This is a genomic window from Roseovarius sp. PS-C2 (assembly GCF_018862045.1).
GTDB lineage: Bacteria > Pseudomonadota > Alphaproteobacteria > Rhodobacterales > Rhodobacteraceae > Roseovarius.
Map to the genome: position 1 here is coordinate 1 of NZ_JAHKSQ010000003.1, position 56,582 is coordinate 56,582.

53 protein-coding genes and 3 tRNA genes (1 of these 56 running past the window's edge) are annotated in these 56,582 nt (G+C 61.5%); 30 read left to right on the plus strand and 26 right to left on the minus strand.

Annotation, left to right across the window (positions count from 1 at the left end; all coding sequences use genetic code 11):
• Positions 1-446 precede the first annotated feature (446 nt).
• Complete coding sequence (locus KPG71_RS05985) at positions 447-794, minus strand: hypothetical protein (RefSeq protein WP_216337226.1); 348 nt, start codon at positions 792-794, stop codon at positions 447-449.
• Between the two features lie 102 nt (positions 795-896).
• Here KPG71_RS05985 and KPG71_RS05990 point away from each other — a divergent pair, with 102 nt between their 5' ends.
• Positions 897-1,325 (plus strand): hypothetical protein, encoded by a 429-nt coding sequence (locus tag KPG71_RS05990; RefSeq protein ID WP_216337227.1) that lies wholly within the window; start codon positions 897-899, stop codon positions 1,323-1,325.
• Between the two features lie 49 nt (positions 1,326-1,374).
• Here the strand turns inward: KPG71_RS05990 and KPG71_RS05995 are convergent, their stop codons facing one another.
• The 3 genes from KPG71_RS05995 to KPG71_RS06005 all read right to left on the minus strand — a co-directional run bounded on the left by KPG71_RS05995 (position 1,375) and on the right by KPG71_RS06005 (position 5,028).
• Positions 1,375-3,786, minus strand: coding sequence for a site-specific integrase (locus KPG71_RS05995; RefSeq protein WP_216337228.1), 2,412 nt, complete (start codon positions 3,784-3,786; stop codon positions 1,375-1,377).
• Between the two features lie 175 nt (positions 3,787-3,961).
• Positions 3,962-4,036: transfer RNA gene (locus KPG71_RS06000), tRNA-Asn, on the minus strand.
• Between the two features lie 59 nt (positions 4,037-4,095).
• The gene (locus KPG71_RS06005; RefSeq protein WP_216337229.1) at positions 4,096-5,028 is read right to left on the minus strand and encodes an MBL fold metallo-hydrolase; all 933 of its coding nucleotides are present in this window, start codon (positions 5,026-5,028) and stop codon (positions 4,096-4,098) included.
• A gap of 40 nt (positions 5,029-5,068) precedes the next feature.
• Here KPG71_RS06005 and KPG71_RS06010 point away from each other — a divergent pair, with 40 nt between their 5' ends.
• The gene (locus tag KPG71_RS06010; RefSeq protein ID WP_216337230.1) at positions 5,069-6,373 is read left to right on the plus strand and encodes an ATP-binding protein; all 1,305 of its coding nucleotides are present in this window, start codon (positions 5,069-5,071) and stop codon (positions 6,371-6,373) included.
• A gap of 40 nt (positions 6,374-6,413) precedes the next feature.
• Here the strand turns inward: KPG71_RS06010 and KPG71_RS06015 are convergent.
• Positions 6,414-6,490: transfer RNA gene (locus KPG71_RS06015), tRNA-Ile, on the minus strand.
• 254 nt (positions 6,491-6,744) lie between these two features.
• On the opposite strand from KPG71_RS06015, the gene purM reads away from it, so the two are divergent.
• The 3 genes from purM (at position 6,745) to rnd (ending at position 9,618) form a co-directional block, all read left to right on the plus strand.
• Entirely contained in the window at positions 6,745-7,791 is a 1,047-nt protein-coding gene (gene purM / locus KPG71_RS06020) for a phosphoribosylformylglycinamidine cyclo-ligase (RefSeq protein WP_216337231.1), read from the plus strand.
• Positions 7,788-8,381 carry a phosphoribosylglycinamide formyltransferase gene (gene purN / locus KPG71_RS06025; RefSeq protein ID WP_216337232.1) on the plus strand — a complete coding sequence of 198 codons (594 nt, stop codon included), beginning with the start codon at positions 7,788-7,790 and terminating at the stop codon, positions 8,379-8,381. The genes purM and purN overlap by 4 nt, the downstream gene beginning before the upstream one ends.
• Before the next feature lie 79 nt (positions 8,382-8,460).
• The gene (gene rnd, locus KPG71_RS06030; protein ID WP_216337233.1) at positions 8,461-9,618 is read left to right on the plus strand and encodes a ribonuclease D; all 1,158 of its coding nucleotides are present in this window, start codon (positions 8,461-8,463) and stop codon (positions 9,616-9,618) included.
• A gap of 33 nt (positions 9,619-9,651) precedes the next feature.
• Here the strand turns inward: rnd and KPG71_RS06035 are convergent, their stop codons facing one another.
• A complete protein-coding gene (locus KPG71_RS06035) occupies positions 9,652-10,170 on the minus strand; it encodes a hypothetical protein (protein ID WP_216337234.1) in 519 nt (172 codons plus the stop codon).
• 124 nt (positions 10,171-10,294) lie between these two features.
• Here KPG71_RS06035 and KPG71_RS06040 point away from each other — a divergent pair, with 124 nt between their 5' ends.
• Positions 10,295-10,705, plus strand: coding sequence for a SufE family protein (locus KPG71_RS06040; RefSeq protein ID WP_073031928.1), 411 nt, complete (start codon positions 10,295-10,297; stop codon positions 10,703-10,705).
• A gap of 100 nt (positions 10,706-10,805) precedes the next feature.
• On the opposite strand, the gene KPG71_RS06045 is transcribed toward KPG71_RS06040, so the two are convergent.
• Positions 10,806-11,459, minus strand: a complete 654-nt coding sequence (locus KPG71_RS06045; protein ID WP_216337235.1) for a DUF1638 domain-containing protein — start codon at positions 11,457-11,459, stop codon at positions 10,806-10,808.
• Positions 11,460-11,540: 81 nt separating this feature from the next.
• A complete protein-coding gene (locus tag KPG71_RS06050; protein ID WP_216337236.1) occupies positions 11,541-12,242 on the minus strand; it encodes a B12-binding domain-containing protein in 702 nt (233 codons plus the stop codon).
• Between the two features lie 205 nt (positions 12,243-12,447).
• Between KPG71_RS06050 and KPG71_RS06055 the strand changes: the two genes are divergently transcribed.
• On the plus strand, positions 12,448-13,536 hold the full coding sequence (locus KPG71_RS06055; protein WP_216337237.1) for a PA0069 family radical SAM protein: 1,089 nt from the start codon (positions 12,448-12,450) through the stop codon (positions 13,534-13,536).
• 18 nt (positions 13,537-13,554) lie between these two features.
• Here KPG71_RS06055 and bmt read toward each other — a convergent pair whose 3' ends face one another.
• Positions 13,555-14,568, minus strand: coding sequence for a betaine--homocysteine S-methyltransferase (gene bmt, locus KPG71_RS06060; RefSeq protein WP_073031922.1), 1,014 nt, complete (start codon positions 14,566-14,568; stop codon positions 13,555-13,557).
• Positions 14,569-14,748: 180 nt separating this feature from the next.
• Entirely contained in the window at positions 14,749-15,063 is a 315-nt protein-coding gene (locus tag KPG71_RS06065; protein ID WP_216337238.1) for a DUF1476 domain-containing protein, read from the minus strand.
• 159 nt (positions 15,064-15,222) lie between these two features.
• On the opposite strand from KPG71_RS06065, the gene purC reads away from it, so the two are divergent.
• The 6 genes from purC (at position 15,223) to KPG71_RS06095 (ending at position 23,309) form a co-directional block, all read left to right on the plus strand.
• Positions 15,223-15,984: a phosphoribosylaminoimidazolesuccinocarboxamide synthase gene (gene purC, locus KPG71_RS06070; RefSeq protein ID WP_216337239.1), complete on the plus strand. Its 762-nt coding sequence runs from the start codon at positions 15,223-15,225 to the stop codon at positions 15,982-15,984.
• A gap of 58 nt (positions 15,985-16,042) precedes the next feature.
• Positions 16,043-16,282: a phosphoribosylformylglycinamidine synthase subunit PurS gene (gene purS, locus KPG71_RS06075; protein ID WP_216337240.1), complete on the plus strand. Its 240-nt coding sequence runs from the start codon at positions 16,043-16,045 to the stop codon at positions 16,280-16,282.
• A complete protein-coding gene (gene purQ, locus KPG71_RS06080) occupies positions 16,282-16,950 on the plus strand; it encodes a phosphoribosylformylglycinamidine synthase subunit PurQ (RefSeq protein ID WP_216337241.1) in 669 nt (222 codons plus the stop codon). Before purS ends, purQ begins: the two co-directional genes overlap by 1 nt.
• 39 nt (positions 16,951-16,989) lie before the next feature.
• A complete protein-coding gene (locus KPG71_RS06085; protein ID WP_216337242.1) occupies positions 16,990-18,750 on the plus strand; it encodes an ATP-binding protein in 1,761 nt (586 codons plus the stop codon).
• Positions 18,751-18,756: 6 nt separating this feature from the next.
• Positions 18,757-20,094: a sigma-54 dependent transcriptional regulator gene (locus tag KPG71_RS06090; RefSeq protein WP_216337243.1), complete on the plus strand. Its 1,338-nt coding sequence runs from the start codon at positions 18,757-18,759 to the stop codon at positions 20,092-20,094.
• 479 nt (positions 20,095-20,573) lie between these two features.
• On the plus strand, positions 20,574-23,309 hold the full coding sequence (locus KPG71_RS06095) for a ribonuclease E/G (RefSeq protein ID WP_216337244.1): 2,736 nt from the start codon (positions 20,574-20,576) through the stop codon (positions 23,307-23,309).
• A gap of 67 nt (positions 23,310-23,376) precedes the next feature.
• On the opposite strand, the gene KPG71_RS06100 is transcribed toward KPG71_RS06095, so the two are convergent.
• Positions 23,377-23,613, minus strand: a complete 237-nt coding sequence (locus KPG71_RS06100) for a sulfurtransferase TusA family protein (protein ID WP_216337245.1) — start codon at positions 23,611-23,613, stop codon at positions 23,377-23,379.
• A 92-nt stretch (positions 23,614-23,705) separates the two neighbouring features.
• Here KPG71_RS06100 and KPG71_RS06105 point away from each other — a divergent pair, with 92 nt between their 5' ends.
• The 3 genes from KPG71_RS06105 to KPG71_RS06115 are packed head-to-tail and all read left to right on the plus strand — an operon-like array spanning position 23,706 to position 27,149.
• On the plus strand, positions 23,706-24,458 hold the full coding sequence (locus tag KPG71_RS06105; protein WP_216337246.1) for a cytochrome c biogenesis CcdA family protein: 753 nt from the start codon (positions 23,706-23,708) through the stop codon (positions 24,456-24,458).
• Between the two features lie 52 nt (positions 24,459-24,510).
• Positions 24,511-25,785, plus strand: a complete 1,275-nt coding sequence (locus KPG71_RS06110; protein ID WP_216337247.1) for a hypothetical protein — start codon at positions 24,511-24,513, stop codon at positions 25,783-25,785.
• Positions 25,785-27,149, plus strand: coding sequence for a cytochrome P450 (locus KPG71_RS06115; protein WP_216337596.1), 1,365 nt, complete (start codon positions 25,785-25,787; stop codon positions 27,147-27,149). The genes KPG71_RS06110 and KPG71_RS06115 overlap by 1 nt, the downstream gene beginning before the upstream one ends.
• A 184-nt stretch (positions 27,150-27,333) precedes the next feature.
• Here KPG71_RS06115 and ilvN read toward each other — a convergent pair whose 3' ends face one another.
• From ilvN to KPG71_RS06135, 4 genes are all read right to left on the minus strand, one after another.
• The gene (gene ilvN, locus KPG71_RS06120; RefSeq protein WP_073031900.1) at positions 27,334-27,894 is read right to left on the minus strand and encodes an acetolactate synthase small subunit; all 561 of its coding nucleotides are present in this window, start codon (positions 27,892-27,894) and stop codon (positions 27,334-27,336) included.
• 81 nt (positions 27,895-27,975) lie between these two features.
• Positions 27,976-29,730 (minus strand): acetolactate synthase 3 large subunit, encoded by a 1,755-nt coding sequence (locus KPG71_RS06125; protein ID WP_216337248.1) that lies wholly within the window; start codon positions 29,728-29,730, stop codon positions 27,976-27,978.
• Positions 29,731-30,018: 288 nt separating this feature from the next.
• Complete coding sequence (locus KPG71_RS06130) at positions 30,019-30,669, minus strand: response regulator transcription factor (protein ID WP_216337249.1); 651 nt, start codon at positions 30,667-30,669, stop codon at positions 30,019-30,021.
• On the minus strand, positions 30,666-32,093 hold the full coding sequence (locus tag KPG71_RS06135; RefSeq protein WP_216337597.1) for a cache domain-containing protein: 1,428 nt from the start codon (positions 32,091-32,093) through the stop codon (positions 30,666-30,668). Before KPG71_RS06135 ends, KPG71_RS06130 begins: the two co-directional genes overlap by 4 nt.
• 225 nt (positions 32,094-32,318) lie before the next feature.
• Between KPG71_RS06135 and KPG71_RS06140 the strand changes: the two genes are divergently transcribed.
• From KPG71_RS06140 to KPG71_RS06150, 3 genes are all read left to right on the plus strand, one after another.
• Positions 32,319-33,404, plus strand: a complete 1,086-nt coding sequence (locus tag KPG71_RS06140) for a TRAP transporter substrate-binding protein (RefSeq protein ID WP_216337250.1) — start codon at positions 32,319-32,321, stop codon at positions 33,402-33,404.
• 119 nt (positions 33,405-33,523) lie between these two features.
• Positions 33,524-34,450 carry a TRAP transporter small permease subunit gene (locus KPG71_RS06145; protein ID WP_216337251.1) on the plus strand — a complete coding sequence of 309 codons (927 nt, stop codon included), beginning with the start codon at positions 33,524-33,526 and terminating at the stop codon, positions 34,448-34,450.
• A gap of 14 nt (positions 34,451-34,464) precedes the next feature.
• Positions 34,465-36,819: a TRAP transporter large permease subunit gene (locus KPG71_RS06150; protein WP_216337252.1), complete on the plus strand. Its 2,355-nt coding sequence runs from the start codon at positions 34,465-34,467 to the stop codon at positions 36,817-36,819.
• Between the two features lie 276 nt (positions 36,820-37,095).
• Here the strand turns inward: KPG71_RS06150 and KPG71_RS06155 are convergent, their stop codons facing one another.
• The 4 genes from KPG71_RS06155 to KPG71_RS06170 all read right to left on the minus strand — a co-directional run bounded on the left by KPG71_RS06155 (position 37,096) and on the right by KPG71_RS06170 (position 40,954).
• Positions 37,096-38,280 (minus strand): VWA domain-containing protein, encoded by a 1,185-nt coding sequence (locus tag KPG71_RS06155; protein WP_216337253.1) that lies wholly within the window; start codon positions 38,278-38,280, stop codon positions 37,096-37,098.
• Between the two features lie 10 nt (positions 38,281-38,290).
• Complete coding sequence (locus KPG71_RS06160) at positions 38,291-38,458, minus strand: solute carrier organic anion transporter (protein ID WP_143163106.1); 168 nt, start codon at positions 38,456-38,458, stop codon at positions 38,291-38,293.
• A gap of 9 nt (positions 38,459-38,467) precedes the next feature.
• Positions 38,468-39,835 (minus strand): DUF2927 domain-containing protein, encoded by a 1,368-nt coding sequence (locus tag KPG71_RS06165; protein ID WP_216337254.1) that lies wholly within the window; start codon positions 39,833-39,835, stop codon positions 38,468-38,470.
• A 279-nt stretch (positions 39,836-40,114) separates the two neighbouring features.
• Positions 40,115-40,954, minus strand: a complete 840-nt coding sequence (locus KPG71_RS06170; RefSeq protein WP_216337255.1) for a MoxR family ATPase — start codon at positions 40,952-40,954, stop codon at positions 40,115-40,117.
• 159 nt (positions 40,955-41,113) lie between these two features.
• Here KPG71_RS06170 and dksA point away from each other — a divergent pair, with 159 nt between their 5' ends.
• A complete protein-coding gene (dksA, locus tag KPG71_RS06175) occupies positions 41,114-41,569 on the plus strand; it encodes an RNA polymerase-binding protein DksA (RefSeq protein WP_073031874.1) in 456 nt (151 codons plus the stop codon).
• Positions 41,570-41,639: 70 nt separating this feature from the next.
• Complete coding sequence (locus KPG71_RS06180; protein ID WP_216337256.1) at positions 41,640-42,836, plus strand: FAD-dependent oxidoreductase; 1,197 nt, start codon at positions 41,640-41,642, stop codon at positions 42,834-42,836.
• A gap of 245 nt (positions 42,837-43,081) precedes the next feature.
• Here KPG71_RS06180 and xth read toward each other — a convergent pair whose 3' ends face one another.
• Both xth and KPG71_RS06190 read right to left on the minus strand, forming a co-directional pair.
• Positions 43,082-43,864 (minus strand): exodeoxyribonuclease III, encoded by a 783-nt coding sequence (gene xth, locus KPG71_RS06185; protein WP_216337257.1) that lies wholly within the window; start codon positions 43,862-43,864, stop codon positions 43,082-43,084.
• 127 nt (positions 43,865-43,991) lie between these two features.
• Positions 43,992-44,315 carry an iron-sulfur cluster assembly accessory protein gene (locus KPG71_RS06190; RefSeq protein ID WP_073031868.1) on the minus strand — a complete coding sequence of 108 codons (324 nt, stop codon included), beginning with the start codon at positions 44,313-44,315 and terminating at the stop codon, positions 43,992-43,994.
• Between the two features lie 78 nt (positions 44,316-44,393).
• Between KPG71_RS06190 and KPG71_RS06195 the strand changes: the two genes are divergently transcribed.
• The 9 genes from KPG71_RS06195 (at position 44,394) to KPG71_RS06235 (ending at position 53,691) form a co-directional block, all read left to right on the plus strand.
• Positions 44,394-45,563 carry a deoxyguanosinetriphosphate triphosphohydrolase gene (locus KPG71_RS06195; protein WP_216337258.1) on the plus strand — a complete coding sequence of 390 codons (1,170 nt, stop codon included), beginning with the start codon at positions 44,394-44,396 and terminating at the stop codon, positions 45,561-45,563.
• Between the two features lie 3 nt (positions 45,564-45,566).
• Entirely contained in the window at positions 45,567-47,420 is a 1,854-nt protein-coding gene (locus KPG71_RS06200) for a sodium:proton antiporter (protein ID WP_216337259.1), read from the plus strand.
• 63 nt (positions 47,421-47,483) lie between these two features.
• Positions 47,484-48,119, plus strand: a complete 636-nt coding sequence (locus KPG71_RS06205) for a hypothetical protein (RefSeq protein ID WP_216337260.1) — start codon at positions 47,484-47,486, stop codon at positions 48,117-48,119.
• A gap of 51 nt (positions 48,120-48,170) precedes the next feature.
• Entirely contained in the window at positions 48,171-49,916 is a 1,746-nt protein-coding gene (gene argS / locus KPG71_RS06210) for an arginine--tRNA ligase (protein ID WP_216337261.1), read from the plus strand.
• An 84-nt stretch (positions 49,917-50,000) separates the two neighbouring features.
• Positions 50,001-50,942 (plus strand): SPOR domain-containing protein, encoded by a 942-nt coding sequence (locus KPG71_RS06215; RefSeq protein WP_216337262.1) that lies wholly within the window; start codon positions 50,001-50,003, stop codon positions 50,940-50,942.
• A complete protein-coding gene (gene nagZ, locus KPG71_RS06220) occupies positions 50,939-51,949 on the plus strand; it encodes a beta-N-acetylhexosaminidase (protein ID WP_367397311.1) in 1,011 nt (336 codons plus the stop codon). Before KPG71_RS06215 ends, nagZ begins: the two co-directional genes overlap by 4 nt.
• Positions 51,942-52,733, plus strand: a complete 792-nt coding sequence (locus tag KPG71_RS06225) for a ScpA family protein (protein ID WP_216337264.1) — start codon at positions 51,942-51,944, stop codon at positions 52,731-52,733. Before nagZ ends, KPG71_RS06225 begins: the two co-directional genes overlap by 8 nt.
• A 4-nt stretch (positions 52,734-52,737) precedes the next feature.
• On the plus strand, positions 52,738-53,391 hold the full coding sequence (gene scpB, locus KPG71_RS06230; protein ID WP_216337265.1) for an SMC-Scp complex subunit ScpB: 654 nt from the start codon (positions 52,738-52,740) through the stop codon (positions 53,389-53,391).
• Positions 53,392-53,472: 81 nt separating this feature from the next.
• Entirely contained in the window at positions 53,473-53,691 is a 219-nt protein-coding gene (locus tag KPG71_RS06235; RefSeq protein WP_216337266.1) for a hypothetical protein, read from the plus strand.
• A 10-nt stretch (positions 53,692-53,701) separates the two neighbouring features.
• On the opposite strand, the gene KPG71_RS06240 is transcribed toward KPG71_RS06235, so the two are convergent.
• From KPG71_RS06240 to KPG71_RS06260, 5 genes are all read right to left on the minus strand, one after another.
• Positions 53,702-54,778: a 2'-deoxycytidine 5'-triphosphate deaminase gene (locus tag KPG71_RS06240; RefSeq protein ID WP_216337267.1), complete on the minus strand. Its 1,077-nt coding sequence runs from the start codon at positions 54,776-54,778 to the stop codon at positions 53,702-53,704.
• 78 nt (positions 54,779-54,856) lie between these two features.
• Positions 54,857-54,933, minus strand: a tRNA-Pro gene (locus KPG71_RS06245).
• Positions 54,934-55,010: 77 nt separating this feature from the next.
• Positions 55,011-55,952, minus strand: coding sequence for a MerR family transcriptional regulator (locus tag KPG71_RS19620; RefSeq protein ID WP_253196138.1), 942 nt, complete (start codon positions 55,950-55,952; stop codon positions 55,011-55,013).
• 14 nt (positions 55,953-55,966) lie between these two features.
• The gene (ihfA, locus tag KPG71_RS06255; RefSeq protein WP_073031836.1) at positions 55,967-56,269 is read right to left on the minus strand and encodes an integration host factor subunit alpha; all 303 of its coding nucleotides are present in this window, start codon (positions 56,267-56,269) and stop codon (positions 55,967-55,969) included.
• A 94-nt stretch (positions 56,270-56,363) separates the two neighbouring features.
• Positions 56,364-56,582: the 3' portion of a beta-ketoacyl-ACP synthase III gene (locus tag KPG71_RS06260; RefSeq protein ID WP_216337268.1), read on the minus strand. Its footprint extends 756 nt past the window's final position; only the last 219 of its 975 coding nucleotides appear in the window; the start codon falls outside the window, past its right edge — the gene reads right to left on this strand; it ends in the stop codon at positions 56,364-56,366.

Consider the following 56,582-nt stretch of genomic DNA (forward strand, 5'->3'; position numbering starts at 1 on the left):
CTCAAAAATCCCATGTCGATCACTCCATATCTCCCCGACCGAATCCGTCAGGGCAACGTGTTCACATGGGTCAATTCTCAGTGGAAATTTGGTGAGCTACCGGGTCACTTCTCAGCGGAAATCAACAGTTCGCGCGCTCTTCTTCCCGACCGAATCCGTCAGGGCAACGTGTTCACATGGGTCAATTCTCAGTGGAAATTTGGTGAGCTACCGGGTCACTTCTCAGCGGAAATCAACAGTTCGCGCGCTCTTCTTTGCGAGAGCGCGCGAACCACCCTCGCGGCGCTCGCCCGGACTGCCGGCAGATTTCCAATCCTGTTGCTCTCACGACAGCCGGTGGTCCCCGTATCCCCGCCAACAGATGAATGGAGGCCATGGCGGGCTGACACTGCCACGAAGGGCAGGTCGATAGGAGACACATGATCGATACTCACTCAAACACAAAATCAGCGGACATCGGCAGGAAGGATCTCGTGCCAGGCCTGCGCGCCTTTCTCAAAGAGTACGGGGTTGCGCTCGAGAACGCCGCCGGATTCCTCGGCGGGCCGCAATGGGCGCAGCGTGCGATCCAGTTCTGCGGTGATGTCGCCGACGACGCTTTGCCGCCGCGTGTCTGCCAGCGCGAGGTCTGGGCGTTTCTCGCACTCTTGCGTGCTTGTATTGAACACGACTCGGAGGGTGGCGCGTCCTCCCGATGCCTCCGACTGGATCCTGTGGATCCTCGCGCTCAGGATATCCAGCAGCTTCACGACCGCTTGCAGTCCCTCGCCGAAGCGCTGTCTTGTGGCGACCACGCGGCGTATCAACCCCTGGCGTGATCAATGCCCCTGGCTCCCACCTCGGCGTCAGGTCTGAAGACCGGGCATTCCGCTCGGTCGTCCGAGAAAGGACAGATCATGCATACAGAGGATACAACTCTCGAAGACCTTCTTACGATTGCCGTAAGGCAGGCGCGCCTGCTCTGCGCGACCGCCCGTGGCGTCAATTGTGGCAGGACGACGCGAGAGACCGCAACTGCCGCGCGCATCCTGCAGGGGCTGGAGGCCGGCAACGTTCTGCGCGACGATCTCGACGGAGGATTGCAGGCGCTTCATGCGCATTTGTCAGATGCGATCGCCACAGAAAAGGTCGGATACCGACGGGTATTCGACGGCCACCACGATCCGGAGGGAGGGGATGTAGGCGTTGTCCGCGAAATCCCGGTCTTGAGCGACCGTGGAGCGGCCCTGCTCCCGGTTCTGCGCCGTTGCGAGGCGCTGATCGCCGCGCGCGACGCCGCGCGCGACCGGCTCCGGGCCGAGCAGACCTTGCGCAGGCTGCTCTGAGCGCAGGCCCCGTGCGACGGCGGCTCCAGCCGTCGCACGGGGTCCACAATCAGACGACGCTAAGCCCTTGCGCCATGGCGCGTTTCTGCGTCTCGGAGGGGGCTGACGCGAAGGGGCTGACGATCATCGAGATGTCGACCTCGACATCGCAGATCCGCTCGTAGAGCACCTGGAGGCCGAGACCCTGGTCGTAGCTTCGTGCGCCCTCATCGCGCGCCTCATGACCCATCAGGCGGCAGCGAATCTCGTCCGATTTGTCCCGGTTCATGAGGTCGCCGTGGAAGGTCGTCCGCAAGGCGTGGAAATCGCGGCCGGGCCAGTAGCAATCATTGGTCTGGCGGTAATAGGTGAAGGTCTTCGAGAAATTCTCGGAGAACTTGCCCTTGGTCTTCCCGCGCGTCATGTATGGGAAGAGGCGGCTCTGGTTCTGCCGGCGGCGCATCTCGACAAGCTCGAGGAGGCCAAGCTCGATCAACTGTGGGTGGACAGGAATGCGGCGATTCGACTCCGACGTTTTCACGTGATTGGCATCGGTGCATTTGATGTCGATGAAGTGGATCCCGCCGTCGCTGCCGAAATCATCGGGCGACAATTGTGCAGCCTCCTCTTCGCGCAGCCCCATGAGCCGCGCGAGAAGCGGCAGCCAGAAGAGCGGCTCACCAGGCTCGTCAATTTCGCCCTGGAACACCGGCGAGGTGAACAGGGTGTAGATCCGATCGTCCCAGACGGTCCGGGCGCGTTTTTCTTCGGAAGCCGCCATGCGCTTTTTGTCATCGTTTGAGACCGAGAGTATCTCGAACGGGTTCTTGGCGACGAGTTGCAGATCCATGCACATCGTGCCCACGGAGAGCAGAAACCGGCGATGCTTGACCTGAGTTTCCGAGCGCAGCCGCTTCTGCAGCGCCTCGCTCCGCGCTTTCTCGCGGTCCGCCTCGGTCACGTTCGCACGCGCTTCGAGCGCCTCGAGATTGGCAATTGTATCGGATTCTTCTTCCGAGTCGATGCGTTCGACAAGCTCCTGGTAGCCGTTATCGGCGAGGTATTTCGCCTGGCCCTTGCCGTGCTTGGCGGGGATACGCGGCAGGATTGCCAACGCGTCGCGGAGATCATTCTTTTCTATCTGCTCCACCGGGCCGGTGCCGAGGAACTCCGGCCAGAATTTCCGGGCAAATTTCGGCTTGCTCCCATTGTCGCGTTCCCAGTCCTTTCCGGCTGCTGGATTGGCCACCTGTTCCCTGGTGAAATCAGAGCCGTAACCCGCGCATTTGAGTTCGCAGAAGAGGTCGATCGCCTCCTCCAGCTCGATGCCGCGCGGTTTTTCGAGGGCCTTCCGGCTTTTTTCGCTCAGAACCCGCAGGTCGATGTTCTCGAGGCGCGGCGGGCGCATTTTGACGCGGCGCGCGGTGTCCGCGTCGAGACCGGTCCATCCGCCCGCCTCGTAAACCTGCGCGCTGTCCGGATCGGATGCCGGCGCCGAGATCGAGGCTTTCGGCCTGTCGGTTGCGGCATCGGATCGCGTGGCCGCAGCCGAAGCCGGCGCGAGCGGCATCGCGGGCGCGTCAGCCGCACAATGATGGTGCCCGACGCTGGCGTCGCCGGATGTCGAACCAACGGTGAGGCTTGCTTGCGTGTCTGTAGTGAATTCCATCGTTTTGTCCTTTCCTGATGGGGTGGGGTGTGATGCGGGCGCAGACGGCGCACCGCGTGTGAACTCTGCGAGGGGCGCCGCAACCGGTGCGGCTGCTGCGGGACCCATCGCGCTTCTGACTGGGGCAGGGGCCGCCGGCGCCGCGGCCATCCCGACCGGGGCATGCATGCCCTGCGCGCGCGGGGCGGTGGTGCGGGCCGAGATGAAGATGGGGCTGGGCGTTTCGAACTGTCCCAGTTCCTGGCGTTCGCGTTCCCGGCTTACATCGAGCAGGACCCGCGTGGCCTCGAACGCGAGGACGCGCCAGCTGTCACAGGATTCGTCGAGCGTGACATCGAGTTGCGCGGCCATGGCTCGAAGCGGGTCCCGCGCGATTTCGCAGTCGCCGGTCGCCAGCGCGCGGCGCAGGAGATCCTGCGTGGCCTGCTCGCACGCGGCGGCCTGTCGCGACGCCTGCTCCGACCGCGGGGCCGCGAGGGCCCGCGCGGCGGCGTGGGCCTCGACCTGAAACCGGGCCAGGTTTTCCAAAAGGCGGATCTCGGTGTCGCCCAGATGCTGCATGTCCGTCTCCATCGCCAGGGCGAAGGCGAAATCGCAGAGCGCCGTCAGGCGGCTTGCGAGAGCCTTCGCATCGGCGGGGACATGCGTTCGCAGGGACACACACAGGCAGGATCCCGGACTGGTGTTGCGTGACGGGAAAAACCTCGCGGAATTCCTGGCGGTTGGGTGTAACAGGCGCGCGGGGATGCGGCGCCGGTAGAGAAAGCTTGGCTTGCGGTGCTCGAGATAGGGGACATGTGCGATTCCGGTCATGGGCGGACGGCCTCCGATGCGATTTCAGGGCATCGTGGAGTCGGACGCGAACCGGGTCGTGCACGGATCTGTGCACCGATTTGTGCACCAATTCGTGCACTATCGGGGCAAACGAGGCGGAATCTGCGACTCCGCGTCGGTGATTTCCTTGGAAATCAGTAGCTTAGGGAAGTTTTGGCTCCGGCGGTAGGGATCGAACCTACGACCAATTGATTAACAGTCAACTGCTCTACCGCTGAGCTACGCCGGAACACGGGGGCGATATAGCAACAGGATTCTGTCGCGTCCAGTGCTATTGTGACAAAATTTTCATGAGGCTGCCGGGCTGTCTGCGCGGGTGGTGAAACGGGCCTCGGCGGATAGCGGGTCAAGTGCGGTGGCCATGTTTTTTCCTTGCAGGTCAATAAGATGCGCCAGAACGTTGCGCGTTGCGGCAGGAAGCAAGGCGGCGGGCGTGTCGGTATAGATGGCACGGGCCAGGCTGTGGGCGTCGGCGGGGCCGTTGCGCAACTGCTCCAGAATGGCCGACTCGCGCGCGCGACGGTGAGAGATCAGCCAGTCCAGGCGCGCATGGGGATCTTCGATCGGGGCACCGTGCCCCGAATGGAACAGGTCCGCAGGCAATTCGCGCAAGCGGGCGCAGGAGCGCATGAAATCGGTCAGGTCGCCATCGGGGGGCGAGATGAGCGAACTGGCCCAGCCCATGACCAGATCGCCGGTAAAGATCACGTCGCGAGCGGCGAAACACATGTGATTGCCCAGATGCCCCGGTGTCCAGTGGGCGGTGATCTGCCAGCCCTCGCCCTCGACGATCTGCGCGTCGGCCAATACCCGATCGGGGGCAAAGGCGTGGTCGATACCTTCTCCGCCGTCGCTGAGCCCCGAGGCCACCAGTTGTTCCATGACTGCGCTGCGCCCGGCGGTGGCGGGCCCGTAGGCCAGCACCGGGGCGCCCGTGGCGGTGGCAAGCCGTGCCGCCAGCGGCGAGTGATCCAGATGCGCATGGGTCACGAAGATATGCGTGATGCGCTGGCCAGGGCGGACCGCATCGAGAATCGCCCGAAGATGGGCATCATCGTCGGGGCCGGGGTCGATCACCGCCAACCCGGTTTCGCCCAGCAGGTAGGTATTGGTGCCCCGGAAGGTCATCGGCGAGGGGTTGGGCGCCAGGATGCGGCGGATGCCGCGCCCCATGTCTTCGGGTTGTCCGGGGGGCGGATCGAATCGGGATTCGGATGTCATGGGCCTTCCTTCCGTCGTGACGTGAGGCTAGGTTTAGCGCATGTCGTTCCGGTGGCTCAAATCATATACGCCGCGCAGCCTGTATGGGCGGGCCATCCTGATCCTGCTTTTGCCGGTTGTCAGCCTGTTTCTGGTGGTGGCGGTGGTCTTTACCCAACGCCATTTCGAGGGCGTGACCAGGCAGATGACCCATGCGGTCAGCCGTGAAGTCAATTTGATTCTCGACAGCGGCCTGTCCGCCGAGGAGGTGGCGCGCAGCCCGATGGCCAGAATCCTGCAGATCGGGGTGATGCCGGCTTCGCCGGCCGCGGTGCCCAGGGAAAATCTGCGCCGGTGGTACGATTTCACGGGGATCATCGTGATCCGGGAGTTGAGCAACCTGTTGCCGGAACTGGAGGTCATGGAACTACCGAACGATCATTTCGTGCATCTTTACATGCGCCAGCCCGACGGGCTCTGGCGGCTGACATTCGACCGCAAGAGGGTATCGGCCCCCAACGCGCACCAGATGTTCGTCAATATGGTGTTCTTCGGGGCGTTGATGACGGTGATCGCTTTTTTGTATCTACGCAATCAGTTGCGTCCGATCACGCGGCTGGCGCGCGCCGCCGAGGCCTTTGGCCGGGGGCGGCATGTCTCCTACCGGCCTGCCGGAGCGGTCGAGGTCCGGGCGGCGGGGCATGCGTTTCTGGACATGCGCGCCCGGATCGAGCGCCAGATCGAGCAGCGGACATTGATGCTCTCGGGGGTCAGCCATGACATGCGCACCCCGCTGACACGGCTGAAGCTGAGCCTGTCGATGCTGGAGGACGAGGATCGCGGCCCGATGGAGCAGGACGTGGCCGATATGGAGCGCCTGCTGGACGAATTCCTGGCCTTTGCGCGCGGCGCGCAGGAGGGGCAGGCCGAGCCTGTGGACCCGGCGGATCTGGTGCGCCGGATCGTCGAGGATTGCCAGCGCGCCAATATCGCCGCGGAACTGCGCGAGGTGAAGGGCGAGGGGACGGTGATGTTACGCGAGGGGGCCATTCGGCGCGCGGTGGAGAACCTGATCAACAATGCCGTGCGCTATGGCAGCCGGGCCGAGGTATCGGTTTTGCTGACGAACAAGACCCTGCGCATCCGCGTCGAGGATGACGGCCCCGGCATTCCCCCCGAGCGCCGCGAGGAGGCGACCAAGCCCTTTGCCCGGCTCGAACCCGCCCGCAACCAGAACAAGGGGACCGGCGTGGGGCTGGGCCTGTCGATCGCCCTCGATATCGCGCGGGCGCATGGCGGGACGCTGCGCCTTGGGGAAAGCACCCGTCTGGGCGGCCTGCGCGCCGATATCGTGATTGCGCGGTAAGCCGGGACGCTGAAACGGCACGACGTGATTTTCAGAAATCTGGTAGGCCCGGAGGGACTCGAACCCCCAACCAAAGCGTTATGAGCGCTCTGCTCTAACCAATTGAGCTACAGGCCCGACCTGAGACTGTCTCTAGCAGATGGTGGGGGGCGGTCAAGCGGGTGAGAGCCGTGCGCTTTGTTAACCGCGGTTCCGACCGACCGGCGCACCGATGCGATACCGACGTGATACCGACGCGCTGCCGAAGCCCGGTTTTCCCGCCGGATCAGGATTTTAAGCATGATTCGGGGGAGTCGGCGGCGCTAGGCGCTTTTCTTCGGTCTCCGGTTGGGGTAACTCCGCGCCAGCACGGCGCGGGAAAGGGCGATGGCATGAACAGCGGCAAGAACGGGATCACCTACTCGGATGCGGGGGTGGATATCGACGCGGGCAACGCTCTGGTCGAGCGGATCAAGCCAGCGGCCAAACGGACGACGCGTTCGGGGGTGATGTCGGGGCTTGGCGGGTTCGGGGCCTTGTTCGATCTCAAGGCCGCCGGATACAGCGATCCGATCCTCGTGGGCGCAACCGATGGCGTCGGCACCAAGCTGCGCATCGCGATCGACACCGGAAACGTCGACGGCGTGGGCATCGACCTTGTGGCGATGTGCGTCAACGATCTGGTATGCCAAGGCGCTGAGCCTTTGTTTTTCCTCGATTATTTCGCGACCGGCAAGCTCGAGACGGACACCGCCGCGCGTATCGTCGAAGGGATCGCCGAGGGGTGCGTTCGGGCCGGCTGTGCCCTGATCGGCGGCGAAACCGCCGAGATGCCGGGCATGTATCCCGAAGGCGATTTCGATCTGGCGGGCTTTGCCGTGGGCGCGATGGAACGCGGCACGGACTTGCCCGCAGATGTGACCGAGGGCGACGTTCTGCTGGGGCTGGCCAGTGACGGGGTGCATTCCAACGGATACAGCCTTGTGCGCAAGCTCGTCGAGATGTCGGGCCTCGATTGGCAGGCCGATTGCCCCTGGGCCGAAGGGACGCTTGGCGCCGCCCTGCTGACGCCCACGCGGCTCTATGTGCGCCAGTCGCTGGCGGCGGTTCGCGCCGGGGGCGTTCATGCGCTGGCCCATATCACCGGCGGCGGGCTGACCGAGAACCTACCGCGCGTCCTGCCCGAGGGCATGGGGGCCGAGGTCAACCTGGGGGCCTGGGAATTGCCACCTGTTTTCAAGTGGTTGCGCGAACAGGGTGGCATGGCCGAGGGTGAGTTGCTCAAGACGTTCAACTGCGGAATCGGCATGATCCTGTCGGTCGCTGCGGATCGCGCCGACGACCTGCAAGCCTTGCTTGAGGCCGAGGGCGAAACCGTCAGCCGCCTTGGCCATGTGGTGGCCGGGCAAGGGGTCAGCTATACGGGGTCGCTTGCGTGAGCAAACGCGTTGCCATCCTGATTTCCGGCAGCGGGTCCAACATGGTTTCGCTGCTGGACAGCATGACGGGCGATCACCCGGCACGGCCGGTTCTGGTGCTGTCGAACAATCCGCAGGCCGGCGGGCTTGAAAAGGCGCGCGCGCGCGGTGTCGCCACGGCGGTTGTCGATCACCGCCCGTTCAAGGGCGATCGCCCCGCGTTCGAGGCCGCCTTGCAGGCCGAACTGGAACGCCACGCGCCCGATATCATCTGTCTGGCAGGGTTCATGCGGGTTCTGACGGCGGGTTTCGTGCAGCATTGGCAGGGCCGTATGCTGAACATCCATCCGTCGCTTTTGCCGAAATACAAGGGGTTGAACACCCATGCCCGCGCCATCGAGGCGGGCGATGCCGAGGCCGGGTGCACCGTCCACGAAGTGACGGCGGAACTGGATGACGGTCCGATCCTCGGTCAGGCGCGGGTTCCGGTGTTGCCGGAGGACACGCCCGACCTTCTGGCCAAGCGCGTTCTGGTGCAGGAGCACCGGCTTTATCCCGCAGTCCTGCGGCGCTATGCCGGGGCTGACCGGCGGCCTGTCATGCTGCCCTGAACGGGCAAGCTGTTTGCATCAATGGCCTGTTTCCCCCATAGGGAATGGATCGCCGGAACAAGACTGAAGAAACTCTTTCATGAAAACCATCACGACCACCCAAGACCTTGACGCCTTTTGCTCTCGCGCCCGCAATTTCGATTATGTCACCGTGGACACCGAATTTCTGCGTGAGCGCACCTATTTTTCCAAGCTTTGCCTGATCCAGTTGGCCATACCTGGCGACGGGCCCGAGGATGCGGTTCTGGTCGATCCGCTGGAAAACGGTCTGGAGCTTGATCCGCTATACGATCTTTTCCGGGATACCTCTGTGGTCAAGGTACTGCATGCGGCGCGTCAGGACCTGGAGATTTTCTTTGTCGATGCGGGAGTCATTCCCGATCCGATGTTCGACACGCAGGTGGCGGCGATGGTCTGCGGCTTCGGCGAGCAGGTGGGTTACGAAACGCTGGTGCGCAAGATCGCCCGGCAGCCTCTGGACAAGACCTCGCGGTTTACCGACTGGTCCCGCCGTCCGCTGACCGAGGCGCAGAAAACCTATGCGCTGGCCGATGTGACGCATCTGCGGGATATCTACGAGTTCCTGTCGGCGAAACTGAAGGAAACGGGCCGCGAGCAGTGGGTCGCCGAGGAAGTCAGGACACTAACCGCGCCCGAAACCTATATCGTCAAACCCGAAGAGGCGTGGAAACGGGTCAAGACACGCAACGCGTCGGGACGGTTTCTTGCGGTCGTGCGGGAACTGGCGAAGTTTCGTGAAAGCTATGCGCAGGGGCGCGATATCCCGCGCAACAGGGTGTTCAAGGACGATGCGCTGGTCGAACTGGCCTCGACCAAACCGGCCACGCACAACGATCTCGGACGGTCGAGGCTTTTGCTGCGCGAGGCGCGCAAGGGGGATATCGCCGAAGGTATCCTCAAGGCCGTGCAGGACGGTCTGGACTGCCCTGCCGAGGACATGCCGAAAGTCGATAAATCCCGCTCGAAGACGCAGGTGAACCCCGCGTTGGCCGATCTGTTGCGCGTGCTTCTGAAAGCCAAGAGCGAATCTTTCGGTGTGGCCCCTAAACTGATCGCCTCGGCGGCCGATCTGGATTCGATCGCCTCCGGTGAGCGGGATTTGCCTGCGCTGGCGGGATGGCGGCGCGATGTTTTCGGTGGCGATGCCCTGCGCCTGTGCGATGGAAAGATCGCCCTGACGGCAAAGGGCAACGATATTCGCACCATCGACCTGTAACCGGCGCGCCCGCCATAGCGGGCGCGCATGCGATCAGCGGCGTGTCGAGTGCGCGTTGCGCGCCGCCAGAACGCGGATGGTTTGGATGCCGGCCAGATCCTGATTGGTTACGAAATACCCGGCTGTCGCCCGGCGCACCCGTTCAGCGCCCTGTGGCATGTTCACGGGCTGAACGGCCTTCATTTCAAGGGTCAGAACGCCATCCACAGGCTCGCCGTCCGTTTCCGATACGAGGCGCACGTCGAATGCGCCCTGTCGCACGGTCTGCCCTGTGGCCTTGATGATCGCGCCGGCCGAGGTGCGCTCGACGCTCATGGCGACGATCTGATCGACGGGCGTGCCGAGATAGACCTCTTCCTTCCGGCTACGGCGGAAGATGCTGGTCTCTTCGGGGATCAGCGGATTGGTCTGGGCCGGGGTTTGGGTTTGCGTGCGGGCTTCGGCGCGGCTTTTGCCGAACCAGTTCCCCGGATTCATTCGCGAGTCGCGCCAGCCGCCGCATCCCGCAAGAGTCATCGAAAGGATCACAAGAACCGCAACTGATTTCCGCATTTGGACCGCCCCTTTTCCTTTCTTCCCGGTTACCTTATCCGAACCGAGTTGAAAAGGTGCAAGCTGGGGCTGGACCTTCGGGATGCGCCCGCCTAGGTCATGGGCACAGCAGCAGGAGCAGATCATGGCAACTGAAGCCTTCGAGGATATCGTCGCGGATTTCGAGTTTCTGGACGAGTGGGAAGACCGCTATCGCTATGTCATCGACAAGGGACGCGCGATGGAGCCTCTGGACGATGCCCTGAAGGTGCCCGCGACCAAGGTGGATGGCTGCGCCAGTCAGGTGTGGCTGCATCCGCGGATCGAAGACGGACGGTTCGGCTTCGACGGCGACAGCGACGCCATGATCGTGCGCGGCCTGATCGCGGTGCTGCGCGCGCTGTATAACGATCTGCCGGTGGCACAGGTGGGGCAGGTCGATGCACAGGCGGAACTGGCCCGGCTGGGTCTGAATGATCACCTTTCGGCGCAGCGCTCGAACGGTGTGCGGGCGATGATCGAACGGATTCGCCTGGTCGCCTCCGAGGCGGCCTGAACGCGCGGGCCCTGAAGTGTGCGGCGTTGCCGCGCAGTATGGTTGAATGAGGGGCGCTGCCCCTCAAACTCCCCGGGATGTTTTGGGCAAGAAGAAGGGATCAGGCTCTGTCTGACTGGGCTTTCAGCGCGCCTTCCAGATCGCCATAGCCAGTGAAACGGTATTCGAACGCAAGGCCGAGACGCTCGGCGCAGTCTTGAGCCTTGGCTTTCAGGGCCGGGTCTTCGACCTGCGCCTGGTAGACCAGCTTGGTGTAATTGCCGAACAGCATGTCCCGCAATTCGGGGTGACGGTCCAGACCCATGGGTTTCCAGACGAAAGCGTCGAATTGTTTGACCAGAAAGTCGGTGAGGTAAAACGCGGTCGTTTCGTCATCGCCATGGGCGGCAAAGGCCGCATTGCCTTCGAAAAAGGAGTAGCAATGCGGGCCTTCAACCATTTCGACGCCCAGATCGGCGCATTTGGCCTGAAGTTGCCCGCCGGTTCCGCAATCGGCGTAGACCACGAATATCCGCTGATAGCGATCCCGGTTGCGTTCCACTGCCTGCTCGACCGCAGTAACGATCCGGTCAGGGTAGAGATGCAGATTGGCGGGCAGGCATTGCAGGTCCATGTGATCCCAGCCATTGGCCTTGATCAGGGCGAGGATTTCCCGCGCGAGCGCCCCGCAGGCAATCAGGAGAACGCGTTTCTGCCCGCTGCGCAGATCGAGACCGGATTCGGTGAGCGTGGTGTCACTGGGCAGGGTGGTCATCGTTTTCTTCCCGGGGTGGTCCCTTAAACGGCAAACGGCCCGCGATGCGGGCCGCTGCAAATCTGTCCCTGACGAAACGGATCAGGTTGCAACGCCCTGGTTGTGCTTGCGCTGGACGTAGTCCTTGGCCATTTCCACGGCAACGGCGGCATCGCGGCAATAGGCGTCGGCACCGATGGCCTTGCCGAACTCCTCGTTGAGCGGCGCGCCACCGACAAACACGATATAGTCGTCACGCAGGCCCTGTTCCACCATCGTGTCGATCACGACTTTCATATAGGGCATGGTCGTTGTCAGCAGGGCGGACATGCCAAGGATGTCGGGTTTGTGTTCTTCGAGGGCTTCGAGGTAATTCTCGACCGGGTTGTTGATTCCCAGATCGACGACTTCGAAACCGGCGCCCTCCATCATCATCGACACCAAGTTCTTGCCGATGTCGTGGATATCGCCCTTGACCGTGCCGATCACCATGGAGCCCATGCGCGGTGCGCCGGTTTCGGCCAGAAGCGGCTTGAGGATGGCCATGCCGCCCTTCATGGCGTTGGCCGCCAGAAGCACTTCGGGGACGAACAGGATGCCGTCGCGGAAATCCTTGCCCACGATGGTCATGCCGCCGACAAGGGCTTCGGTCAGGATCTTGTAGGGGGCCCATCCGCGTTCCAGCAGGATGTTGACGCCTTCTTCGATCTCTTCCTTCAGGCCGTCGTAAAGATCGTCCCACATTTGTTCGACGAGTTCTTCGTCGCTTAGGTCGGACAGGATGATGTCTTCTTCGTCGGACATTGCAGAGGTTCCCGAGCAAGGGCGCGTGTGCGCGATTTCTTTCATTCAGCTTTCGTCAATTTGTCGCATCGCCACTTTGCGAATTGCGACACTGACCGATCTTGTACCGACTTATAGCAACGATTTCGGTCGTTTGATGCTGAAAACATTGCATGAACTATATGGGGTTCTTGCAAGTGTTCCGTATTTGTACCAATCTTGAACCATGTGCGCGGATCAGACAATCGACAAAGGCGTGAAACTACGTGCGCGGGGCGCGTGCAGCAACGCGGCGGGAAGGTACGAACGTCATCGGCGCATGTATGAGTCCGATGGCTGGGACGATGAGAGGCCGGAGGAGCGTACGGCGGCGACGGTGGTGAGCGAGGAGCGACCGCGCCGGATGATCACCTATAATCGCTCACCCGATCTTCCTTTTGACAGGTCGATCAACCCGTATCGGGGATGCGAACACGGTTGTATTTATTGTTTTGCACGGCCCAGCCATGCCTGGCTGGGATTGTCGGCTGGGCTGGATTTCGAAACCCGGCTGATTGCGCGGCCGGATGCGCCTGCGATACTAGAGCGGGAACTGCGAAAGCCCGGCTATCGTGTCGCCCCGATCGCGATCGGAACCAACACCGACCCGTATCAGCCGATCGAACAGCGGCATGAAATCATGCGCGGCTGTTTACAGGTATTGCGCGCGTTTCGCCATCCCGTCGCCATCGTCACCAAAGGCACCCTGATCGAGCGGGATATCGACATCCTGTCGGATATGGCGGTCCATGGCTTGGTGCGAGTCGGTATTTCGGTGACGACACTGGATGCCGGGGTGTCGCGGAGAATGGAGCCGCGCGCGCCCGCGCCGCTCAGGCGGCTGGAGACGATCCGGCGTGTTGCGGGGGCGGGGGTGCCGGTACGGGTGATGGCCTCTCCTGTCGTTCCGGGGCTGACCGATCATGAACTCGAGACAATACTGACAGCCGGACAGGAGGCGGGTGCGCAGGCCGCAAGCTGGATCATGTTGAGACTGCCGCTCGAGGTTGCGCCGCTGTTTCGCGAATGGTTGGAGGCCCATTATCCGGCTCGTGCCGCGCGGGTGATGGGCCTCGTGCGACAGATGCAGGGCGGGCGCGACTACGATCCGCAATGGGGGCGCAGGATGCGGGGGCAGGGGCCTTATGCCCAGATGATCGCGCATCGCTTCGCCTTGGCTGCGCGCCGGTTAGGGCTGGATGCGAGGCAACCTGCGCTGCGTTGCGATCTGTTCGATCCCCCGGTGCGACCGGGGGATCAGTTGTCGCTGTTCTGAAGGCCGCCGGATGTCTTGTCAGCCGCGGCGGCGGCGTGTGCGGCGTTTGGGGGCGTCATCCTCGTCGCCGGTGCCGTCCGCTGCGGACGAGAACGGGCCGAGCGCCTCGGCAATCTGTTCCAGCGTCGGGCGTTCACCGCGTGGGCGGGTCGTCAATGCCGCGTGCATTTTCTCGAGGTGTTCGGGCGTGGTTCCGCAGCAACCGCCGATGATCGTGGCGCCGCAATCGCGGGCCAGAACGGCGTAATCCGCCATCAGGTCGGGGGTGCCGTCGTAATGGATATGCCCATCGACGTATTTGGGAATGCCGGCATTGCCCTTGGCGATGATCGGACGTTCCGCACCCTGCGCGGCAAACCCGAGAACGGTGCGCAGCAGATCAGAGGCCCCGACGCCGCAATTCGCGCCGAAGGCCAGCGGCGGATTGGCCAGACCATCGACCATGTTTACCATATCGGCCGAGGTCATACCCATCATGGTGCGCCCGGCGGTATCGAAACTCATGGTGCCGCACCATGGCATGCCTGCCAGTTCGAACGCCTCGGCGGCGGCCTTGTATTCTTCGGGGGCGGAAATGGTTTCAAGCCACAGCACATCTGCACCGCCTTCTTTCAGCCCGTCGGCTTGCTCGTGAAAGATTTCCACCGCCAGTTCATGGGTCAGCGCCCCCATCGGGGCCATGATCTCGCCCGTCGGGCCGACGGACCCGGCGACGACAATCGGGCGGTCCCGGCTGTCCGCCACGTCACGACCGATTTCGGCAGAGATGCGTGACAACTCGCGGGCGCGCTTTTCGGCGCCATGCAGTTTCAGGCGTGCGGCATTGCCGCCGAACGAATTGGTCAGAAAGATGTCGCTGCCGGCATCCACGGCCATCGAATAGAGTTTCGTGATCCGTTCCGGGTGCATGTCGTTCCAGAGTTCGGGCGCATCGCCCGATTCCAGGCCCATGTTGAACAGGTTGGTGCCCGTTGCGCCATCGGCCAGAAGCCAGTCACGGGTTTGCAGCAGTTTGGACAGGGCGTTGGTCATGGGAACTCCTTGGTCAGTCACGGGCCGATGTGGCATGTATAGCAGATGGGCGCAAATTCATATTGCTCAACTGTTTCGTGAAATTCATTCGCATTCACCGGCCGATTGGCAAAACCGCACAAGAAAAAGGCGCGCCCTGAGCGGACGCGCCTGCGATGAAACGGGTGGTCAGGCCGAAGCTCAGGCTTCGTTGACGAGTTGTTCCTTGGCGACGCGCAGCAGTTCGGCCATCTTGCCGCGGATCGTGTCGGCATCGGCCAGATCGCCCAGATCGTTCGCGACCTTGCGCACCACGTCCTCGTGGCCGGCTTCTTCGAAATCGGCGATCACGACTTCCTTTGCGTAGGTCTGGGCATCTTCGCCGGTTTTGCCAAGTAATTCGGCGGCCCACAGGCCGAGCAATTTGTTGCAGCGCGCCTGAGCGCGGAATTTCATTTCCTCGTCATGGGCGAATTTGTTTTCGAAAGCGTTTTCGCGATCGTCGAAGGTGGTCATCGGGCCTGTCCCCTCAGAATACGTTGCGTTTGACCCTGATATGCAACTCTGTGCCGCCAAGAGCAAGGCCTCAACGCGATCTTGCGACAATCGGGGGCATGATCTATGAGGACAGCACGACAAAAGGGGATTTGGCCCCGGTCGAGCGACGGAGGCTGCATGGCGCGGCGCAAAAAGATTTACGAAGGCAAGGCGAAAACCCTGTACGAAGGCCCCGAACCGGGCACCATCGTGCAGTATTTCAAGGATGATGCCACGGCTTTCAATGCCGAAAAGAAGGATGTGATCGAGGGCAAGGGTGTTCTCAACAATCTTCTGTCGGAATATTTCATGACCGGACTGACCAATATCGGCATTCCGAACCACTTCATGAAACGGCTGAACATGCGCGAGCAACTGGTGCGCGCCTGTGAAATCGTGCCGCTTGAGGTGATCGTGCGCAACTATGCCGCGGGCAGCATGGCCAAGCGGTTGGGCATCGACGAGGGCACGCAACTGCCGCGTCCGGTGGTCGAATATTGCCTGAAGGACGACAAGCTGGGCGATCCGCTGGTCACCGAGGAGCATATTGCCGCCTTTGGCTGGGCCAGCCAGCAGGACATGGACGATATCCTGAGCCTTGCATTGCGGGTGAACGATTTCCTGTCCGGTGTGATGTATGGCGTCGGCATCCGGCTGATCGATTTCAAGATAGAAATCGGCCGGGTTTACGACGGTGACTATCAGCGCCTGATCGTGGCCGATGAAATCAGCCCCGACAGTTGCCGCCTGTGGGATATCGAGACCGGCCAGAAACTGGACAAGGACGTATTCCGCCGGGATCTGGGCAGCCTGACCGATGCCTATACCGAAGTGGCCAACCGGCTGGGCGTCATGCCCAAGGGGGCCACACCGATGACACGGCCCACGCTGATCAACTGATCGCTGACATCATTCAAGGCGGCGAGTTGTGCCGCACAGGAAGACAGGAAAACGACTCATGAAGGCACGCGTTCACGTCATGCTTAAAAACGGCGTTCTGGACCCGCAGGGCGAGGCCGTTCGCCACGCGCTCGGATCGCTTGGATTCGACGGGGTCGAAGGTGTCCGGCAAGGCAAGGTGATCGAGCTCGATCTGGCCGAAACCGACGCCGAGAAGGCGCGCGCGAACGTGACCGAGATGTGTGAAAAGCTGCTGGCGAACACCGTTATCGAAAGCTACAGCGTGGAGATTGCCTGATGCATGCGGCGGTCATCGTCTTTCCGGGATCGAATTGCGACCGCGACCTTGCCGTCGCGTTCGAACGGGCAGGGGCTAGGGTGTCGATGGTCTGGCACAAGGATACCGCGTTGCCCGAAGGTGTCGATATCATCGGCGTGCCGGGAGGGTTTTCCTTTGGGGATTACCTGCGCTGCGGGGCCATCGCGGCCAATTCGCCGATTTGCCGGTCGGTGGTGGGGCATGCCGAAAAAGGCGGCTATGTCCTGGGGGTCTGCAACGGGTTCCAGATTCTGACGGAAACCGGGCTGTTACCCGGTGTCCTGCTGCGCAATGCCAACCTGAAATACATCTGCAAGCCGGTCGAACTGTGCGTCGAAACGGCGGACAGTCCCTTTACCGCAGGGTACGATGCGGGGCAGACCATCACGGTTCCGATCGCGCATCACGATGGCAACTACTTTGCGGATGCCGAGACGTTGAAGCGTCTGCATGGCGATGCGCGCGTGGCTTTTACCTATGCAGACAATCCCAATGGATCGGTGGACGATATCGCCGGGATCTTGTCCGGCAATCGCCGGGTGCTCGGCATGATGCCCCACCCCGAGCGGATGGCCGAAACGCTGCATGGCGGGTCTGATGGCGCGCCGATGTTCGACAGTCTCGTCGATCAGCTGGCCAACGCGTGATCGCTTGAGCCGCAGGGCGTGGCGGCGTAAATTGACAGAATGCTCAATGCGCAGAGGCCGCCGAAAGTGACACGTACCCGCACCACAAGTTGGCGCGCACGGCTGGCTTTCGCCTTTCTGGTCGTGGTGGCCATTGCCGTGGTGTTCGTCACCAACCGGCTGTTGACCGACCGTTTTACCGAAACCACCCGCAACCGGGCCGAATTGCGCCTTGTGCTGTATGGCGGCAACCTGCTGAGCGAGCTGCGGCAGAACGCCATCGTTCCCCAGCTTTTGGCGCGGGACCCGGCGCTGATTTCTGCGTTGAATACCGGGGATTACACGCAGTCCACGCAGCGCCTGATCTCCTTTGTCGACGAGATCGGCGCCGCCTCACTGACGCTTCTGGATCGGGATGGCCGCACGGTGGCGTCTACGGACCGGAATTCGCTGGGGCAATCGCACCGGCAAGCCCCTTATTACGTGGACGCCTTGCGCTCAAAGGACACGATTTTCAAGGTTTTGAGGGACGAAACCGGGCGATACCGCTTTTTCTATTCTCGACGTGTCGATAGCCAGAACCAGGTGGTCGGTGTGATCATGGTCGAGGTGGATCTGGGGAAATACGAACGAGCCTGGGCAGGGATTTCCGATGCGGTTCTGGTGACCAACAGCGAGGGTGAGATCATTCTTGCGACCGAACCGCGGTGGCGTGGTTTGAGCGAAGCCGAGGCGCTTCAGCGCGAACCGGTGGATAGCGCGATAGAGCGCGCAATTCAGGCCACGGCCGATTGGACGGCGCTGCCTGCCGACGCTTATTTGCGGGGTGAAGCGGTGATGCGGGTGGAAGGACGCGTCGCTTTCCGTGGCTGGCGCATCGCCAGTTTCACGACTTATGCCAGCGTTCGCGAGAAAGTGAACGGGTTCCTCGCGCTCGAGATCATGGGGTTTGCGATTCTTCTGGCGCTCGCCTTCTGGATACTGAATCGCAAAACGGCATTGCGCATGGCGCTGTTTCAGCGGGAATCGGCAGAGCTTCGCGCATTGAACGCGAGGCTGCAGCGGGAAATCGCCGAGCGTGAACGGGTGCAGGAGAACCTTGCCGTCGCCGAACAGACGCTTGCGCAAAGCTCGAAACTGGCGGCGTTGGGAGAGATGTCGGCAGCCGTCAGTCACGAGCTAAACCAGCCTCTGGCGGCGATGAAAACCTATCTGGCCGGGGCGCGATTGCTGCTCAACCGCAACCGCCCGGACGAGGCCCTGTCGTCGTTCCAGCGCATCGACGACTTGCTGGAAAGAATGGGGGCGATCACCAAGCAGCTCAAGTCCTATGCGCGGCAAAGCGGGGATACGTTTGAACCTGTAAATCTTGGCGATGCACTGTCCTCGGCCCTGGCTATGATGGAGCCGCAGTTGCGTCAGCGCCATGTCAACATCACCCGCACGCTGCCCAAGGACCCCGTGCAGGTGATGGGGGATCGGGTGCGGGTGGAACAGGTGATGATCAACCTCTTGCGCAATGCCATGGATGCGACCGAGGGCGTGGACGAGCCCACAATCGATATCCTTCTGGCCGTAGGCGAAACCGCCGTTCTGACGGTGCGCGATAACGGGCACGGTATCGACAATTTCGACAATCTGTTCGAGCCCTTCTACACCACCAAGCAGCCTGGCGACGGTGTCGGTCTGGGGCTTGCCATTTCATCCGGGATCGTGAACGACCTTGGAGGACGCCTGACGGCACGCAATGCGTCGGGCGGGGGGGCTGTATTTGAAGTACAGCTTCCTATTTTGACAGAAGAAACCCGTGCAGCGGAGTGATCTGATATGCCGAGCGCAATGAAAATCGCGATTGTCGATGACGAAAAAGACATGCGTCAGTCGATCAGCCAGTGGCTGGCCCTCTCGGGCTATGACACCGAAGCCTTTCCAAGCGCCGAAGAGGCGCTGAAGGTTCTGGGGCCGGATTATCCGGGAATCGTGGTGACCGACATCAAGATGCCGGGCATGGACGGGATGCAGTTCCTGAAAAAGCTGATGGGAACCGATTCCAGCCTGCCGGTGATCATGATCACGGGTCACGGCGATGTGCCCATGGCGGTCGAGGCGATGCGCATGGGGGCTTATGATTTCCTCGAAAAGCCGTTCAATCCCGACCGCATGAACGAACTGGCCAAAAAAGCCACCAATGCACGGCGTATGACGCTGGACAGCCGCGCGCTGCGCCGGGAACTCTCGGATGGCGGTCAGTTGATGAAGAAACTGATCGGCGCCAGCCCGGTCATGGAGCGTTTGAAGGAAGATATCCTGGATCTCGGGCAGGCCGACGGTCATGTGCTGATCGAGGGCGAGACCGGGACCGGCAAGACCTTGGTGGCGCATGCGCTTCATGCCGTGGGATCGCGCGCCGGCAAGAAGTTCGTGCTGTTGTCCTGTGCGGCGTTCGAGGAAGATGCGCTGATCAAGCGCCTGTTCGGCCCGATGCAGCCCGAGGACAGTCAATTGCCCGCGGTGGAAGAAGCGCGCGGCGGCACATTGGTGCTGGAGGATGTCGAATCCCTGTCCGAGGCGGTGCAGTCGCGGCTGCTGACATTCATCAATGACGAAGGGACGCCCCCTGAAACCCGGATCGTGGCGATTTCCAACATGCAGGAGCAGAACCGGACCTGCGAAGACGCGCTGCGCTCGGATTTGTTTTATCGTCTGGCCAGCCTGCGCATCACCGTCCCGCCGCTCCGCCAGCGAGGCGAGGACATTCTGACGCTCTTTACCCGTTTCGCCGAACAATTCGCCGATGATTATGGCTGCGACGCTCCTCAGGTGACCGCGCAGGAGGCCGCGCAGTTGTTGCAGGCCCCGTGGCCGGGGAATGTGCGACAGTTGTTCAATGTTGCGGAACGTGCGGTGTTGCAGTCACGGCGCGGCAGCGGAACGATCGCGTCGCTTTTGATGTCGGACCATCAGGAAATGCAGCCGGTGATGACGACCGAAGGCAAGCCGCTCAAGGAATATGTCGAGGCGTTCGAGAGAATGCTGATCGACAACACCATGCGACGTCACAAGGGCTCGATCGCCTCGGTGATGGAAGAGTTGTGTTTGCCGCGCCGTACCCTCAACGAAAAAATGGCCAAGTACGGTTTGCAGCGTTCGGATTATCTGGGCTGAATGCGAAATGCCCCCTTCTTTGGGGTGTTTTTTCAGATGTTTCAGCCACTTGTCCGTAGAATCCGTGCATCGGCGATCCACTTGAGGACGATTTGGCATTGTCACTTGGGGGCAAAACCCTCTATCAAGGAAGGTGGACACCCGCGAATTGATTTGCGGAGTGCTTCGAAAAGTTTCGCTGTTTCGGGCGTGTACGGCACAGGAATGCATCCGCCGCCCCGAACAGACCGATCTGGCCCCGCTTTGCCGGGCCGCATACATGCCTGCGCCGGCACAACCGGACGAGCAGGCTCTGAGTTGGCCCCTTTGCTGGGCCGGAGACCAAGAACCGCGATGCAAGGCGCTGAATACACATATCAAACCGGGGACCGCCTGACTGGCGCCCCTGACAGTGTCTGCGCCATCGCCACTAATACACATCCGCCACAGACAGCCGCCCCACCGGGGCGAGGTGTTCTGTCGCGGAGTAAACGGATCACATGGCTAAGAAAATGCTTATCGATGCCACCCACGCGGAAGAAACCCGCGTCGTGGTGGTCGACGGAAACAAGGTCGAGGAATTTGACTTTGAGTCCGAAAACAAACGGCAACTCGCCGGTAATATCTATCTCGCAAAAGTAACACGGGTCGAACCGTCACTTCAGGCAGCGTTCGTCGATTATGGCGGAAATCGCCACGGATTTCTGGCGTTCTCGGAGATTCATCCCGATTACTATCAAATCCCGGTCGCTGACCGTGAAAAGTTGCTGGAAGAAGAGCGCGCCTATGCAGAGGCGATGCGTGCCCGCGACGAAGACGAGGAAAAGCCCAAGCGCCGCAGTCGGTCGCGGTCCCGCGCCGCCAAGGTCGAGGACAGGGACGCCATTGTAACCGACGATGGTGAGACCGGTGCCGATCAGGTGTCCGGAATGGAGATGATCGATCTCGACGACGATGTGCCCGAGGGGACGTCTCCGGCCGATACCGTTGCAGAAACGCCGGTGGAAGAGCCTTCCGATGATGTTGCAGAGGGCGGCGAGAGCACGGAAACGTCTGCGGATGACGAAAGCGGTGAAGCATCGGAAACGTCTGGGCGAACCGACAACGTCGAAAATCACGACATTGATGACAGCGACACCCGTTCTGATGCCACAGTCAAGGATGCCTCTATCGAATCCGTGGCCGATGAGGATGACAGCGAAGATATTCGCCCGGTGCGCAAACCGCGACCGCGCAAGTACAAAATTCAGGAAGTCATCAAGGTGCGCCAGATTCTTCTGGTGCAGGTCGTCAAGGAAGAACGCGGCAACAAGGGCGCGGCGCTGACCACCTATCTGTCACTGGCCGGGCGGTATTGCGTGTTGATGCCGAATACGGCGCGTGGCGGTGGCATTTCACGCAAGATCACTAACGCCGCCGATCGCAAGAAGCTCAAGCAGATCGCAGCCGAAATCGACGTGCCGCAGGGTGCGGGGCTGATCGTGCGAACCGCAGGCGCCAAGCGCACCAAATCCGAGATCAAGCGCGATTACGAATACCTGCAGCGGCTGTGGGAACAGATCAGGGAACTGACGCTGAAATCCATCGCACCGGCGAAGATCTATGAAGAGGGCGACTTGGTCAAACGCTCGATCCGCGATTTGTACAACCGTGAGATCGACGAAGTCCTGGTCGAGGGCGAGCGGGGCTACCGTATCGCCAAGGACTTCATGAAAATGATCATGCCGTCCCACGCCAAGAACGTGAAGCATTACGCCGACGCGATGCCGCTTTTCGCGCGTTATCAGGTGGAAAGCTACCTGAGTTCGATGTTCAACCCGACGGTTCAGCTGAAATCGGGGGGATATATCGTGATCGGTGTCACCGAGGCGCTTGTCGCGATCGACGTGAACTCGGGCCGGGCCACCAAGGAGGGCTCAATCGAGGAAACGGCACTCAAGACCAATCTGGAAGCCGCTGAAGAGGTGGCCCGCCAGTTGCGCCTGCGCGATCTGGCCGGTCTGATCGTGATCGACTTCATCGACATGGACGAGCGCAAGAACAACAATGCCGTTGAAAAGAGACTGAAAGACAAGCTGAAGTCCGACCGCGCGCGTATTCAGGTGGGCCGCATTTCCGGTTTTGGCCTGTTGGAAATGAGCCGTCAGCGATTGCGCCCCGGCATGATCGAGGCGACGACTCAGCCTTGTCCGGCGTGCCACGGGACGGGTCTGATCCGCTCGGACGATAATCTGGCGCTGTCGATCCTGCGTCAGATCGAGGAAGAGGGCGTGCGCCGCCGGTCGCGTGAAGTGCTGGTGAAATGCCCGGTGGGCATCGCCAACTTCCTGATGAACCAGAAACGCGAGCATGTCGCCCAGATCGAGGCGCGCTATGGATTGTCGGTACGGATTGAAGGCGATCCGATGCTGATCAGTCCGGATTTCGCACTTGAAAAATTCAAGACCGCAACCCGCAGCGTGCCCGAAGTGGCCGCGCCTGTGGTCTCGGTCGACAGCTCACTGATGGATGCCATCGAAGACGAGGCGGTTGAAGATCAGGATGACACGTCGGACGATGGCAACGCAGAGGCAGAGAATGGCGACGGCAAGCCCAAGAAGCGCCGCCGCCGCCGCCGTCGTCGTTCGAAATCGAAGGGGAACGGTGGCGACGATCAGTCTGTTCAGGACAATGATGCCGAAGAGGGCAACGATACGGAGGCCGAGGTAAATGCCGGAGAAGCGCCGGATATGTCTGAGGAAGGCGCCAAGGCTGATGATTTGACCGAAGCCGCCCCTGAAGAAAAACCCAAGCCCAAACGGACCCGAAAGCCGCGTAAGCCAGCGGGTGAAGCAAAGGCGGAGACGGCGGAAGAGGAAACTCCCGCCGAAGCCGACGCAGATCCCGAGGAAAAGCCCAAACCCAAGCGGACCCGGAAACCGCGCAAAAAGGCCGAATCCGTAGCTGAGCCGGAGAGCGTTGCCGAGGCGGTGACGGAAGCAGAAAACCCGGCTGTTGCCGCGGAAGAGGTCAAACCGGCGCGGAAAACCACGCGACGCAAGAGTCCGACCAAGAAAGTGGAAGCCGCCGACGCCGAAGTCGTTAATATCCAAAGCGAGGCTCCCGTGGCAGAGGAGGCGGTGACCGAGGTGTCGCAATCCGAGCCCGAGCCTGTCACGGCCGAGCCAGATTCTGCGACGGAAGAATCGGCAGAGGCCAAGCCGAAACGCCGGGGATGGTGGTCAATCGGGCGCTGACCCGGTTTGCGAGACTTGAACAGGAAAATGCCGCGCCACTTGAAGGCGCGGCATTTTGCATTGTGCTTCAGCCCCGAGCGGTTTTGCGCAGCAGGTACACCTGCGCGCCGTCAGTCTCGGTAATCGAAATCAGTTCATGACCGGATTCGTTGCAGAAATGGGGCACGTCCACCACGGCGGCGGGGTCGTCTGCGCGCATCTCGATATACTGGCCCGCGGCAAGTGCGGTGAGGCGCTTGCGCAGCTTCAGAACGGGCAGGGGGCACAGCAGCCCGGTTGCATCTATGCGGTCGGCAATGTCCATGGCTGCGACATAGTCGCCTTGTTACAGCCTGTCCACAAGGTTGTGACCGACCAGTGCGTGACCTTGCCCCGTGAATTGACTATGTGATCGGCATGTTCGGAATCGAGATCATCGACGCGGGGCTGTTCCCCGCCATGGCCGTCGCCCTGTTTGCCGGGGTGATTTCCTTTCTCAGCCCTTGTGTTCTACCCATCGTGCCGCCCTATCTGGCGTATATCAGCGGTGTGGCGCTGAGCGATCTGACCGACAAGGCCCAAGGACGGGCGCGGGCCTTCATGCCGGCGGTGTTCTTCGTTCTGGGGCTCAGCACCGTGTTCCTGTTCCTGGGTTTTACGGCATCGGCCATCGGATCGCTTTTCCTGCAGTATCAGGATTGGTTCAACACCATCGCCGGGGTCGTGGTCATGGTGTTCGGGGCGCATTTCGTGGGCGTTTACAGGATCGGCTTTCTGGATCGCGAAGCGCGCATGGATGTGGGCGACAGGGGAGGCTCGTCCTTTGGGGCTTATGTGCTGGGGTTGGCCTTCGCCTTTGGCTGGACCCCGTGCATCGGGCCGCAACTGGGGGCGATCCTGTCATTGGCCGCGTCCGAGGCGAACGTGGCGCGAGGGACGGTTCTGTTGGCGGTTTATGCGCTTGGACTCGGGGTGCCATTTCTGCTGGTGGCGGCCTTTCTGCCCCGCTTGGGCGGGCTGATGAACTGGATGAAACGCCACATGGAGCGGATCGAGCGGATCATGGGGCTGCTTTTGTGGACAATCGGTTTGCTGATGCTGACCGGCGGTTTTTCAGCCTTTTCATTCTGGCTGCTTGAAAGGTTCCCGTCGCTGGCTTTGCTCGGATAAGTCTTACTCTCGCCAGACTGCCGCGCTAATGTGGGCTGGCAATAGGCAAGGTATGAGCAGCAGCGTCGTGAAACCCGTTCAGCGCAGGCGCGTTTTCTATATTCCCGGCTACGATCCCATTCACCCGCGCCGCTATCGTGAACTCTATCGCAAGGAGGGCGCGGCGCAGGCGGCTGTATCGGGCTATGAACTGGCTTTGTCTGCCAAGGCGGCAGGGGGGCAGGGCCGTTATGGATGGCATGTGGATGCGGTGATTGACGGCGGGACGATCCAGACGGATTTCGAGGTTCTGGTCTGGTCCGACATCGTGCGTGACAGCATGGATCAGGGGATCGTTTCGACCTACGCCCAACTGGTGCGCACGGCCTGGGCCTATATCGCTTCGGGTGCGCTGCTGCGCCTGATGCGGTTGCGAAAGGGACCGGTGATTGCGGCGCTTTATCCGGTTGGGATGCTGCTGATCCAGTTGCTCGTTGCGCTGTTGCTTGGCCATGGGGTTGGCACCGCGTTGACGTGGAGCGCGCGATATCTTCCATTGGGACAGGAAGGCACGGCTCTTTCTGCGCGCCTGATGGTCGAGGGATTGCTTTACTGGGGCGGCCTGTTTGGCACCGCTTGGGCGCTTTTGACCTGGTTCAAGTCCAGGGACAACAAACTGTTCGCCTATTACCTGATGCACGACTACGCCTATTCGGCGCGCTACAAGGGGGCAAACCCGCCCGAGTTGGAGGCGCGGATTGCGCAATTTACCGACGAGATCGCCGCGGCGCTGCTCGATGATGTCGACGAGGTTCTGGTGGTCGGTCATTCCTCGGGTGCACATCTGGCGGTGTCGATCCTGTCGGATATCATTCGTCAGGGTCGTGTGCCTGCGAACGGGCCTGTCCTGTCCTTTCTGTCCCTGGGGCAGGTCGTGCCGATGGTGTCCTTTTTGCCAAAAGCCTATCGCCTGCGGGGCGATCTGAGGTTTCTCAGCACACGGGACGAACTGAGCTGGATCGACGTGACCGCGCCGGGCGATGGCTGCGCCTTTGCGCTGTGCGATCCGGTGTCGGTCAGCGGCGTTGCGCCTGATGGCAAATGCTGGCCGCTGGTGGTGTCTGCGGCCTTCACTCAAACGCTCAGCCCCGAGCGTTGGCGCGCGCTGCGCTGGCGTTTCTTCCGGCTGCATTTTCAGTATCTCTGCGCGTTCGACAGGCCCGGAGACTATGATTATTTCCAGATCACGGCCGGGCCGCAAACTCTTGGGCAGAGATACGAAGGGCGCGTGCCGTCACCCAGCCGGATAGATGTGGCCGTGTCGAAATATACGGATGTTGCCGCGTGATGCTGCCGCCCAAACCTCCTGCGCGATCCGGGCGCGTGTCGCTCTGGCGCTATATGCGGCTGTTTCGCCAGGACATCCTGTCGGCACAACCGGCGCATCTATATCGCGCGTGGATGGCCGAATTCCGCACTCCGTTTTTCAGATCGTACCTGTGCAATCAGCCCGACCTTGTCGATCTGGTGCTGAAGGAACGCCCCGACGATTTCCCGAAATCCGACCGGATACGTGAAGGGTTGGCGCCGTTGTTGGGAAATTCGGTATTCGTGACCAACGGCGAAACATGGAAACGACAACGCCGGATCATTGATCCGGCTTTTGAGGGGGGGCGGCTGCGCGATGTGTTTCCCGCGATGCTGGAGGCCGGACAGGCGGCAGTGGCGCGATTGGCAAGCACTGCCGATGGCGCGCCGCAGGAGATCGAGGCACAGGCCAGTCACGCAGCGGCGGACGTGATCTTTCGCACCTTGTTTTCGATCCCTATCGAACATGAGGTGGCGGCGCAGGTTTTCGACAAGTTCCGCGAACATCAGCGCGCGCAGCCGGTGTTGAATCTGGGTGCATTTATGCCTTTGCCCAACTGGTTTCCCCGGTTTCACAAGCGTCGGGCCAGACAGACCGCAGCGGATATTCGTGCGTTGATCACCCGCCTTACCGCCGAACGAATGGCCCGGATCACGGACGGCACGGCACCGGACGATCTGGCGACCAAGATCATGACGACAGCCGATCCGCAGACCGGGCAGACATTCGATACCGAAGAGATGGTCGATCAGGTGGCGATCTTTTTCCTGGCGGGGCATGAAACCAGTGCCTCGGCTTTGGCGTGGGCCCTTTATCTGTTGGCGCTTTATCCCGACTGGCAAGAAAGGGTGGCCAAGGAAGCCCGGCAGGTAATGTCGGACGGCGCGCCGGAATTTTCCGATATCGGCAAGCTCAGGCTGACGCGGGATATATTCCGCGAAACCTTGCGGCTTTACCCGCCTGTGCCGATGATGGTGCGCGAGGCGGCCTGCCCGGAACGGTTCCGTGATCGCGAGGTTCCCAAAGGCGCGCAGATCGTGCTGAGCCCCTGGCATCAGCAACGCCACGAAAGATTGTGGGATAATCCCGACGCCTTCGATCCCGTACGTTTCCAGACCGAGAACGGGCGCGAGGGGCTGCGTTGTGCCTATATGCCGTTTTCAGCAGGGCAGCGGGTTTGTCCGGGCGCCGGGTTTGCCATGATCGAAGGGCCTTTGCTGCTTGCGCTACTTGTGCGGGCGTATCGGTTCGATACCGTGACCGACCGTCCGGCCATGCCGGTCGCGCATCTGACGGTGCGGGGGCGGGACGGTATCTGGCTCAGGGTAAGGCCTCGCACATGAAAAGGCCCTTGCCGGGGCGGGGGCCTTTGGACCGCCGCTTCTCCGTAGAGCCTGATCAGTTCCTGTTTGGCTGATCTTTCGATCCAAAACAGAGAACCACGCCTTGAAACCGACAAATCACGACCCGAGCATCCTCGGGGCGACGCATGGCCAGTTATGGCGGGCCACACCGAGGCATGCGTTCTCAGATACCGCGCGACAGGGCGGCAACCCCGGTGCGGGCGATCTCGACCAAACCCAGAGGACGCATCAGGTTGGCAAAGGCGTCGATCTTGTCCGGTGTGCCGGTGATTTCGAAAACAAAGCTGTTGAGCGTGCTGTCGACGGCATTGGCACGGAAGATATCTGCAAGGCGCAGCGCCTCGACCCGCTTGTCACCTTCTCCTTCGACTTTCAGCAGGGCCAGTTCGCGTTCGACGGCGTGGCCTTCGACAGTCAGGTCGTGCACGTCGTGAACGGGCACGATACGGCCTAGCTGCGCCTTGATCTGTTCGATGACCTGCGGCGTGCCGGTGGTGACAATGGTGATGCGGCTGGTATGGCCGGTATGATCGACCTCGGCCACGGTCAGGCTGTCGATGTTGTACCCCCGCCCCGAGAACAGGCCGATCACGCGGGCCAGAACACCCGGTTCGTTGTCGACGATCACGGCCAAGGTGTGAGTTTCGCTCACGTCCGAGAAATTGGGACGCAGGTTATAGGCCGAATGCTTGGACGAGCCTTTTTTGATTTTCAGTGCAGACATTGGTTGAACTTTCTTTTGTCATCCGGGTTGGCGGATTTTCCCACCTCCGGCGACTGCAGGAGGCGGGACAGGACATCGTTGTTACACCAGAACCGCGCCCTTGGAGCCGATGGCGTCCTTGGTCGAGGCCTCGCCAAGCAGCATCTTGTTGTGCGGCTCGCCCGAAGGGATCATCGGGAAGCAGTTTTCGTGCTTTTCGACGAGGCAGTCAAAGATCACCGGCCCGTCATGGTTGATCATTTCCATGATCGCATCGTCCAGGTCATCGGGGTTGTTGCACATGATGCCTTTGGCGCCGAACGCCTCGGCCAGTTTCACGAAATCGGGCAGGGCCTCGGACCAGGAATGCGAATAGCGCTCGCCGTGCAGCAGTTCCTGCCACTGGCGCACCATGCCGAGCCGTTCGTTGTTCAGGATGAACTGCTTGACCGGCAGGCGGAATTGCACCGCGGTGCCCATTTCCTGCATGTTCATCAGCCAGCTCGCTTCGCCCGCGACGTTGATCACCAGGGACTCGGGGTGCGCCATCTGCACGCCGATGGAGGCCGGGAAGCCATAGCCCATCGTGCCCAACCCCCCGGAGGTCATCCAGCGGTTGGGATCGTTGAAGCCAAGGTATTGCGCCGCCCACATCTGATGTTGCCCGACTTCGGTACAGACGTAGCGGTCATGGTCCTTGGTCAGGGCCTCAAGGCGTTGCAGCGCGTATTGTGGTTTGATCGACTTGCCGCTTTGGGTGAAGGCCAGGCAATCGACCTTGCGCCATTCCTCGATTTGCGCCCACCATTTCTGTATCGCTTCACGGTTTATCTTGCGACCGCGCGACTTCCAGACCTTCAATACGTCTTCCAGAACATGGGCGATATCGCCGATGATCGGGATGTCGGTCTTGATGACCTTGTTGATCGAACTGGGGTCGATGTCGATATGAGCCTTTTTCGAATGCGGACTGAAGGCATCGACCCGGCCCGTGATCCGGTCATCGAAGCGGGCCCCGACATTGATCATCAGGTCACAGCCGTGCATGGCCATGTTGGCCTCGTAGAGGCCGTGCATTCCCAACATCCCCAGCCAATGCTCGCCATTCGCCGGGTAGGCGCCAAGGCCCATCAGGGTCGAGGTGATGGGAACGCCGCTGGCCTCGACCAGTTCGCGCAACAGCTGGCTGGCCGCAGGGCCCGAGTTGATCACGCCACCGCCGGTATAGAAAATCGGGCGCTCGGCCTTTTCAAGGGCTTCGACCAGTTCTGTGATCTCTTCCATGTCGCCCTTGACCTGGGGTTGATAGTGATCGGTCTTGGCCTTCTGGGGCGAGGTATACTCGGCGCTGGCGAACTGCACGTCCTTGGGCAGATCGACCAGAACCGGGCCGGGGCGGCCCGAAGTCGCGACATGAAACGCCTGATGGATCGTGCCCGAGAGGGTCTTGGTGTCGCTGACCAGCCAGTTATGCTTGGTGCAGGGGCGGGTGATGCCCACGGTGTCGGCCTCCTGAAAGGCATCGTTGCCGATCATGAAGGTGGGAACCTGACCCGACAGCACGACGATCGGGATCGAATCCATCAGCGCATCGGTCAGGCCGGTGACCGCATTGGTCGCGCCCGGCCCCGACGTTACCAGAGCCACACCGGGTTTGCCGGTGGACCGTGCGTATCCTTCCGCGGCATGCACGGCACCCTGTTCATGGCGGACAAGGATGTGACGGATGTCGTTTTGCTGAAAAATCTCGTCATAAATCGGTAGAACGGCGCCACCGGGGTATCCGAATACGACGTCCACACCCTGATCCTTGAGGGCCTGAACCACCATTCTCGCTCCGGTCATCTGACGTGTCATCGCTTTGCTCCGTTCATGACGTCATTGTTGTTTGCACAAAAAAGCCCCCGTTCGGGCGGGGGCGCATGGGGTACCGTTATGGTGTCCGTTACCGGCCCATGCGCCATTTTCCTACCAGTACGATCAGCATGCCCATTCTCGGGGACTCCTAAAGTGCGTGCGCGCGACATTATGAGGAGCGACGAGGGGCGTCAACCGCATTTTCCGGCATTAATGTCGCAAGGCGGGGTGATTTCTTTGCATTTGTTGCGCAATCGTGTCTTCGCGCGAAATGCGACGGGCTTTCCTCTACAGCCGATGCGCTGTGCCACCCTGCAAAACCCCATGCTCCATTGCATAGCGCGTCAAGCCCGCGGTCGAACTGATCCCCAGCTTGCGTTTGATGTTCTTGCGGTGCGTCTCCACCGTGCGCACCGAGATATCCAGCGCCTGCGCAACCGCCTTGTTCGACTTGCCCTGCGCGATTTGCAAAAGGATTGTCTGCTCGCGGTTGGTCAGTTGTTCGCGTTCGGGCCTATCATAAGGTTTCAGAGACCCTTGTGCGCCGGTGCAAAGATATCGCTGACCGGCCATGATGGCGTCGATGGCGCGTTTTATTTCGTCGGTTGGCACATCCTTAAGAACATAGCCGACTGCGCCGTGATTGAGGGCCGAGAAGATATATTCCGGGCTGTCATGCATCGACAGGATCAGGATGCGCGTTTCCGGGCGGTTTTCCAGGATGATCTCGGTGGTCGACAGCCCGCCGATGCCTGGCATGTTGAGGTCCAGCAGGATCACATCGGGGTTCAGCGCCTCGACGCGGTCGATGATTTCCTGCCCGTTGGACAGTGTCGCCAGAACCTCGATATCGTCATAGCTTTCCAGGATGGACTGAATCCCTTCGGCCACCATCGGGTGGTCATCAACGATTACGATGCGGGTCGGAGAGGATGTCATGCGGAGGCCTTGGTGTCTGTGTCCGAACGATCTTGCGGTGGCAGGAGGTGTATCAGGGGAACGGTGGCTTCGATCATGGTGCCCGTGTTAGAGGATACGATGCGCAGAGTGCCGTCGAGTTGTTCAACCCGTTCCTGCATGTTGCGCAGACCCAGCCCGGCGGTCGGCGTCGCCGGTTGCCGCATCTGTTCGATGCCATGTCCATTGTCCGATATTCGCATGGTCGCGCCTTTGCTGTGTCCTCGGATATCAATGGAAACATGGGTCGCGCCCGAGTGGCGTTCGACATTGGTCAATGCCTCTTGTGCGACGCGGTAGAGAGCGATCTTGGCGTCATCGTCCAGCCGGTTGCGGAAGACGGCCGTGGTGATCTCGGTCGTTATGCCGGTGCGTTGTTCGAAATCCTCGGCCAGCGCCTTGAGCGCGGGACCGAGCCCCAGGTCGTCCAAAGCACCGGGCCTCAGGTCTCGGCTGATGCGACGAACCTCCTGAATTGCCCCCGAGAGATGTTCTAGGCCCTTGTCCAGATTCTCGGTGCCCCGTGTGTCTCCATTGGCCAACCGGCGTCTGGCGATGTCCAGAGCATACCGGACGCCGACAAGAATCTGGCTGATCCCGTCATGCAGTTCGCGCGCTACGCGGCCGCGTTCTTCTTCCTGTGCATCGAACACGCGTTGCGTGAGCTTCTTGAGCTTGGCGTCGGCCAGGCGGCGTTCACGGATGTTGATGAACAGGCCACTGGTAAACACCAGCAGAAGTGCTGCCAGCGTTATGCCCCCGATATAAAAAAACGTGCGCTGCACGCGCGCTTCGACCTGTTCGCGCGATGCCGTGACGGCGGCCAGAACGTCATCGACGAAAATACCTGTGCCGACAGCCCATTGCCAATCCTGGAACCCGATCACGTATGTGATCATGCGCGCCATCTGCCCGGTCGAGGGTTTGGGCCAGTCATAGCTGTGATAGCCGCCACCTGACCGGGCAAGGCGGATCAATTCATCCGTGACGGGAATTCCATTAGGGTCCGTCATGCCCGACCAATTGGTCCCGATCAGATCGGTTTCGCGCGGGCTGACAAGGTTGTTCCCGTCATAGTCATACACGAAAAAATACCCGTCCTGCCCATAGAGCATTGCCGACAGGGTTTGTGTGACGGCCAGTTTCGCATCGGCATCATCGGGCCCTGCGCGCCCGTAGATGTTGATCACGGCATTGCGGGCGATGGACAGATAATTCTTCAGTTCGGCGCGCTTGGCGGCGATCAGCTGTTGTTCGAGTTGCTGGATTTCACGTTCGGCCAACTGCCTCGATTGCAGCGTGACCAGAACCGAAATGACCACCGCTGCCAGGATGAGGGGCAGGGTGGCGGTCAGGAACAGTTTCTGTCCGTAGTTCAGTCGAATTAGGTTGCCCGGAAACCTCATGGACATGAATTACGGCGAATCAAAACCGAATCCCAGAGATTCCTGCCTGTCATGGCAAGCCATACGGGGTGCTGGCCCGTTTTGAGAACAATCATCGCGCATCTAAGTAGTTATAGGTATTTTCACGCATGTCTTGTCACGATATCTTAACGCCACTTGTATCGATCCGTGCGCGTAATCCTTGAGGAGAGGGCGCACTTTAATCATTCTGGGAGGAACAACTCTATGGATCGTCGCTCATTTCTGAAAAACTCCGCACTCGGGGGCACTGCTGCAGCTGCGACGACGCTTGCGGCGCCTGCTTATGCCCAAGGTAAACGCACACTGACCATGGTAACCACCTGGGGGCGTGGCTTGGCGGGTGTGCACGACAGCGCGCAATATGCTGCTGACGCCATCACCGAAATGACCGACGGTGCATTGACGGTCGATCTGAAGGCAGCCGGCGAACTGGTCGGTGCATTCGAGGTGTTCGATGCCGTGACGGCCGGTCAGGCCGATTTGTACCATGGCGTCGATTACTACTTCCTCAGCCAGCACCCCGCGCTGTCGTTCTTCAGCCAGGTGCCGTTCGGCATGACATTCCAGGAATTCAACAACTGGTTCGATCATGACGGTGGCCGTGAACTTGCCGACGAAGTGTATTCGATCTTCGGCATCAAAAGTTTCCCCGTTGGCAACACCGGGCCGCAATCGGGTGGCTGGTTCGCCAAGGAAATGAACGGCGTCGAAGATTTTCAGGGGCTGCGCTTCCGTATGCCGGGGCAAGGGGGCCAGGTTCTCGGCAAGCTGGGCGCGTCGGTTCAGAACCTTCCCGGTGCAGAAGTGTATCAGGCGCTTGCGTCGGGTGCGATTGACGGCACGGAATGGATCGGGCCTTGGGCCGATGAAAAGGCCGGGTTCCAGGAGATCACCAAGTTCTACTACACCGCTGGTTTCCACGAGCCGGGCCCGAACCTCAACCTGAACATGAACCTCGACGTTTATGAAAGCCTGACGCCTGCACAGCAGAGCATCGTTGAAAATGCCGCGCGCGCGTCGAACCTGTGGACCATGTCCTTGTTCATGGCGAACAACTCGGCCGCATTGCAGCGTTTGCAATCCAGTGGCGTCAAGCTGTTGAGCTTCTCCGACGAGATCTGGGATGCCTTTGGCGCAGGGGCCAAGGAAGTTGTCGAAGAGTCTCTGGGCGACGACCTCTACAAGTCCTGCTATGACAGCTACATGGCATCGCTGAACAGTTCCGCCGCCTGGGGCAGCCGCTCGGAAGGTGCATTTGCCACACAGCGTAACCGTGTGATGGGTCTGTAACGCGAGAGCCGTCATCATATCCCGTGTCCCGTTTTCAAAACCGGGGCACGGGAACTTTCAGGAGGCACTAAGCGCCATGCCTGAAGCATTACTCTATCAAGCAGCCAAGGACTCACCTCATGGATGAAACAGCTTCGACCGGAGCAGTCGGTGCCGTGGTTGAAATGATCGTCTGGGTGTTCAGCAATATCGGATACGCCTTTTACAACCTGGGCTACGCTCTGAGTCATCCTCAACAATGGCTCGATTGGTCCGACAAAGAAGCAATCATGCGCTTCGTGTATTATGGCGGTTCGGTTGAATTCTTTTTCATCGTTTTCACGGCTTTCCTCGTGATCACGGGTGTCGGATTCTGGAAACATGGTTTCATGTGGGGATGCGTGCGTGTCCTTGAAGGATTTGCCAATACGGTTGGACGCTTCTTCGCATGGGCCGGGCTGTTGATGGTGATCCAGCAGATCATCATCGTTTTCATTCAGCGCATATTTGCCCGGCCGGATATCGTGATCGGTCTGGGCATCCCGATTGAGATGGATATCAGTTGGTGGGCTGAAGAACTGAAACTGTACAATGCGATGGTGGTCGCCCTGTGTGCCACCTACACCTTTGTGCAAGGCGGGCATGTCCGTGTGGACCTGATCTATGCGACGGTCCAGTTTCGCACCAAGAAAATCATCGATATGGTCGGGTCGCTTCTGTTCATGATGCCGATGGCGATCCTGATCTGGATGTATGGCTGGTTCTTCATGTGGCGCCACCTGATCGTCCCGAAACCGTCGGCCAGTGACACCCTCGACCGGTTGCTGTCGAAATCCCGTGCGCTGCGATGGAATGTCGAAACCATCGGGTTTTCACCAAACGGGTTCAACGGGTATTTCCTGTTCAAAATTCTGCTTGTGGCCTTTGCCGCGATGATCTTTCTGCATTCGATCGCGTTTTTCTACAGATCCTATCTGGAATGGTGCGAAGGCGAAGACAGTGAAAACAAATACCTCGACAAGGATAGCCTTGGCGAAGGTGAAGAAGCCTATGAAGGCACACATTAAGGGGGCAGGAACACATGCTATTCGGACTTGATGGCGTTGAAATCGGCCTGATCATCGTCTTTCTGTGCCTTTTCGGGGGCATTCTTTCGGGCTTTCCGGTGGCGTTTGCCATCGGCGGCGCGGGGGTGATCTCTTTCGGGATCATTGCTGCGCTGGATAGCGCCGGGTTGTTGATCCACCAGGCTATCGACACCTCCAGCGAGGCTTATAACACGCTTGTCGGTTCGGGCGTGCGGCCCGAAACGATATCCGTTTTCCGATATCCCGACCTGCCAAGGATCGGGCAATCCGTTTTTCCGCTGGGTTGGGAAACGGCATTGGATCGCAACGTCAGTTTCATTGTGAACCGTATCAACGAACGCGTGCTGGCGGGGCAGTCTATCGAAACGCTGCTGGCGGTGCTGATGTTCGTGCTGATGGGGATCACGCTGGAGCGGTCGAAAATCGCCAACGACCTTTTGACCACCATGGCGCGGGTCTTTGGCCCGCTGCCGGGCGGTCTGGCCGTTTCGGTGGTGGTTGTCGGAGCCTTCCTGGCGGCCTCGACCGGGATCGTCGGGGCCACGGTGGTTACGATGGGTCTGCTCAGCCTGCCGACCATGCTACGCAACAACTACAGTCCCGAAATCGCCACGGGCGTGATTGCGGCCAGCGGGACGTTGGGGCAGATCATTCCACCGTCCATCGTGATCGTCCTGCTGGGGACGCTGGCAGGTGATCTTTATTCCGCTGCACAGGAGACCCGTGCGCAGGAAGCCGGGTGTTCGGACGCGTTGACCTATCTCGGTGAACCGGCGGTGGTGTCCGTGGGCACGTTGTTTCAGGCGGCGTTGTTGCCCGGCATCCTGTTGGCGTTGCTCTATGCGCTTTATGCCTTCGGCTATGCGCTGTTCAATCCCAAGAGGGCGCCTGCCGTGGAACTGGGAGGGTCTGGCGGAGAAGCGATCACGCGGGGAGAGGCCTTTACCTGGTATCTCGGTGTACCGGTCGCCCTTATCGCGGGCATGATGCTGTTGAGCCAGATGCACATCATCGGATCGCAAAGCCTTCAGGTCGATAGCTATACCGACCGAGGCGAAGCCGCCGAACTGCGTACCAATGTCGGTGAGCAGTGCAAGGCGGCGATGATCGAGTTGCATGGGCAAGAGGCCTGGGACGCCGCTGTGGCCCAGCAACAGGCGATCGACGAGTCCGGCGGGCTGGAGGAAAGCCATCGCTTGTCCCCCGAAGAAATCGCCGAACTGGTCGCCGAGAAAGAAGCGAACGCCGCGCCCATCGGGACGGGCGTTGCGATGATCTTCCTGCTTTTGGCTCTGGTTCTGACTGTTGCGCGCGGGGTTCGGCCGTCGGCCACGCCTGTGCCGCTACTGATCGGGGCCCTGGGGATCGTGCTGGGGCTGTTGGCGGATATCCTGTTGATCGCGCCATCCACCAGTTCCGGGCTGTCGCTGGTCATTCTTGCGATCCCGCTGGGTATGGCCCTTTATGGGTGTTCCCATGCGGTTGGCCGGTTGGCGCAGAACGAACTGATCCGCGTGGTCTTTCCGCCGCTGGTGCTGATCGTTGCCGTTCTGGGCTCGATCCTGGGCGGGATCACCAATCCGACTCCGGCCGCCGCGCTTGGGGCAGGGGGCGCGATCATGCTGGCTGCCTATCGGCGCCTGAGAGATCTGGATCGCTCGGGTATGGTGATCATCTGGTCGACCTTCGCGATCGGTGTGGCGATTTTGCTGGGGGTCAATTTCGATCTGCGCATCAATCAGGAAGATGTGCCGTTTGAAAGCTGGCTGGCCTTCATCGGCGCGTATGCTGCGTATCTCTATGCGGCGTTCGGGTTGCTGTATTCCTGCTGGGTGCTGTTGTCGGGAGGGATACTGACGCCAGTGGTTCGTGAAACGGCCAAGGTTACCTCGATGGTGTTTACCATCCTGATCGGATCGCAGCTCTTGAACTTGGTGGTGATTTCCTTTGGAGGGGAACACTATATCCAGCAATTCCTGAAAAGTTTCGACAATGAATACACCGTGTTCCTGATCGTGATGCTGGTGTTGTTCATCCTGGGGTTCGTTCTGGATTTTCTGGAGATCATCTACATCGTCATTCCGATTGTCGGACCGGTCATCTATGGGGGCACGTTCGATCCGAAATGGGTGACGATCATGATTGCCGTGAACCTTCAGACCAGTTTCCTGACGCCGCCGTTCGGATTTGCGTTGTTCTACCTGCGTGGGGTTGCGCCCAAAGAGGTGACGACCGGCCATATCTATCGGGGTGTGGCGCCGTTCGTGCTGATTCAGGTGGTGGGGCTGGCGATCCTGTGGTTGTTCCCGGCCATCGTGACCATCGTGCCCGCTTTGGTCGGGTCGTGAGGAAACCGTTATCGTGATGTCGGGGCCGCCTTTCGGGGCGGCCTTGATTTTGGGGGCAGGGCCCCGAACGGGTTTTGTACGAAACGTACGAAGTGTACGCGGGTTTTGTACGAAATTCGGGGGTGGTTTGGAGATATGTGTCCATCATGGGCGCATATGACGATGATTTCGGCCATGCCGCGACGATCGGGGAGGCCGCATCGCGCGAGCTTCGAACCGGCCCCGACCGATCCCGGCGAGGGCCTCTGGCCGGTGTCTCTTGCGACCTGGCCGGAACTAGCGGATCAACTCGCGCACCCCGCGATCCAGACCTTCGAGGGTCATCGGGACCATGCGGTTTTCGAAAATCTCGGAGATCATGTTGATGGAATGGGTATAGCCCCAGTATTGCTCGGGGACGGGATTGATCCAGAGATGTGAGGGCCATTGTTCGCGGGCGCGTTGCAGCCAGACCTGTCCGGCCTCGGCATTCCAGTGTTCGTTGGCCCCGCCGGGATAGGCGATTTCGTAGGGCGACATGCTGGCGTCACCGACGAAGATGCATTTGTAATCCGAGCCGTAGGTATGCAGGACATCCAAGGTGGGGGTCTGCTGATCGTAGCGGCGGCGGTTGTCGCGCCAGACACCTTCGTACAGGCAGTTATGGAAATAGTAATATTCCAGGTGTTTGAATTCGGCACGCGCCGCACTGAACAATTCTTCGACCACCTTGATATGAGGGTCCATTGAACCACCCACATCCAGAAACAACAGCACCTTCACCGCATTGCGCCGCTCGGGGCGGGTTTGCACATCGAGATAGCCATGTTCGGCGGTGGCGCGGATCGTCCCGTCGAGGTCCAGTTCGTCATGCGCCCCGTCACGGGCCCATTGGCGCAGGCGTTTCAGGGCGACCTTGATGTTGCGGGTGCCCAGTTCGACACTGTCGTCGAGATTGCGAAACTCGCGCTTGTCCCAGACCTTGACCGCACGGCGATGGCGCGATTTGTCCTGTCCGATGCGCACGCCTTCGGGATTGTAGCCATAGGCCCCGAAGGGCGAGGTGCCGGCGGTGCCGATCCACTTGTTGCCCCCCTGATGGCGCCCCTCTTGTTCGCGAAGCCGTTCCCTGAGGGTTTCCATGAGCTTGTCGAACCCGCCAAGGGCTTCGATTTCGGCTTTTTCCTCTTCGCTCAGATGCTTTTCGGCCAGTTTTTCAAGCCACTCGGCGGGCAGGTCGACGGCGTTCAGCACGTCCTCGGCTGAAATATCTTCCAGCCCGTCGAAACTGGCGGCGAAGGCGCGGTCGAAGCGGTCGATCATGCGCTCGTCCTTCACCATCGCCGCGCGCGCCAGATAGTAGAACCCTTCGATGTCGTAGGTCACCAGATTGGCGCGCATCGCTTCGAGAAAGGTCAGGTATTCACGCAGGGAGACCGGAACGCCAGCGTTGCGCAGGTTTTCGAAGAAGGGCAGGAACATGCGCGCCCCCTCAGACGGAGGCGCGGTGAATGATCAGGGTGGCGAACAGGCCGATCAACGTGAAGATCAGCGCGTAGACAAAGGCGTATTGCAGGATATCGGCCAAGCGCCCCTTGCGGCGTTTGGCGATCACGCCGCCGATGACTGCGCCCAGAATGGCCCCGATGATGACGATCATATGCGTTGTTTACCCGTTCGATCCCTTTAGCGGGTTGAGCGCTGAAATCTCGCGCAGCTTGGCGCGCACGGCCCAATCCTCTCCGAACCCGTAGCGTGCCCAGCCCAGACTGTCCAGACGCACGGCGTTGGCTTCGGAGGTGCGCCCGTTCAGATCCATCGCCTCGGCGCGCAGCATCATCAGGGTAGAGAGCAGGGCGGCGTTTTCGTGGCGTTCCGCCGTGGCAAGATGGGGATTGAGCAGCACCAGCGCATCCGCGCCGCGCCCCTGGCTGATGGCGTAGGCCGCAAGTTGCGCCGCGGTGTAGGCGCGGTGCAGATCGCTGCCCGGTGTCCGGCGGTAGAACTGATCGGCAATGACGAACTGATCCTGCGCGAAATCGGGGTCCGTGGCCTGTGTCAGCCGCCCAAGTGCGAAATGGCTGAAGGCCCGCCGATGGTCGCGCCAGCCCACGGCCTCGGCGATGCGCACCGCGCTCAGCGCCGCGTCGCGACGTTGCGCGGGGCGTGCGCCCGGGCCTAGGGCGGTCTGGATGGCCTCGATCCATTCGCGGGGTGTGGAGGACGCGAAATGCGGTGCGCGACGGTCCCCGGCGGGGTTGAGCCGGCTCAGGATCGCGGGCATCCGTGCGGCCACCTGCGCGCGGGTCATGCCGGAGCGCAGTTCCGGGGCGTAATAGGCCCGCAGGATCAGCATGTCGAACCCGGTCAGGACGGTGTGCACATTGTCGTCGTTGAACACCGAATCGGGCAGGCGATACAGATCGTTGAGCGGGCCGAGGGCCTGGGCCAGCTCTTCGTGCAGGCAATCGCGCACTTCCTGCGGGGACGAGTCGTTGGGCAGGAAGATCGCCAGTTTCTTGCGGGTGGTCAGCAGGCTCCAGTTGGTGGCGCGGCTGTGTCGGGCCGCGCGGTACTGCGACAGGCGAGAGATATTGGGAACGACAAAGCACGCCGCCTTGGGCAGGTTGCGGCGGATTTCCGAGCGCGGCACGGCCTCGATCGTGATATTGGCGTTGCCGTTTCGGATACGGGCAACGTCGATACCGGCCTCGGTGCGCAGCCGGTGGACGAGCCTGTTCAGGTCGGGAATCAGCGTCGGCGGCGGGGTGCCGGTAACGGCGATGCTGATCGGTTCCTCGAAGCGGGAAAAATACTGAAGGGTTCGCCCCGATTCCAACTGGAAGGACAGTTCGAGAAAGTCCCTCTGAATATCGCGGTTGGAGCGCATGGGAGGAACCGGGCGCGGCGACGAAAACGACTTGATCGCCGGCATGGTCGAAATTTCATGGGTGGCCGCGCGCGAGGGCATATCGACGGACGGGCCGGGCACGCAAGCGCCGAGCATGAGGCAGAAAGGTAGAATGACGCGGCGCATGTGCCCCCCGAAGCCAGTGTTCCCAGTGATGCGGCCGGGGCTGAGTGGACCCCGAAAGCCTGACCTGTCCTGGCGCGGATGCATCTGCGACGGTGCCGTGAAGCGCAGCCGCCGGACGATCTGACCGATGCCTTTGCAGGACGATATGAACACTGCCCGCCCATCCTGTCGCCGATAAGGATCATTCGGGGCGAAACTATGACTCTTTGCGCACACCCCCGGCGTGGTCCGCGCAAAGCCGTGTTTCGAAGTCGATGTCATAGCGTCGCCCAAATCGTTTCAGCGGGATCGCCGCGCCATGAAGGCGAGACGCTCGAAAAGATGCACGTCCTGTTCGTTTTTCAAAAGCGCGCCGTGCAATCTGGGCAGCGCATCGGCGCCATCCCGCTTGAGGTCCTCCGCCGCCAGGTCTTCGGCCAGAAGCAGTTTGAGCCAGTCCAGAACCTCGGAGGTGGAGGGTTTTTTCCGGAGCCCCGACTGGTCGCGGATTTCATAGAACTGCGTCAGCGCGGTGGTCAGAAGCTGTTCCTTGATGCCGGGGTGGTGGACTTCGACGATCCGTTTCATGGTGTCCAGATCGGGAAAGCGGATATAATGGAAGAAACAGCGCCGCAGGAAGGCGTCGGGCAGTTCCTTTTCGTTGTTCGAGGTGATGATCACGATGGGGCGATGCCGGGCGCGCACGGTTTCGCCGGTTTCGTAGACGAAGAACTCCATCCGGTCGAGTTCCTGCAGCAGGTCGTTGGGAAATTCGATATCGGCCTTGTCGATCTCGTCGATCAGAAGCACCACTTTCTCGTCGGCCTCGAAGGCCTGCCAGAGTTTGCCCTTGCGGATGTAGTTGCGCACGTCATGCACGCGCTCGTCGCCCAATTGGCTGTCGCGCAGGCGTGAAACGGCATCGTATTCATATAGCCCCTGCTGGGCCTTGGTGGTGGACTTGATGTTCCACTCGATCATCTTCAGGCCAAGCGCCTGCGCCACCTGCCGGGCCAGTTCCGTCTTGCCCGTTCCCGGTTCGCCCTTGACCAGCAGCGGGCGTTCCAGAGTGACCGCGGCATTGACCGCGACGGTCAGGTCGTCCGTTGCGACGTAAGAGTCGGTTCCCTCGAATTTCATATCTTTTTCAGTCCTTTTTGCAGCTTTTACGGGCAGCGTTGCACAGCACAGTAGGCTGATCGGCAAAACACATCAATGCAGCGTGATTGGCTAGTGACATTCCCTTTCACCGGGTGTAATTGCAGCCCGAGGAAGCGCCACGATCTTAGGAGACGACGAATGTCGGACGTTGGCCTTGATGAGGGGAAAACGATGAAAGCCGAAGTCTTTCTGCCCAATGATTACCAACCGGCCGAAGACGAACCGTTTATGAATGAACGTCAGTTGGAGTATTTCCGGCGCAAGCTGGTCAATTGGAAAAACGAACTTCTGGAAGGGACTCGCGACACGATCGAGGGCCTGCAGGACGGGACACGGGCAATTCCCGATGTCGCCGACCGCGCCAGCGAGGAAACCGACCGCGCCATCGAACTGCGCACCAGAGACCGTCAGCGCAAACTGGTTGCCAAGATCGATTCCGCCCTGCGCCGCATCGAAGAGGGCGAATACGGGTATTGCGAAGTGACCGGTGAGCAGATCAGCCTCAAGCGGCTGGATGCGCGCCCGATCGCGACCATGACCCTCGAAGCACAGGAACGTCATGAGCGCCGCGAGAAAGTCCATCGCGACGATTGAGCATGATCTTCATGAAATATCATCGACGCCGGGGCTTTCGCTCCGGCGTTTTTCGTTTCAATAGGGGCACATGAGTCTCGATGGATTGAAAACGCTGGTCATCGGCGGCGGTATCGGAGGGTTGGCCACGGCGCGTGCGCTGGCCCTTCGTGGTGCGGATGTCACCGTATTGGAGCAGGCCCCGGAAATTGCCGAGGTCGGAGCCGGTTTGCAGATCAGCCCGAACGGGTTTGCCGTTCTGAATGCGCTTGGCCTGGGGCAGGCGCTTTGCGATCTGTCGGTCCGGGCGCGGGGCGTCAGCCTGCGGGACTATCGCGGGGCGCGTGTTCTGTCGCTGGATTTGGGGCAGCTGGAAAGTGACGATTACTTTTTCGTTCACCGCGCGGACCTGATCGACATTCTGGCGCAGGGCGCGCGGCAGGCCGGGGTCAAGCTGCGCCTGTTGCAAAATATCACATCCGTAGAGCCCGGTGCGGACGGGGGCAGGCCGCGCGTGGGGCTGGCCAATGGCGCGATACTGAGTGCGGATCTGGTGATCGGGGCCGATGGGCTGCATTCGGTGGCGCGGCAAGCCCTGAACGGGCGTGTCGCTCCGTTTTTCACCGGACAGGTGGCCTGGCGGGCCGTGGTGCCCGACACTGGCAATGCCCCGGCGGAGGCCTGCGTGCACATGGGGCCACACCGGCATCTGGTCAGCTACCCGTTGCGGCAGGGCCGCATGTTGAACCTTGTCGCGGTTCAGGAACGCGCGGCATGGAGCGAGGAAAGCTGGAGCCAGGAGGACGATCCCATCGCCCTGCAGGCCGCATTTTCCGATTTCGGACCGGAGGTGCAGGCCATGCTTTCACGGGTTGAAACGGTCAATCTGTGGGGGCTGTTTCGTCATCCGGTGGCGGCGCGGTGGCATGGCGGCGGTGTGGCGCTTGTCGGCGATGCGGCGCATCCGACCTTGCCGTTCATGGCGCAAGGGGCCTGCATGGCGCTGGAGGATTCCTGGGCGCTGGCCGAATGCCTGGATGGGGCAGGGGCGCTCGAGGATCGTCTGGTCGCCTATCAGGAGTGCCGCCGTGCGCGGGTTTGCAAGGTGGTCGAAACGGCCAATGGTAACGCCTGGAAATATCACCTGTCGTTTTCGCCGCTCAGATGGGCCGCGCATACGGCCCTGCGCGTGGGCGGAGCGGTGGCGCCGGGGCGGTTGATGCGGCAGTTCGACTGGATCTACGGCTATGACGTGACCAAGGCGGCGCTTAGGGTCAGGACCCATTAATCCCGCACCACCGGCGCGCGAAGGGCAATAAAGCAGAGGATTTGAACGCGCCGGGACTGGTTGAGTCAATTCCAAGCGGTCAAAGCCGCTGCTTTTCAGCGCTCCGCGCGTCCGAAGGATTTCCCTGATTTTCCCTCTGATCTGCGTTACATCTCCTTGAAATAGAACCACTATTCCTGCGGAGCTGTGCCTTGTCAGTGGAAAAATCAGGGAAACCGGTGGTGCAGGATTAATGGGTCCTGACCCTAGGCGTCCAGCATAATCCAGATCGGCACATGGTCCGAGGGCTTTTCGCGCCCGCGCACGGCCTTGTCGATCTGGCAGTCGGTCAGAAGGTCCGCCGCCTGTGGGGTCAGCAGGAAATGGTCGATGCGGATGCCGTCATCGCGATTCCATGCCCCGGCCTGATAATCCCAGAACGTGTAATGCCCCGGCCCGTGATGGCGGGCGCGGAAGGCATCGGTAAAGCCCAGATTGACGATCCGGCGAAACGCGGCGCGGCTTTCGGGCAGGGCCAGCGCGTCCTTGGCCCAGGCTTCGGGGCGTTTTGCATCCTCATCCTGCGGGATGATGTTGTAATCCCCGGCCATCAGCGCGGGTTCTTCCGATTTCAGCAGATCGGCGGCGCGGGCCTTGAGCCGCTCCATCCATGCCAGTTTGTAGTCGTATTTCGGCCCCGGCGCGGGGTTCCCGTTGGGCAGGTAGAGCCCGCAAACCCGCACGGCGGTCTTGTCGCCGATGACCGTGGCCTCGATCCAGCGGGCCTGTTCGTCCTCGTCATCGCCGGGCAGGCCGCGGCTGATATCCTCGAGCGGCAGTTTCGACAGAATCGCGACGCCGTTGAAACTTTTCTGGCCGTGGGTTTCGACGGTATATCCCTTGTCCTCGAACAGCTCGCGCGGGAAATTTTCGTCGATGGATTTGATTTCCTGCAAGACAACGACATCGGGCTGCGCCTCGTCCAGCCAATCGGGCAGGGCCTGAACGCGCGCCTTGATTCCGTTGATGTTGAAGCTGGCAATCTTCATGTGTCGCGCCTTTCCGATATCCCTGGCCCTCTATCGCGCAGGAGCGGTGGCAAGACAAGGGCAAGGCTGAGAACGGCGCGGTTTCGGTGTTGATGTGTTACGCGAGATTTGTCGTATAAGGCATTGATTACATGGAGAATGATGTGCCGCAACCACAGGAACTACTGGCGTTGGGGTTGTCGATCGTGAATCGTGCGCCGATCAGTTCTTCGGTAAAGTCGATGGTGGCGCCGGACAGAAACGGCAGCGAGACACTGTCGACCACGACCTTTTCGCCCTGGCCTTCGAGCACCAGATCGTCCTCGGCGGGGGTGTCGAGGCGGATATCGTATTGAAACCCGGAACAGCCCCCGCCTTCGACGGCGATGCGCAATGCCTGACCTTCGGTTCCGGCGCCGATTTCGGCCAGCCGGGCAAAGGCGCGCTCGGTGACTTTCGGGGGCAATTGCATCGGTGGGCTCCTGATGGTTTCGTTGTTCCGTGCTTTCCAATATATGGAGCAGGAAAACGGGCGACAAGGATAGCCGACATGCATGTTCTCTATGCCTCGACACCGGCGCAGACCCAGGGGCGTCTGGTGGCCGAGGAGGAAAGCGCGTTTCGCTCCTGTTATCAACGGGATCGCGACCGCATCATCCATTCCAGCGCCTTTCGCCGCCTCAAGCACAAGACGCAGGTGTTCGTCGAGCACGAGGGCGATTATTTCCGCACCCGCCTGACCCATTCCATCGAGGTGGCGCAGGTGGCGCGCACCATCGCCGGGGCGCTTGGGCTCAATCAGGAACTGACCGAGGCGGTGGCGCTGGCGCACGATCTGGGGCACACGCCCTTCGGGCATACGGGCGAGGATGCGCTGAACGCCTTGATGCAGCCCTATGGCGGGTTCGATCACAATGCGCAGGCGGTGCGGATCGTCACCGCGCTGGAGCGTCATTACGCGGAATTCGACGGGCTGAACCTGACATGGGACACGCTGGAAGGGATCGCCAAGCATAACGGCCCGGTGACGGGCGATCTGCCCTATGCGCTGGCCGATTACAATGCGCGTCACGATCTGGAGCTTCACACCCATGCGAGCGCCGAGGCGCAGGTTGCCGCGCTGGCCGATGACGTGGCTTACAACAATCACGACCTGCATGACGGGCTGCGTGCGGGGCTGTTCAGCGAGGACGACATTCGCCGGTTGCCCATTGTCGGGCCGTGTTACGACGAGGTGGATGCGGCCTATCCCGGTCTCGATCCGTATAGGCGCAGGCACGAGGCCTTGCGCCGGGTGTTCGGGGTGATGGTGGCGGATGTGATCGAAACCTCGCGCGCGATCCTGCAGGAGGCCGCGCCGCAAAGCGCCGCAGAGGTGCGCCATCTGGGGCGTCCGGTGATCCGGTTTTCAATCGGGATGTGGCAGGCGCTGCGCGAAATCCGCGCGTTCCTGTTCTCGCGGATGTATCGCGCGCCGTCGGTCATGGAAATGCGCGCGCAGGTGACGCATGTGGTCGAGGACCTGTTCCCGTTTTACCTTGCGAAGCCGGAGCTTTTGCCCGACCGTTGGCGGCAGGATGTCGAGGCGGCGCAGGATGAAACGACGCTGGCCCGTCTGGTGAGCGATTACATTGCCGGTATGACCGACCGTTTCGCGTTGCAGGAGCACGCGCGCCTTTTGGGGGGCGCGGGCGGGTCCGGTGCATGGGGGGGCGCTTGAGGAATGGCGATAGAAGCGGCGGCGAACGGGGCATTGGCCCCGGTGATGAGTTTTGCGCTGGTCGGGGCGCTTGGCGTCGGTGCGCAATGGGCCGCGTGGCGGTTGCGGATGCCGGCCATCGTCCTGATGCTGGTGGCGGGGTTGCTGATCGGGCCGGTTCTGGGCGTTTTCGATCCGGCCCGTGATATCGGCCCGCTGATGGGGCCGATGATCGCCATTGCGGTGGCCATCATCCTGTTCGAGGGCGGTCTGACCCTGAACGTGCACAGCCTGCGCGGCGCTGCCGAAGGGGTCCGGCGGCTGATTTTTCCGGGCGCGCCGCTCGGGTGGTTGTTCTCTGCCTTGGCGTTGCACTATGTGGCGGGGCTCAGCTGGGCGTCGTCGGCGGTGTTCGGCGGTATCATGATCGTGACCGGCCCGACGGTGATCGCGCCGCTGTTGCGGCAGGCGCGGCTCAATCGCAGGCCCGCGCAATTGCTGCAATGGGAGGCGATCGTCAACGACCCGATCGGCGCTCTGGCGGCGGTTCTGGCCTTCGAGGTGGTGCTGGTTCTCAATACGTCGGAAACCATGGGCACCGCGATCTGGGACATGACGCGCGGGATCGTCGTGGCGGCGGTCATGGGGGTTGCCGCGGGCTGGATCGTGGCGGAGGCCTTCCGCCGGGCCTGGGTGCCGGAATACATGAAGGTTCCGGTGCTGTTCGCCACCTTGCTGATGGTGTTCGCCCTGTCGGATGCGGTGTTGCACGAAAGCGGGCTGCTGGCGGTGACGGTGATGGGCATCTGGATCGCCAATGCCGACCTGCCCAGCTATACCGAGATGCGCCGTTTCAAGGAGCATGCCACGATCTTGCTGGTCTCGGGGGTGTTCATCCTGCTGGCCGCCAACATGGATTTCGACCGGCTGGCGATGCTGGACTGGCGCGCGCTGATTTTCATTCTGAGCGTGATCTTCATCGTTCGCCCGCTGACTGTCCTGTTGTCGCTGGCGGGCACGCGACTGCCGTTCAGGGAGCGGCTGCTGGTCGGGCTGACCGGCCCGCGCGGCGTGGTTCTGGTGGCGGTCGCGGGGCTATTTGCCGAGCGCCTGGTGGCGTCGGGCGTCGAGGATGCGGCCCTGCTGGGACCGCTGGCCTTTGCGCTGGTGGCGGCGACGGTTGTCTTGCACGGGTTTTCTCTGCGCCCGCTGGCGGCGGCGTTGGGGCTGGCGGGCAAGGGCAATCCCGGTGTGATCATCGTGGGCGGGTCGCGTTTTGCCGCCGCCTTTGCCGAGGCGCTGCAGAAACGCGAGGTGCCGGTGCTGATCGCCGATGCGAACCGCGCCCGGCTGCGCAGCGCCCGCGAGGCGGGATTGCCGGTGTTTTTCGGCGACATCCTGTCGGAGGCCGCGGAACATGGCGTTGAAATCATGAGCTATGGCCGCATCATGGCGGTCAGCGACAACGATGCCTACAATACCCTTGTCGCGACGGACCTTGCGCCTGAATTCGGGCGCGACAACGTCTTTCAGTTGCGGCGCGCAAAACAGGAGAGCCGCCGTCATGCCTTGCCAAGCACCCTTGGCGGACGGGTGGTTGCGGGCGGGCTGACCTATCTCGAACTGGCCTCGAAGATGAGTGCGGGCTGGAAGGTGCGCGCGACGAACCTGACCGAAGAGTTCACCTTCGAGGATTGGCGCAACCGCAATCCCGAGGCGGTGGCCCTTGCCGAGCATGACGAAGGGGGCGAACTGCGGCTTGTTCCCGACGATGGCGAGCCGCGCAAGACCAAGGGAATCACCCTGCTTTCACTTGCGCCGAAGAGCGAGGCGGTGAAGGAAGGGGCCGAGGGTGAAAACGAGGAAAAGGCAGGCTGAGAGCGATGCGTTGCTCTTGGTGGAGCGCTTGCCATCCCGAATGCCGCATGGGCGAGTATAGGCGTGCAAAATCTGGACTTCATGGGGAAAACCGTACTGATCGCCGGGGCCGATTGCCCGGCGGGGTCCGAAATCTGCGCCGCATTCGTGGCGGCGGGGGCGCGGGTTGTTCTGTGTGGCCGCGATGAACGGGCGCTTCGCGAGGCAGCGGCAGGCAACCCCGAGCGGGTCGATCATCTGGTGATGGATCTATTGCGCCCGCGCCCGTGCCATGCCTTCGGGGCAGGGTGGGGGAACGAGCCGCTGGATGTTCTCGTGCTTTTGCAGTCGCTCGCGGCGCCCGAGCGGCCCGGTGCGGTCATCGCGGCGATCCCCGCATTTTGCCGTGCCTTCGCGCAAGGGCTGGCGGCGGCGCGGAGTCCACGCGTGGTGAGCGTCTTTGCGGCGCCGTCGCAAGAGGCGTTGGCGGAACACAGGGCCTATGACAGGGCAATGCAGGAATTGCCTGCTGCACTGGCGCACGATCTGCGAGGTGCTGGCGGAAATATTCGGGTTCATGCGCTGCGCATTTCCAACGCCGGGGGTTTGAAATCGGTGCAAGGTCTGGCAGAGCTTGCGCGGACGGTGCTGTGGCTTTGCGCCCCGCAGGCCCCGGCGATTGGCGGGGCGGTATGGCCCGTGCTGCTGCCTTGCGATTGACGCGCGCAATTGCAGTGATAAACCCACGTCCAACGAGCAAGGGATGATCCGATGAATCTGTTCACCGAAATTCACGCGTTGGTTCTGGACGAACTGGCCGTGCTTCAGGACGAGGGCAAGCTGCCTGCGGAGCTTGATCTTTCAAATGTCACCGTAGAGCCGCCGCGCGACCCGGCGCATGGCGATATGGCGACGAATGCCGCGATGGTGCTGGCCAAGCCTGCGGGCAAGAAACCGCGCGATATCGCCGTGGACCTGGCCGCGCGCCTGTTGGGGAGCGAGCGGATAGAAACCGCCGAGGTCGCTGGTCCGGGCTTTCTGAACCTGCGCCTGGCGCCCGGTGTCTGGCAGGATGTCCTGCGCGCCGCGCTGGAACGCGGAGACGATTTCGGGCGCTCGGATATGGGCGCGGGCAAGCGCGTGAACGTGGAATATGTCAGCGCCAACCCCACGGGGCCGCTGCATGTGGGCCATACGCGGGGCGCGGTGTTCGGCGATGCGCTGGCCAGCCTGCTGGATTTCGTGGGCTACGATGTGACGCGCGAATATTATATCAACGATGGCGGCGCGCAGGTCGATGTATTGGCGCGCTCGGTCTACCTGCGCTACCTCGAAGCGCACGGGCAGGCGGTGGCGTTCGAGGACGGAACCTATCCCGGCGATTACCTGATTGCCGTCGGTGAGGCCCTCAAGGCGCAGGTGGGCGAGGCCTATGTCGACCAGCCCGAGGCTGTCTGGCTGGCCGAGATACGCGCCTTTGCCACCGAGGCCATGATGGATCTGATCCGCGACGACCTGAAAGCGCTTGGCGTCGAGATGGACGTGTTCTTTTCGGAAAAGTCGCTCTATGGCACGGGCCGCATCGAAGAGGCGCTGAAGGCGCTCGAAGACAAGGGGCTGATCTATGAGGGCGTGCTCGAGCCGCCCAAGGGCAAGACGCCCGAGGATTGGGAGCCGCGCGAGCAGACGCTGTTCCGCTCGACCGAGCATGGCGACGATGTGGATCGTCCGGTCAAGAAATCCGACGGAAGCTGGACCTATTTCGCGCCCGACATCGCCTATCACTATGACAAGGTGGAGCGCGGGTTCGACATGCTGATTGACGTTTTCGGTGCCGATCATGGCGGCTATGTCAAACGGATGAAAGCCGCCGTATCGGCCCTGACCGACGGGCGCGTGCCGCTGGATATCAAGCTGACCCAGCTTGTAAAGCTGTTCAAGAACGGCGAGCCGTTCAAGATGTCCAAGCGGGCCGGGACATTCGTGACCCTGCGCGATGTGGTCGATCAGGTGGGCCCGGACGTGACGCGCTTTGTCATGCTGACGCGCAAGAACGACGCGCCGCTGGATTTCGATTTCGACAAGGTGCTGGAGCAATCCAAGGACAACCCGGTTTTCTATGTGCAATATGCCAATGCGCGCGTGAACTCGGTGCTGCGCAAGGCGCGCGAGGCGGGGATCGACGTGGAGGACGCCACGCTGGCCGGGGCCGATCTGTCGATCCTGACGCATGAGGCCGAAACCGCCGTCGCCAAGAAGCTGGCGGAGTGGCCGCGGATGGTCGAGATCGCGGGCCGTACGAACGAGCCGCATCGCGTGGCGTTCTACCTCTATGATCTGGCGTCCGAGTTGCATGCGCTGTGGAACCGGGGCAATGACGACCCGTCGCTGCGCTTCCTGCAGGAGGGCGATCCGGCCACAAGCCAGGCCAAAATCGCCCTCGCGCGGGCCGTGACCGTTGTTATTTCCGCAGGTCTTGGTATTCTTGGGGTAACTCCGGCCGAAGAGATGCGGTAACAGCCGCGCAAATGCGCCGGGGATCAGGCAAGTCAAAATGACCCCCGGCGGCCAAGTATCGCTGGCGGTAGAACGAGGCGAGACATGGCAGACATGCAGGGCATGCAGCATATGGCTGCGGCAGAGCAGGGTAATACCGTAAGGAAATTCACCAATCTGGCGGGGGCGGCTGTATCGCTGGCGCTGATCGCCGGTGTGGGGGTCTGGGGCTACAAGATCATGGTTCGCGATGTCAGCGGCGTTCCGGTGGTGCGCGCCGCCGAGGGGCCGATGCGCGTTCAGCCCGACGATCCCGGTGGGCGGCAGGCGCTGAACCAGGGCCTGGCGGTGAACGAGGTGGCCGCCGAAGGCACCGCGGCCAAACCCGCCGACCGGTTGATCCTGGCGCCCAAACCGCTGGACCTGACGTTGGAAGATCAACCGTCCGAACAGATGGCGCAGGCCGCCACCGAAGAGGCCGAGATCAGCCCCGCCGCCGAGGCCGGGGAACCGCCGCTTACCGATCCCGAGTCGGTTCAACTGGCGGCTGCCGAAGCCTTGGCCACGCAACTGGCGACGGGCTCTGCGACGTTTGAAGACGACAACGAAGATGCTGCAGTGACTGCGCCAGACGCCGAACCCGAAGCGGAGGAAGCGCAACCTGTAACGGTGAGCGGGGGGCTTGGCCGGTCGTTGCGCCCGCAGGTGCGCCCGGCGTCGCTGGCGAAGGTCGAGCGGGTGGCGGCGGTTGCCGAACCCGAGGCACAGCGCAATGTCGATCCCGAGTCCATTCCCGCGGGCACACGCATGGCGCAGCTTGGGGCGTTCGAATCCGCGGAAATCGCGCAAAAGGAATGGGAGCGCCTGAACGGCAAGTTCTCGGAATACCTGGCGGACAAGGATCGCGTCGTGCAAAAGGCGCAAAGCGGCGGGCGGACCTTTTACCGGTTGCGCGCCATGGGCTTTTCCGACCTCAGCGATGCGCGGCGGTTCTGTTCGGCGCTTGTTGCCGAGAACACCGATTGCATTCCGGTGGTCACACGGTGAGTGCGCCGTTCGGGGCCTGCATCCTCGATGCGGAAGGGCTGCGGCTGACGCCGGATGAAAAGCGGTTGTTCGCGCGCGCCAATCCTTTCGGCTTCATCCTGTTTGCGCGCAATATCGACACGCCGGATCAGGTGCGCGCCCTGTGTGCGGACCTGCGCGATGCCGTGGGCCGCGATGCGCCGATCACCATTGATCAGGAAGGCGGGCGCGTGCAGCGCTTGCGCGCGCCGCAATGGCGTGAATGGCTGCCGCCGCTGGAGCATGTGGCCGAGGCGGGCAAAAACGCCGCTGAGGCGATGTATGTGCGGTATCGCCTGATCGCGGCTGAACTGCACGATCTGGGGATCGACAGCAATTGTGCGCCGCTGGTCGATGTGGCGGGGCCGCAGACCCATGATTTTCTCAAGAATCGTTGCTATGGTTTTGACGCGGGCACGGTGGCGCGCATGGGCCGCGCGGTGGCGGACGGGCTGCTGGATGGCGGGGTGTTGCCGGTGCTCAAGCATATTCCCGGACATGGCCGGGCGGTGGTGGACAGTCACCTCGATCTGCCGGTGGTCGATGCGCCGCATGCCGAGTTGAGCAGCATCGACTTTGCCCCGTTCCATGCGCTGAACGACCTGCCGATGGGGATGACGGCGCATCTGGTCTATTCCGCGCTCGACGCGCGGCCTGCAACCTTGTCGCCGGTGATGATGGGGCTGATCCGCGAGGAAATCGGGTTTGACGGGCTGATCATGACCGACGATATCTCGATGAAGGCGCTGAACGGTTCGCTGCCGGATATTGCACACGGATCGCTGGAGGCGGGGTGTGACGTGGTGTTGTTGTGCAATGCCTCGCTTGACGAGCGCCGTGCGGTTGCCGAAGCGTCTGGCCAGCTGTCGGAGGCGGGGCAGGCGCGCGCGGAAAGGGCGCTTGCCGCCCGGAAAACACCCGATGAGGTTGACATTCCCGCCCTTGAAGCAAAGCTTGACGCGTTGCTAAACGGGCGCGGTGATGGCTGACGACGAATTCGACGAAAATCAGGGAAGCGTGACCAGCGTTGCCGACCGCATGGCGGCGGAGGCGCTGATTGTCGATGTCGACGGATTCGAGGGGCCTCTGGACCTTCTGCTGACGCTCAGCCGCACGCAGAAGGTCGATTTGCGCAAGATCTCGGTTCTGCAACTGGCGCATCAATACCTGGCCTTCGTGGAGAAGGCCAAGCAGCTGCGGATCGAACTGGCTGCCGATTACCTTGTCATGGCCGCCTGGCTGGCCTTTCTGAAATCCCGCCTGTTGCTGCCCCCCGACCCGACCGAAGAGGGCCCGTCGGGCGAGGAACTGGCCGCGCATCTGGCGTTCCAGCTGGAGCGCCTGCAGGCCATGCGCGAACAGGCGGCCCGGCTGATGGCGCGCGATCAGTTGGGGCGCGATTTCTTTGCGCGCGGCATTCCCGAAGACGTGATGCGCGTCAAGCGCGTGACCTATACGGCCAGCCTGCTGGACCTGATGCAGGGCTATGCGCGTATCCGAACCAAGGAAGAGTTTCGCCCCTATGTGATGGACCGCGACGCGGTGTTCACACTGGAGCAGGCGCTGGAGCGTATGCGGCCCCTGATCGGGTTCGCGGCGACCTGGACGGATATTTCAACCTATCTTCCCGAGGGCTTTACCTCGGACCCCGCGCGCATCCGCTCGGCCACTGCATCGACCTTTGCCGCCTCTCTGGAACTGGTCAAGGAAGGCAAGGCGGAGATCCGGCAGGAGGACACATTCGCGCCGATCCAGTTGCGGCGCAAGGATTAAGAACATGTCAGACGAAGTTGAAAACAAAGAAGAAAGCCTGTTCGAGGCCCCGCCCATAGCCGAGCAGGAACGCATGTGCGAGGCGATTCTGTTTGCCAGTGCCGAGCCGATCACCGTCAGGGAGATGGAGGCACGGATGCCGCATGGCTGCGATGCCGCCGATGCGTTGGTGCATCTGCGCAAACGCTATGACGGGCGTGGGGTGCATGTGGTCAAGGTGGGGGATGCCTGGGCGATGCGCACGGCGTCGGACCTGGGGTTCCTGATGCAGAAGGAAACCGTGGAGACCCGCAAACTCAGCCGTGCGGCGATCGAGACATTGGCGATCATCGCCTATCACCAACCGGTCACCCGCGCCGAGATCGAAGAGATTCGCGGGGTTTCGGTGAGCCGGGGAACGGTCGATCAGTTGCTGGAAATGGAATGGGTTCGCTTTGGGCGGCGCAAGATGACGCCGGGGCGTCCGGTGACCTTTGTTGTCACGCAGACGTTTCTGGATCATTTCGGGCTGGAATCGGCGCGCGACCTGCCGGGGCTAAAAGAGTTGCGGTCCGCTGGCCTGCTTGAAAGCCGACCGCCGCCGGGGGCCATGCCGCAATCGCCGGAGGAGGGCGACGAGGGCGAGGACACCGATCAAAGCGAGATGTTCGAAGAATAATCCCGCAAAAACCGGCCAGATGCCCTGAAATCTGCATTGTTTGATGTTATGTCCCGCTCAGAGGCAGACCAGGAGGGCGTCATGAACGTCAATCAGCTAGTCAACATGTTCGTTCGGATCGTCGTCCGGCGGCTGATGAACGGCGGTGTGAATGCCGGGATCAACGCGGTCAGCAAACGCAGGTCGCGCGGTGAGGCGGGTGCGCCCGAACAGGCGCGAAATCAGGGCCCCGATAGCCGGAAAACACAGCAACGGGCCCGGCAGGCGATGCGCATCACGCGCCGTTTCGGAAAGTTCTGAGCGCGGGCGCTCAGACGGCGCGGAAATGCTTGCTGAGCTTCAGGCCTTGCCCCTGATAGTTCGATTTCAGGTCCGCCCCATAGAGGTGCTGCGGCACCTGATCCATCTTCTCGTAGACCAGCCGCCCCACGACCTGCCCGTGTTCCAGAACGAACGGGGCCTCGTGGCAGCGCACTTCCAGCACGCCGCGCGAACCGGCACCGCCGGCGGCGTCATGGCCGAAACCGGGGTCGAAGAAGCCCGCGTAATGCACCCGGAATTCCCCGACCATCGCCAGGTAGGGCGCCATTTCGGCGGCATAGGCGGGGGGGATATGCACCGCCTCGCGGCTGACGAGGATGTAGAACGCGCCGGGGTCGAGGATGATGCGCCCGGAATCGGAGTGGACCTCTTCCCAATATTCCGCCGGATCGTAGCCGCCGATATTGTCGAGGTCGATCACCCCGGTATGCGGTTTGGCGCGATACCCGACGAGCGTTCCGCTGGCGGGTTTCAGATCCACGGAAAAGCCCAGCCCGTCACCGATCACCGCCTCGCCGTCGACAAGCGGCGTTTCGGCGTTGAGCGCGCGCAGGGCCGCATCGTCGAGAATCGCCTGGCCTTCGCGAAAGCGAATCTGATTGAGTCGCATGCCGGGACGCACCAGGACCGAGAAGGAGCGCGGACAGATCTCGGCGTAGAGCGGGCCGGAATAGCCCGGTGGAACGCGGTCGAACTCGGTTCCGCCATCGGTGATCATCCGCGTCAGAAGATCGAGCCGCCCGGTCGAGGATTTGGCATTGGCGACCGCCTGCAACCCTGCCGGAAGGTCGAGATGTTCCATCAGGGGCACGACATAGACACAGCCCTTTTCCAGAACCGCGCCCTGGCTGAGGTCGATCCGGTGCATTTCCAGTTCGGCCAGACGGTCGGCGACGCTGCGGCCATGTCCCGACAGGAAAGAGGCGCGCACACGGTAGGCCACCTTGCCCAATCTCAGGTCGAGGCTGGCGGGCTGGATCTGTTCGGGAATGATTGCGGGTTGCGCCGAAATGCGCCCGTCGGCGATCAGGGCCGAAATCTGCTGGCTGGCAAGAACACCGGTCATGTCATCCCCCGTTTCCTCCGGGCATACCCGTTGCCGGGACATACCCCGCGTCGGGTGCCGGTGATGGGGGCGGTTTCATGGTCGGGCTAGCAGGATTCGAACCTGCGACCTCCCGTCCCCCAGACGGACGCGCTACCAGACTGCGCTATAGCCCGACATGTGGCCGTTACATACCGGTTTTGGCAGGGGGAACAAGAGGGAAATCCGATTTTTCGTGTCGGAGTTCGTGCAATTATCCATCCGGGCGGATCGCTGCATGCAGACGTTCGGCCAGCGCGGCGATCCGTTTTGACGTTTTGCTGTCGGGGACCGAGGAAAGGCGGCTCAAACGGGCCAATACACCGGAGTCGGCTGCAATCGTATCGGGCGGGTCGTCGGGCAGGTCGATATTGTCCGGGGCAGGGGCGGGAGGGCTTTCCGCGACCGGTTCCTGTTCGGACTCGACGGTCTCGGCCGTGGTGGCTTCGGATCTGTCTTCTGTGAGCGGGGCAGCCGTTTCGGCGGGCTCTTCGGGGCTGTGGTCAAACCCCGTGCTGTCGTCGGGCTGCACAGGCGCGGCATGCGAAACATCGGGGTCCGTTTCGTCGGTGCTGGCTTCGACGCTTTCAGTAACTGGCGGCGCTTCGGGAGGGGGGGCAGGGGTCTCTTGCACCGGTGGTGTTGTCAGCGCATCGGACTCGTCGCTGAAGATTGTTGCATCCGCGTCTTGCGGGGGCTGTTCGGTTTCGGACGGGGGGATGTCCTCGAAATCGAGCTTGCCCTGTCCGGCATCCTTTTCGGTGGGGGCCGTTTTCGCGTCCGGGGCGGCGCTGCCACGGGAAAAATCCAACACGGTGGCCCCTTCGGGTCGGGAGGTTTCCTGAGCGTCGATGGTGATTCCCGCATCCCCGTCCAGATCGTCCAGCGGTGGCGAGAGGTGCGCCACGTGTTTGACGCCTTGTTCGCGGAGCAGCTTTTGCACGCCCTTGATCGTCATGCCGTCGTCATGCAGCAGTTTCTTGATTCCGCCGAGAAGGAGCATGTCGGCAGGACGGTAATACCGCCTACCGCCCGCGCGCTTGACCGGTTTGACCTGACTGAACTTGCTTTCCCAGAATCTCAATACATGGGCCGGGGTTTCAAGCCAATCGGCCACCTCGCTGATTGTCCGGAAGGCGTCGGCGGATTTGCCCATGATCGACGGATATCCTAGCGTTTATTGCCGACCGCAACCCGATCCTTCATCAGATGCGAGGGACGAAATGTCAAAACACGGCGCGGATTGATCGGAACCTCTTCGCCGGTTTTGGGGTTGCGGCCCACGCGGGCCGATTTCTCGCGGACCGAGAAGGTACCGAACGACGAAATCTTTACCTGCTCACCGCTTACAAGAGCATCGGACATATGTGCCAGGACACTTTCGACAAGCTGTGCCGAGTCGTTGCGCGACAGGCCGACCTCGCGAAAGACCGCTTCGCTCAGATCCATTCTGGTGATTGTTTTCTCGGTCATTTCTTTCCCTCTTTGCTTGGCAGACTTTAGGGCGGAAGGATTTTCCGAGTCAATGTCAACGACTTGGCGGTATCTCTTTAAGCGAAAAACGGACCTACCAGCGCAGGACGACCGCCCCCCAGGCCAGCCCGCCGCCAATGGCCTCGGACAGGACGAGGTCGCCTTTCCGGATGCGGCCCTGTTCGACTCCGACCGACAGGGCGAGCGGGATCGACGCGGCAGAGGTGTTGCCGTGATCCTGCACGGTGACGATGACCTTGTCCATCGACAGGCCCATTTTCCTGGCGGTGCCCTGAATGATGCGGATATTGGC

Coding starts and splice junctions, on each gene's coding strand:
- KPG71_RS06165 (WP_216337254.1), bottom strand. CDS start 39,835: ATGCGCCGCGTCATTCTACCTTTCTGCCTCATGCTCGGCGCTTGCGTG.
- KPG71_RS06145 (WP_216337251.1), top strand. CDS start 33,524: ATGGATGAAACAGCTTCGACCGGAGCAGTCGGTGCCGTGGTTGAAATG.
- KPG71_RS06035 (WP_216337234.1), bottom strand. CDS start 10,170: ATGCGGAAATCAGTTGCGGTTCTTGTGATCCTTTCGATGACTCTTGCG.
- KPG71_RS06155 (WP_216337253.1), bottom strand. CDS start 38,280: ATGTTCCTGCCCTTCTTCGAAAACCTGCGCAACGCTGGCGTTCCGGTC.
- purQ (WP_216337241.1), top strand. CDS start 16,282: ATGCATGCGGCGGTCATCGTCTTTCCGGGATCGAATTGCGACCGCGAC.
- KPG71_RS06105 (WP_216337246.1), top strand. CDS start 23,706: ATGTTCGGAATCGAGATCATCGACGCGGGGCTGTTCCCCGCCATGGCC.
- KPG71_RS06130 (WP_216337249.1), bottom strand. CDS start 30,669: ATGACATCCTCTCCGACCCGCATCGTAATCGTTGATGACCACCCGATG.
- KPG71_RS06195 (WP_216337258.1), top strand. CDS start 44,394: ATGCATGTTCTCTATGCCTCGACACCGGCGCAGACCCAGGGGCGTCTG.
- KPG71_RS06085 (WP_216337242.1), top strand. CDS start 16,990: ATGCTCAATGCGCAGAGGCCGCCGAAAGTGACACGTACCCGCACCACA.
- argS (WP_216337261.1), top strand. CDS start 48,171: ATGAATCTGTTCACCGAAATTCACGCGTTGGTTCTGGACGAACTGGCC.
- KPG71_RS19620 (WP_253196138.1), bottom strand. CDS start 55,952: ATGGGCAAATCCGCCGACGCCTTCCGGACAATCAGCGAGGTGGCCGAT.
- KPG71_RS06200 (WP_216337259.1), top strand. CDS start 45,567: ATGGCGATAGAAGCGGCGGCGAACGGGGCATTGGCCCCGGTGATGAGT.
- KPG71_RS06100 (WP_216337245.1), bottom strand. CDS start 23,613: ATGGACATTGCCGACCGCATAGATGCAACCGGGCTGCTGTGCCCCCTG.
- xth (WP_216337257.1), bottom strand. CDS start 43,864: ATGAAGATTGCCAGCTTCAACATCAACGGAATCAAGGCGCGCGTTCAG.
- KPG71_RS06125 (WP_216337248.1), bottom strand. CDS start 29,730: ATGACACGTCAGATGACCGGAGCGAGAATGGTGGTTCAGGCCCTCAAG.
- KPG71_RS06215 (WP_216337262.1), top strand. CDS start 50,001: ATGGCAGACATGCAGGGCATGCAGCATATGGCTGCGGCAGAGCAGGGT.
- bmt (WP_073031922.1), bottom strand. CDS start 14,568: ATGACCAACGCCCTGTCCAAACTGCTGCAAACCCGTGACTGGCTTCTG.
- KPG71_RS06160 (WP_143163106.1), bottom strand. CDS start 38,458: ATGATCGTCATCATCGGGGCCATTCTGGGCGCAGTCATCGGCGGCGTG.
- KPG71_RS06140 (WP_216337250.1), top strand. CDS start 32,319: ATGGATCGTCGCTCATTTCTGAAAAACTCCGCACTCGGGGGCACTGCT.
- ihfA (WP_073031836.1), bottom strand. CDS start 56,269: ATGACCGAGAAAACAATCACCAGAATGGATCTGAGCGAAGCGGTCTTT.
- rnd (WP_216337233.1), top strand. CDS start 8,461: ATGAAAACCATCACGACCACCCAAGACCTTGACGCCTTTTGCTCTCGC.
- scpB (WP_216337265.1), top strand. CDS start 52,738: ATGTCAGACGAAGTTGAAAACAAAGAAGAAAGCCTGTTCGAGGCCCCG.
- KPG71_RS06095 (WP_216337244.1), top strand. CDS start 20,574: ATGGCTAAGAAAATGCTTATCGATGCCACCCACGCGGAAGAAACCCGC.
- KPG71_RS06170 (WP_216337255.1), bottom strand. CDS start 40,954: ATGAAATTCGAGGGAACCGACTCTTACGTCGCAACGGACGACCTGACC.
- KPG71_RS06090 (WP_216337243.1), top strand. CDS start 18,757: ATGCCGAGCGCAATGAAAATCGCGATTGTCGATGACGAAAAAGACATG.
- KPG71_RS06065 (WP_216337238.1), bottom strand. CDS start 15,063: ATGACCACCTTCGACGATCGCGAAAACGCTTTCGAAAACAAATTCGCC.
- KPG71_RS06190 (WP_073031868.1), bottom strand. CDS start 44,315: ATGCAATTGCCCCCGAAAGTCACCGAGCGCGCCTTTGCCCGGCTGGCC.
- KPG71_RS06115 (WP_216337596.1), top strand. CDS start 25,785: ATGCTGCCGCCCAAACCTCCTGCGCGATCCGGGCGCGTGTCGCTCTGG.
- purM (WP_216337231.1), top strand. CDS start 6,745: ATGAACAGCGGCAAGAACGGGATCACCTACTCGGATGCGGGGGTGGAT.
- KPG71_RS06110 (WP_216337247.1), top strand. CDS start 24,511: ATGAGCAGCAGCGTCGTGAAACCCGTTCAGCGCAGGCGCGTTTTCTAT.
- KPG71_RS06005 (WP_216337229.1), bottom strand. CDS start 5,028: ATGACATCCGAATCCCGATTCGATCCGCCCCCCGGACAACCCGAAGAC.
- KPG71_RS06045 (WP_216337235.1), bottom strand. CDS start 11,459: ATGACCACCCTGCCCAGTGACACCACGCTCACCGAATCCGGTCTCGAT.
- KPG71_RS06050 (WP_216337236.1), bottom strand. CDS start 12,242: ATGTCCGACGAAGAAGACATCATCCTGTCCGACCTAAGCGACGAAGAA.
- purC (WP_216337239.1), top strand. CDS start 15,223: ATGGCGCGGCGCAAAAAGATTTACGAAGGCAAGGCGAAAACCCTGTAC.
- ilvN (WP_073031900.1), bottom strand. CDS start 27,894: ATGTCTGCACTGAAAATCAAAAAAGGCTCGTCCAAGCATTCGGCCTAT.
- KPG71_RS06180 (WP_216337256.1), top strand. CDS start 41,640: ATGAGTCTCGATGGATTGAAAACGCTGGTCATCGGCGGCGGTATCGGA.
- KPG71_RS06135 (WP_216337597.1), bottom strand. CDS start 32,093: ATGAGGTTTCCGGGCAACCTAATTCGACTGAACTACGGACAGAAACTG.
- KPG71_RS06055 (WP_216337237.1), top strand. CDS start 12,448: ATGTGCGCGGATCAGACAATCGACAAAGGCGTGAAACTACGTGCGCGG.
- KPG71_RS05995 (WP_216337228.1), bottom strand. CDS start 3,786: ATGACCGGAATCGCACATGTCCCCTATCTCGAGCACCGCAAGCCAAGC.
- KPG71_RS06225 (WP_216337264.1), top strand. CDS start 51,942: ATGGCTGACGACGAATTCGACGAAAATCAGGGAAGCGTGACCAGCGTT.
- KPG71_RS06010 (WP_216337230.1), top strand. CDS start 5,069: ATGTCGTTCCGGTGGCTCAAATCATATACGCCGCGCAGCCTGTATGGG.
- purS (WP_216337240.1), top strand. CDS start 16,043: ATGAAGGCACGCGTTCACGTCATGCTTAAAAACGGCGTTCTGGACCCG.
- KPG71_RS06235 (WP_216337266.1), top strand. CDS start 53,473: ATGAACGTCAATCAGCTAGTCAACATGTTCGTTCGGATCGTCGTCCGG.
- KPG71_RS05990 (WP_216337227.1), top strand. CDS start 897: ATGCATACAGAGGATACAACTCTCGAAGACCTTCTTACGATTGCCGTA.
- KPG71_RS06040 (WP_073031928.1), top strand. CDS start 10,295: ATGGCAACTGAAGCCTTCGAGGATATCGTCGCGGATTTCGAGTTTCTG.
- KPG71_RS06150 (WP_216337252.1), top strand. CDS start 34,465: ATGCTATTCGGACTTGATGGCGTTGAAATCGGCCTGATCATCGTCTTT.
- dksA (WP_073031874.1), top strand. CDS start 41,114: ATGTCGGACGTTGGCCTTGATGAGGGGAAAACGATGAAAGCCGAAGTC.
- KPG71_RS06240 (WP_216337267.1), bottom strand. CDS start 54,778: ATGACCGGTGTTCTTGCCAGCCAGCAGATTTCGGCCCTGATCGCCGAC.